Consider the following 54,882-nt stretch of genomic DNA (forward strand, 5'->3'; position numbering starts at 1 on the left):
CGAACATGTCAAATTCCTCGAACGAGCCCTCGTCGAGCAGGAGCTCGATGCGCTCGCGCGCCGTGAGCTTGCCGCGCGCGTGCTGCGCGTCGATCCGGCGCTGGCCGCCGCCGAGACGGGCGGCAGACCGACGGGTTTCCAACTGCTCAAGGATGTCTTTCATGCTCTCCCCCATGTCCGATGCGGCACCCTAGCGTGTACCGTTGCATGCTCAAAGCGGATTCGCGAAAATTTGCAACATATACGCAGAGGTAGATTTGCTAATTGCATAACTGCAAATCAGACCGGCCCGCGGAGCCCCGCACCCCTTCCGGCAGAGGCCGCGCCGCGCTATAGCCGCGCGGTCCGCCACACGCGAGAATCTCATGGCGCGGCTTCCCATAACGCTTCCGGTTCCCGTCGTCACCATTGGCCTTCTCGTCGCCTCCAACATCTTCATGACCTTCGCCTGGTACGGCCATCTGAAGTGCAAGGCCGCCCCCTCCTGACCGTGATCCTCGCGAACTGGGGAATCGCGCTTTCTGAATACCTGCTGCAGGTGCCGGTGAACCGGATCGGGCACGGCCATTTCAGCGCCGCCGAGCTCAAGACGATCCAGGAGGTGATCACGCTCGTGGTCTTTGCCGCCTTCTCGGTGACCTGCCTCAAGGAGAGCCTCGGCTGGAACCACGCGGTCGGATTCGGGCTGATCGCGCTCGGGGCCTTCTTCATCTTTCACCGCTGGAACTGAGCTTCCCGCACAGCGCGCTGTGCAGAAAAGCGATGGACAAGCCCTCGACCGGGGCCTAGCTCAACGGGATGAGCCCCGATGCCCGCCGCCCCGAGATCCGGTTCCTCGACCGCAGCACGCCGCCCCATATCGTCACGCTGGTGATGGTTGCGGGGCTTTCGGCGCTCGCGATGAACATCTTCCTGCCGTCGCTGCCGGGCATGACCGAATGGTTCGCGACCGATTACCGGCTGATGCAGCTTTCGGTCTCGCTCTATCTCGCGGCGAGCGCGGTGCTGCAGATCGCGATCGGCCCGATCTCGGACCGGTTCGGGCGCCGCTCGGTGCTCCTGTGGTCGGTGGGGCTGTTCCTCGTCGCCACGCTCGGCACGCTGCTCGCGCCGAACGTCGGCGTGTTCCTCTTCTTCCGGATGATGCAGGCGGTGGTCGCGGCGGGCATGGTGCTGAGCCGCGCGGTGATCCGCGACATGGTGCCGGGCGAACAGGCGGCCTCGATGATCGGCTATGTCACGATGGGCATGTCGGTCGTGCCGATGGTCGGCCCGGTCGTCGGCGGTGTCCTAGACGAGGCCTTCGGCTGGCAGGCGAATTTCGCGCTTCTGATCGTGCTCGGGGTGTCGGTGCTTTGGCTCGTCTGGGCCGACCTCGGCGAGACGGCGGCCGGGCACACGGCGCGCTTCGCCGATCAGGTCCGGCAATATCCTGAACTGCTGACCTCGCCGCGCTTCTGGGGCTACTGCCTTGCCGCCGCCTTCACCTCAGGCACGTTCTTCGCCTATCTCGGTGGCGCGCCCTATGTCGGCTCCGAGATCTACCGGATGCCGCCGAGCCTCCTCGGCCTCTACTTCGCCGCCCCGGCGATCGGCTACGCGGCCGGTAACTACATCTCGGGCCGCTACTCGGTCGCGGTCGGGCTCAACCGCATGGTTCTGGCGGGCACGGCGATCACCACGGCGGGGATGCTCCTGCTCGCGGCGCTCGACCTTGCCGGCCTTGCCGGCGCCAATGCCTTCTTCGGGCTTACCATCGCGGTCGGGATCGGCAACGGCATGGCGCTGCCCAATGCCAATGCGGGGATGCTGTCGGTCCGGCCGGGGCTGGCCGGGACCGCCTCGGGGCTCGGCGGCGCGATCATGATCGGCGGCGGCGCCGCGCTCTCCGCACTCGCCGGCTGGGCGCTCGGGCTCGGCGGCGGCGCGCTGCCGTTGATCGGGCTGATGCTCCTCAGCTCGGCCGCCTCGGTCGTCTGCATCCTCCTGGTGATCCGTCGCGCCCGCCGGATCGGGGCCTGATCCCGCCGTTGCACGGTTCGCAAATTGCACTATTCTGATCCGCAAATATGCAAATCTGCGCGGATTGGGGCATGGAGTTCAAGGACGGTCTGGTTGCCGGGTTCAAGCCGAAGCTCCGCTCCCTCGACGAGGACTGGGAACGCTACATGTTCGCGGTCGTCGATCTCGAGGCGGCCGGCCAGATCACCCGCGTTCCCGGCGTGCCGCTCCTTCAGAGCCATTGCCAGCCCGGCTACGACTGGTTGATCGAGCGCTACTTCGAGGAAGGCCGGCTCGACGCGCTCGAAGCCCATTTCACCCCGGCGGGCGAGACTTTCTATGCCCCCTTGAGCGAGGCCACGCTGGCCGTGCTCGAGCGGTTCCGGGCGATGGGCGAGGCGGCCCGGGCGATCCGGGTCTGGCGCGCCCATGCCGGTCTTCTGAAGGGGGTGTTCTGGTTCTATGTGAACGAGCGCCGCAAGGGCTTCACCCACGAGCCGCGCCTTGCCTACGCGAGCGAGGCGGAGCAGCGCGCCGACCATGAGGCCTTCGTCGCCCGGATCCCGGAAAAGAAGGCAATCCTCCTCTCCGTAATGACCGATTTCCGCGACCTGCTCGAATCCGAAGGCGCGAGCCAGGCCGAACTGGCCCGGACCGACACCGACATCGCGGCGATCGAGGCCGAGGAACGCCCGAAGCCACGGGGCAAGACCGATCCGCGCAAGATGGACGAGGATGTCTTCTGGGAGCTGCTCGACCGCGGCCTCACCACCGAGACGATCGGCGAACGGCTCGACCTCTTGCCCGAACGGCTCGCGCTCTTCAAGCCCGCGGCGATCCGCGGCTTCGACGCGCGCCTGCGCGAGATCGACGCCCGCGCCTACCGCACCGATGTCTGGGCCCTCGCCTACCTCCTGCAAGGCGGATGCTCGGATGATTCCTTCGAGGCCTTCCGGGGCTGGCTGATCCTTCAGGGCCGCGCCGTCTTCGAGGCGACGCTGGCCGATCCCGACGGGTTCGAGATCGGCCTGCATCACGGCCAGTCCGGCGGCATGGACGCGCTTCGCGACGTGGCACCCATCGCCTACGACCTGCGTCAGGGTAAGGCGATGCCAAGATCGAAGGTCAAACCCCTCCGCCTTGCAGGCCCGGAGGTGGCGGAATCCGACTTCCCTGCCCTCCTGCCCCGCATCGCCGCACTCACGGAGTCCGATTGATGGCCACCCAGAAGCTTTATGCCGGCGCGAAGCTGCGCGAGACGCGCACCCGGCTCGGCCTGACGCAGAAGGCCTTTGCGGCCAAGCTCGGCGTCTCGCTGCCCTACCTCAACCAGATGGAGAACAACCACCGCCCGGTCTCGGCCGCCGTCGTGCTGGCGCTGGCGGGCGAGTTCGGGCTCGACGTGACCGAACTTTCGGCGGGCGATGCCGAACGGCTCGTCTCGGACATGCGCGAGGCGCTGGCCGATCCGATCTTCGCCGATACCGCCCCGCCGCTTGCCGATCTGCGCCTCGCCGCCTCGAATGCGCCGATGCTCGCCCGCGCCTTTCTCGGGCTGCATCGCGCCTACCGGCAGAGCCACGAACGCCTCGCCTCGCTCGACGAGGCGCTCGGGCGCGACGAGACCGCGACCCGCGCCTCGCCCTGGGAGGAGGTGCGCGACTTCTTCCACTACTGCGACAACTACATCGATGCCGTCGACCGCGCCGCCGAACGCTTCGCCGACGCCGCCGAGGCGCGCCGCGACCCCGAGGCGCGGGCGCGCATGCTGCTTGCCGAGCGCGGCATCGAGGTGGTGCTGTCGGACAGCGCCGAGATTCGCCAGGTCAGCGACAGGCGGCTGACGCTCTCGACCCGCGCCGCGCCGGAGACGCGGCGCTTCCAACTCCTGTTCCAACTCGCACTCACCACCCAGAACGAGCTTCTGGAGGCGACGCTCGACCTCGCTCGCTTCCAGTCCGACGCGGCGCGGTCGATCGCCAAGATCGGCCTCGCGAACTATTTCGCCGGGGCGGCCCTCCTGCCCTACCGCGCCTTTCTGGAGGCGGCCGAGGAGACCCGGCACGACCTTGAACGCCTCGCCGACCGCTTCGGCGCCTCGATCGAGCAGGTCGCGCACCGGCTCTCGACGCTGCAACGGCCGGGGCAGAAGGGCATCCCGTTCTTCTTCGTCCGCGTCGACCAGGCCGGCACCATCACCAAGCGCCATTCCGCGACGCGGCTGCAGTTCGCCCGCTTCGGCGGCGCCTGCCCACTGTGGAACGTCCACCGCGCCTTCGAGACGCCGGGCCGTTTCCTGAGGCAACTGGCCGAGACGCCCGACGGCGTGCGCTATCTCTGTCTCGCCCGCGACGTCTCCAAGCACGGCGGATCGTTCCACGCGCCGGTTCGGCGCTACGCGATCGGGCTCGGCTGCGAGATCAGCCATGCCAAGGGCCTCGTCTATGCCGACGACCTCGATCTGACCAATGTCCGCGCCTTCGAGCCGATCGGGATCTCCTGCCGGATCTGCGAACGCAAGGATTGCCACCAGAGATCGGTGCCGCCCCTCGAACGCAAGCTCCGCGTCGATCCCGACCGGCGCGGGCTCCTGCCCTACGACATCGACTGATGCCGCGCCGTCCGAACGGTTCAGGCCCCGGCCAGCATCCGGGCGATCTCGTCCTTCAGATGGGCGCGCTTCTTGCGCATCTCCGTCTCGACGAGCCCGTCGACCGGCTCAACCCCGGTCTCGGCCCGGTGCACCTCGCGGTTGACGCTGTGATACTCCTCGGCGAGCCGCGCGAAATGCGCGTTCGAGACCTTCAGCTCATGGATCTTGTCGGCCTCGGCCGGGAATTCCTCGTGCAGCTCGTGGGGGGTATGCGACATGCCTGCGCTCCTTTGTTGTCCGCCCCCTTGCTAGCCCGCGCCTCGCCCCGCCTCCTTGACCTCGGTCAAACCCGGCGCGCGAAAGAGGCGCGAACGGCCGCCAAAGCGGCGGCATAACGCTTGCGCTCGGGGCCTTATGCCCCCAAGTTCGCGGCGCGATTCCAACCTTGCGCGGACCCAGATGATCCTTCTCGAAGACGGCCCCAAGGGCGCTCCCGCGCTCTTCGATGCGCCCCGGCGGCTGATCCGCGCCGACGGGCCGGCCGAGGTCGGGGCCGCGCTCGCCGCGCTCGACGCGGCGCGGGCCGAGGGCCTCTGGATCGCCGGCTTCGCAAGCTACGAGCTCGGCTACGCGCTCGAGCCGCGGCTTCAGCCGCTGATGCCCGAAGGCCGCCGCCTGCCGCTCCTGGCCTTCGGTCTCTACGACGCCCCCGCCGCTGCCGACGCCTTCCTCGCGCGCGCCAGCGCCGAGGCCGGCTCCGCGAGCCTCAGCCTGCCCGCGCCCAGCTGGGCCGCGGACGCACACGGTGCGGCCCTCGCCCGGATCCAGGCCTATATCGCCGCGGGCGACGTCTACCAGGCCAACCTGACGATGGGCATGACGGCAAGCCGCACCGGCAGCGCGCCGGGCCTCTACGCCGCCCTCAGCGCCCGCCAGCCGGTCCGCCACGGCGCCTACGTGGCGCTTCCAGACCTGCCGGTCCTCGTCTCGCGCTCGCCCGAGCTTTTCTTCGCGACCGATGCCGACGGCCGGATCGAGACCCGGCCGATGAAGGGCACCGCCCCTCGGGCCTCCAACCCGGCCCATGACGCAGCCCTCCGGCTCGAGCTCGAGCAGAGCATCAAGAACCGCGCCGAGAACCTTATGATCGTTGATCTTTTGAGAAACGACATCTCGCGGATCTGCACGGTCGGCTCGGTCAGGGTGCCCGAGCTTTTCGCGATCGAGAGCTATGCCACCGTGCACCAGATGGTGAGCCGCGTGACCGGCCGGCTCCTGCCCGGCACTGAACCTTCCGCGATCTTCCGCGCGCTCTTTCCCTGCGGCTCGATCACCGGCGCGCCGAAGATCCGCGCGATGGAGATCATCCGCGAGCTGGAAGCCGGTCCCCGCGGCGCCTATTGCGGCGCGATCGGCTGGATGGGGCCGGACGGCGCGTCGAGCTTCAACGTGGCGATCCGCACGCTCACGCTCTTCGGCGAGAGCGAGGTCGAGCTGGGCGTCGGCGGCGGCATCGTCATCGATTCGACCGCCCATGGCGAATACGAGGAGGCCCTGTGGAAAGCCCGGTTTGCAGAGCTGACACCCGCCTGATCGAGACCTTTCGCTGGGACGGCGCGTCGTTCCACCGGCTCGAGGCGCATCTCGCCCGCGCCCGCGCCTCGGCCGCGGCGCTCGGCTTCGCCTGGGACCGCGCCGCGATCGAGGCGGCCCTCGCGACCGTGACCGGTTCCACCCCGCTTCGCACCCGCCTTACCCTCGGCCGCGCCGGCGACGCCAAGGTCACGACCGGCCCCATCGCCCCCAACCCGCCCGAGTGGCGGGTGATGATCGCACCCGAGCGGCTCGACCCCGATGCCCCGCTCCTGCGCCACAAGACGACCGAACGCGCGCTCTACGACCGGACGCGCGCCGCGCTGCCCGCAGGCATCGACGAGGCGCTCTTCCTCAACACGAGCGGCGCAGCGGCAGAAGGCACGATCACCAATCTCTTCGCCGATCTCGGCCAGGGCCTCGTCACCCCGCCCCTCGCCTGCGGCTGCCTGCCCGGCATGCTGCGCGCCGAACTCCTCGCCTCGGGCCAGGCCCGTGAGCAGGTGATCTCCGAGGCGGACCTTTCCCGCGCCCGGCTCTTCATGGGCAACGCACTCCGCGGCCTCATCCCGGCGCGGCTCGTCCCCGCCCCCTGACCTTCTTCATTGCAAAAATACCCCGGGAGGGTCCGGGAGGGCAGCGCCCTCCCGGCTGCCTTTAGCGCTGCGCCACGCTCCAGCGCGGGCTCATCCACGGCTCGGAGTTTGCCGGCGCCAGCATGCCGCGCCCGAGGACGTGATCGGCGGCCTTCTCGCCGACCATGATCGAGGGCGCATTGAGGTTGCCGTTGGTGATCCGCGGGAAGACCGAGCTGTCGGCGACCCGCAAGCCATCCACGCCGATCACCCTGCATTCCGGATCGACCACCGCCATCGGATCGTCGCGCCGGCCCATCCGCGCGGTACCGCAGGGATGATAGGCGCTCTCGGCGTGCTCGCGGATGAAGCTGTCGATCTCCGCGTCGGTGCCGCAGCCGGCGCCGGGCTGGATCTCGTGCTTGACGAAGGGCTTGAACGCCTCCTGCGCGAAGATCTCGCGGGTGAGCCGCACGCATTTGCGGAACTCCGCCCAGTCGTCGGGATGCGACATATAGTTGAAACGGATGAGCGGCGCCGCCTTCGGGTCGGCGGAGGCCAGCGTCACCGCGCCGCGCGACTTCGAGCGCATCGGCCCGACATGGGCCTGGAAGCCGTGCCCCTCGGCCGCCGCCTTGCCGTCGTAGCGCACCGCGATCGGCAGGAAGTGGTACTGGATATCCGGGTAGTCGACGCCCTTGTCCGAGCGGATGAAGGCGCAGCTCTCGAACTGGTTTGACGCACCGAGCCCGGTCCCGGTAAAGAGCCACTGCGCCCCCACCATCGCCTTGCCCATCAGGTTCCAGTACTTGTAGAGCGTGATCGGCTTCTTCGAGGCATACTGCATGTAGATCTCGAGATGATCCTGCAGGTTCGCCCCGACCCCGGGCCGATCCGCCACGACCCCTATCCCGTGTTCGGCGAGATGCGCCGCGGCGCCGATCCCCGAGAGCATGAGAAGCTTCGGCGTGTTGATCGAGGAGGCCGCGAGGATCACCTCGGCCCGCGCCCCGATCACCTCGACCTTGCCGCCGCGCTCGACCTCGACGCCCACGGCGCGGCCGTCGCGGATCACCACCTTGAGCGCGAGCGCCCGCACGATCGTGCAGTTCTCGCGCTTCAGCGCGGGCCGCAGATAGGCATTCGCCGCCGACCAGCGCCGGCCCTTGAAGATCGTCGCCTCCATCGGCCCGAAGCCTTCCTGCTTCTCGCCGTTGTAATCGTCGGTGACCTCGTAGCCCGCCTCGCGGCCGGCCTCGACGAAGGCGTGGAAGAGGGGATTGGCGCGCGGGCCCCGCGTCACATGCAGCGGGCCGGAGGTGCCGCGGAACCCGTTCGCGGCACCATTGCCGCCGTGCCAGGTTTCCATCCGCTTGAAATAGGGCAGCACGTCGGCATAGGACCAGCCGGCCGCGCCGGCCTCGGCCCAGTGGTCGAAATCCCGCGCGTGGCCGCGCACGAAGACCATGCCGTTGATCGAGGACGAGCCGCCGATCACCTTGCCGCGCGGCGTGACCAGGCGCCGGTTGCCGAGATGCGCCTCGGGCTCGGACTGGTAGCCCCAGTCGTAGATCCCCATGTTCATCGGGTAGCTGAGCGCCCCCGGCATCTGGATGAACGGCCCCGCATCGGTGCCGCCATGCTCGATCACGATCACCCGCTTGCCGGCCTCGGCGAGCCGGTAGGCCATCGCGCACCCGCCCGAGCCCGCGCCCACGACCACATAATCGGCTTCCATCTCGCGCCCTCCGCTTTCAACCGCCGCGCGGACCTGGCCCGCGCCCCTCGTCGCTCAGTACGGCGCCTCGACCGGCCCCATGCCGACGTAGACGCTCTTGATCTGGCTGTAGTGCTCGATCGCCGCCTTCGAGTTCTCGCGCCCCACGCCCGAGAGCTTGACGCCGCCGAACGGCGCCTCCACCGGGGCGAGGTTGTAGGCGTTGATCCAGCACGACCCGGCCTCGAGCCGCCCGACCAACCGGTGCGCGCGGGTCAGATCGCGGGTGAAGACCCCCGCCGAAAGGCCGAATTCCGTTGCATTGGCTCGGGTTACGACCTCGTTCTCATCCTCGAAATCGAGCACCGCCATCACCGGCCCGAAGATCTCTTCCCGGGCGATCGCCATCGTGTCGGTGACATCGGCGAAGACCGTGGGCCGGATGTAGTAGCCCCCGTCCCCGGCCCGCGCGCCGCCGGTCACCAGCCGCGCACCCTCGGCCTTGCCCGCCTCGACGTAAGCCAGAACCTTCTCCATCTGCGCGGCCGAGACGACGGGGCCCATCTGCACCGCCTCGTCCATCGGATCGCCGAGCCGGATCGCCTCGGTGCGCTCCTTGAGCCGGGCGAGGAACCGTTCCTTGATGCCCTTCTGGACAAAGACCCGCGTGCCGTTCGAGCAGACCTGGCCCGAGGAGTAGAAATTGCCCAGAAGCGCGCCGCCGACCGCATCCTCGACATCGGCATCATCGAACACGATCAGCGGCGACTTGCCGCCAAGCTCCATCGTGACATGCCGCATCCCCTCGGCCGCGGCGGCATAGACCTTGCGCCCGGTCGGCACCGAGCCCGTCAGCGAGACCTTGGCGACGCGCGGATCGGTGATCAGCGAGGCCCCCACCGCACCGCGGCCCTGCACGACGTTCATCAGCCCCGCCGGTAGCCCGGCCTCGACGAGAATTTCCGCGACTTTCAGGGCACATAGCGGCGTGACTTCAGACGGCTTGAAGATCATCGCATTGCCCATCGCGAGCGCCGGGGCCGACTTCCAGCAGGCGATCTGGGTCGGGTAGTTCCAGGCGCCGATGCCGACGCAGACCCCGAGCGGCTCGCGCACCGTGTAGACGAAATCGCGCCCCAGAGGGATCGTCTCGCCGGTGACGGCGGGCACGAGGCCCGCGAAATACTCCAGCGCGTCCGCGCCGGAGGTCGCGTCGGCGACCAGCGTCTCCTGCAGCGGCTTGCCGGTGTCGAGCGTCTCCAGCTCCGACAGCGCGCGGTTGCGCTCGCGGATCAGGTCGGCGGCGCGGCGCAGGATGCGGGCACGCTCGACCGGCTTGACGAGCGCCCATTCCGCCTGCGCCCGCGCGGCCGAGGCGATGGCGCGCTCGACCACCGCGGGCGTCGCCTCGTGGACGCGGGCGATCACCTCGCCGGTCGCGGGGTAGATCACCTCGATCTCGGCGCCTGCCCTGTCCTCGAGATAGGCGCCATCGACGAAATGGCTGGCTTTCGGCTGCGCTCTCATTCGGTCGTCTCCAGTTCGCGTTCCAGGTAGTCCATGACGATCTCGGCGGCCCCGGCACCATCCGGCGTTCCGGCTTTCAGCGCCTCGCGGATGTAGACGCCATCGATCATTGCGCCGAGGCCCTGCGCCACCGCCTCTGCGCGCACGCCGACGAGCGGGCGCAGGTCGTGGCAGAGGTTCGAGTTCAGCCGCCTCTGGTAGATGCCGAGCAATCGCCGCGCCTCGGGCAGGGTCTGGGCGAGGACGTAGAAATTCAACCACGCGCCAATGGTTTCGCGGCGAAAGCTCGAGCTCGCGAAGCTCGCCCGGACGATGCCCTGAAGCCGGCCGCGCGGCCCCTCGGCGGCCGCGAGTGCGCCGCGCACCTCGGCGCCGTAGAGCGTCAGGATATGGCGCATCGCGGCGAGGAAGATCTGCTCCTTGGAGCCGAAATAGTGATGCGCCAGCGCCGAGGACATTCCCGCCCGCTTGGCGATCTGGCTGACCGTGACATCCAGCGATCCGGTGCGGCCGATCTCGGTGATCGTGGCCTTGACCAGGGCCGCCTTGCGAATCGGTTCCATCCCAACTTTCGGCATCCGCCCGCCCTTTCCGATGTGGACTCTATCGCTACACGAAGTTTTATTGACTCGTCAATCAACAAAAATAAAACCACGCCCCGCAGAGGTTCCCTTGAGAAATCTGACAGTTGGACTAGTCTTTTCCGCACGACATGCCCGGAACCGCTGCGGCGGCCCGAGATTTTTTTCTTGCGCTCCGACGCGGGATGTATGTTTATTGATCCGTCAATCAAGAAAACAGGGAGACAGCGAATGACCCTTTCCAAGACCCTGCGTGCGACACTGCTGGCCACGGCCGCGCTCACCGTCGCGGCGCCGGCCTTCGCCGCCGGTTGCGACAAGGTGGTGTTCTCCGATGTCGGCTGGACCGACATCACCGCCACCACCGCAGTGACCACGACGATCCTCGAGGCGCTCGGCTACGAGACCGACGTCAAGGTTCTGTCGGTGCCGGTGACCTATACGGGCCTCGCCGAAGGCGACATCGACGTCTTCCTCGGCAACTGGATGCCGACGATGGAAGCCGACATCGCCCCCTACCGCGAGGCGGGCACGGTCGATACGATCGGCCGCAACCTTGAGGGCGCGAAATACACGCTCGCCACCAACAAGGCGGGTGCCGATCTCGGCATCACCGACTTCGCCGCGATCGCCGCGCAGAAGGATGCGCTCGAGGGCAAGATCTACGGGATCGAGCCGGGCAACGACGGCAACCGGCTGATCATCGACATGATCGCGGCGAACCAGTTCGGGCTTGATGGCTTCGAGGTGGTGGAAAGCTCCGAACAGGGAATGCTGGCACAGGTCGGCAACGCCGACAGCGACGGCAAGCCGATCGTCTTTCTCGGCTGGGAACCGCATCCGATGAACGCGACCTTCGAGATGACCTACCTTTCGGGCGGCGACGATGTCTTCGGCCCGAACTTCGGCGGCGCCGAGGTCTTCACCAACACCCGCAAGGGCTATGTCGCGGAATGCGCGAACACCGGCAAGCTGCTCACCAACCTCACGTTCACGCTCGAGATGGAAAACGAGATCATGGACGGGATCCTCAACGACGGCGAGGCGCCGGACGAGGCCGCCAAGAAATGGCTTTCCGAGAACATGGACGCGCTCGGCCCCTGGCTTGACGGCGTGACCACGAAGGACGGCGGCGACGCGATGGCCGCCGTGGAGACCGCGCTGAACTGACAACCGGTTCGCGCGAGGTCCCTCTCCGTCACACTCCCTGCGGCGGAGAGGGACATTTCTACCAGAACGGGGAAACCGTGGCATCGGTCCGCGCGGCCGGCCGCGATTTTGGGGATGAGGGATGGACTGGCTCGAACAGCTTTGGCTCGCGGATCACAAGATCCCGGTCGGAAAGGCCGCAAAGACACTTTTCGACTGGATGAAAGACAATCTGAAACCGGCCTTCCGGCTGATCTCCGACGTCATGGATGCCATGATCAACGGCATCCTCTGGCTGCTGGACACGCCGCATCCCCTGGTCATCGTGGCGATCTTCGTCGCGATCACCTGGCTCGTGCAGCGGAACTGGAAGACCTGCGTGATGGTGGCGCTCGGTTTCCTCTTCATCCTCAACCAGGGCTACTGGGACGAGACGATGCAGAGCATGACGCTGATCCTGTCGTCCTGCATCGTCTGCATGGCGGTCGGCGTGCCGATCGGCATCGCCGCCGCCCACCGGCCGAGGCTCTATGCCGCGATGCAGCCGATCCTAGACCTGATGCAGACGCTGCCGACCTTCGTCTACCTGATCCCGGCGATCATCTTCTTCGGCCTTGGCATGGTGCCCGGCCTTCTGGCGACCGTGATCTTCGTGCTGCCGGCGCCGATCCGGCTGACGCATCTCGGCGTCTCCTCGACGCCGACCGCGCTCATCGAGGCGCTGACCGCGTTCGGCGCGACCAAGCGGCAGGTGCTCTTCAAGGCCGAGCTTCCTTACGCCTTTCCCCAGATCATGGCCGGTCTCAACCAGACAATCATGCTGTCGCTGTCGATGGTCGTCATCGCCGCCCTCGTCGGAGCGAGCGGGCTCGGCGTGCCGGTGATGCGGGCGCTTCAGTCGGTCAACACCGCGCTCGGGTTTGAATCGGGCTTCGTGATCGTGGTCGTGGCCATCGTGCTCGACCGGATGCTGCGCCGGGGGAGCGCGCAATGAGGGGGGACGCCACAATGATCGGCCAGGACATCGCGGTCGAGTTCGACAAGGTCAACATCGTCTTCGGCGAGCATCCCGAACGCGCCCTGCCGCTGATGGACGAGGGTCTGAGCCGGGGCGTCATTCAGAAGCGCACGGGCCAGGTGCTCGGCGTGCATGACTGCTCGCTGACCGTCGCGAAGGGCGAGATCCTCGTGCTGATGGGGCTCTCGGGCTCGGGCAAGTCGACGCTCCTGCGCGCGGTCAACGGGCTCAACCCCGTTTGCCGCGGCAAGGTCACGATCCATGACGAGGGCTGGATCTGCGAGGTCGGCAGCGCCTCCGCACCCGACCTGCTCAAGGTGCGGCGCGAATGCGTGGCGATGGTGTTCCAGCAGTTCGGCCTGCTGCCCTGGCGGACGGTGCGCGAGAACGTGGGCCTCGGCCTCGAACTTGCCGGCCAGACCCCGGCCCAGCGTCGCGCCAAGATCGACGAACAGCTCGCGCTGGTCGGCCTCAGCGACTGGGCCGAGCGCAAGGTGGGCGAGCTCTCCGGCGGCATGCAGCAGCGCGTCGGCCTCGCCCGCGCCTTCGCCACCGAGGCGCCGATCCTCCTGATGGACGAACCCTTCTCGGCGCTCGATCCCTTGATCCGCACCCGGCTCCAGGATGAACTGCTGGAGCTCCAGGAAAAGCTGCACCGCACGATCATCTTCGTCAGCCACGACCTCGACGAGGCGTTCAAGATCGGCAACCGGATCGCGCTGATGGAAGGCGGGCGCATCGTGCAATGCGGCACCGCGCGCGAGATCATCGCCAACCCGGCCTCGGACTATGTCGCCGATTTCGTAGCGCACATGAATCCGCTCGGCGTGCTCACTGCCTCGGACATCATGAAGCCTCCGTCAGGCGAGGCGGCGGACGGCCCCGGCGTGCCGCCCGACGCGCCGGTACGCGAGGTGATGGAGCTGTTGCGCGAAGTCCCTGCGCTCTCGGTGACCGAGGGCGGGCAGACGCTCGGCCAGATCACGCGGGAAAGCGTGATTGGCCGGCTCCTCGACCCGCGCGGGTGAAGGGCGGGCTCAGTCCCGCGACATAAGCTCGACGAGGGCGGTCAGCGCCTTGTCGTCGAGCCCGGCCTCGACGCCGCGATGGGCAAGGTCGCTGAAAAGCTGCGGCAGCTCCGCATGTGCCCCGAGCGCGCGGAACGTCGCCAGCGCGTCGTCGAGCGCCGCGGCATAGACCGTCATCGTCGCGGGCGGATTGTCGAACTTGCCCGCCGGAACGGTGTCGGAGAAGTACTTGTGATAGGCGGGCAGGACCCCCATCGACACCGGTATCTGTGAGGCGAAGACGTCGAGCGGGATGCCAGCCTTGCGGCAGACGAGCCCGCCGTAGATCATGCCGAACATGAAGCCCTGCCGGGTGGTGAAGAGTGCCGCGAAGAGCGCCGCGATCATGCCCGCCCGGTCGCCTACCCGTGCCGAGCCGCCGCCAAGCGTGCGGATGATCGGCGCGCATCTTTGCCAGACCGGCTCCGCGCCGACCATCAGAAGCACGGTCTCGGGCAGGCTGATGCCGGTCGGATAGGCGTTGATGATGCCGATCATCCAGTCCGCCCCCTGCCCGTCCAGATGTGCGGCCAGCGCCTCGGCATCCTCGGCCCCGCCGGTGCTGAGCTCGATGATCGTGCGCCCCGATACCGCGTCGCCCGCCGCGCCGAGCAGTTCCAGCGTCTTGTCGTGCGAGGCGATGCAGATCACCGTCACCGGGCTTGCCCGGAGCGCCTCGGCCGCCGAGCCCGCCTGCACAGCACCCGCCGCGACGAGCGGCGCAGCCTTCTCCGGCGACCGGTTCCAGACCGTCACCGCGTAGCCGCCCTTGATGAGCGCGATCGCGAGCGCACTACCCATGGCCCCGAGGCCGATCACCGAAACGTCCGACATGCTGTCCCCCTCTCCAAAAAGGACAGCCTACCCCGGATCGGACCATCCACCAAACATCCGGCCCTGCAGGTTCAGATGTTCGCCGCTTCGGGCGGCGGTGTGACCGCGCGCCGCTTCAGCTGCGCCTCGCGCCAGGTCATGTAGCTGATCGCCGCGATGATCAGCGCGCCGCCGGCCAGCACGAAGGGATCCACCGCCTCGCCGAAGGCGAACCAGCCGAGCGCCGTCGCCCAGACGAGTTGCAGGAAGGTCACCGGCTGGGTCACCGTCAGCGGCGCGGCCGCGAAGGCCCGCGCCATCGTGTAATGGCCGAGTGTCGCGAAGGCCGCGACCACGCCGAGCCAGCCGAGCTGTTCGAGGCTCGGCCACACCCAGACTGCGATGGCAAAGGGTGCGAGCCCCAGCGTCACCGTCAGCGACATCAGCGCCACGATCGTCGCCGGGGACAGGGAGGCCGAGAGCCGCTTGGCGAAGAGGTAGGAGACGCCGAAGCACATCGCCGCGCCGAGCTGGGCGATGTGGCCCGCGCTCACCTCCCGCACCCCCGGCCGAAGGATGATCATCGCCCCGACGAGCGCCACGCCGATCGCGACCAGCCGCCGCGCCGCGAGCCGTTCGCCAAGGAAAAGTGCCGCGCCGAGCGTCACCACGACCGGGTTCAGGTAGCCGATCGCCGTGACCTCGGCGACCGGGATCCGCGCCATCGCGAAGAACCACAGCGACACCGCCAGCACATGGAAGGCACCGCGCCCGGCGACCAGCGGCCAGACCCCGGCCGCCTGCGCGCGTCGGAATGCGGGCAGAAGTGTCGGGGCGAAGAAGAAGATGCCGTAGACGAAGCGGATGAACGCCGCCTCCACCGCGGGCAACCCGGTGCCGAGATGGCGCACCGTCCCGGTGACCGCGACGAACGAGAGCCCGGTCGCGAGCATCCACAATATGCCCGCGACGGGGCGACCTTGATCGACGGCGGTCATGGCGAGACATGACCTTATCGTGGCGGCGGGCGCAAGGCTCAGCCCACGGCGAGCCGTACCGAGATCGAGATCATGACGAGCGCCACCCCGCCGTCGAGCACCCTCCAGGCTGCCTCCCGCGCGAAGACCGGGGCGAGGAGCCGCGCGCCGAAGCCGAGCGTGAAGAAGAACGCGAAGGAGCCGAGCGCCGCCCCCGCCCCGAACGCCATCTCTCGGCCCGGGTACTGCGCCGCGATCGAGCCGAGCAGCACAACCGTGTCGAGATAGACATGCGGGTTGAGCCAGGTGATCGCGGCGAGCGTCGTGAGGACGGGCCCGAGCGCCCCCGGCCCCGCGCTTCGCGGCGCGAGCGCACCACCGCCCCGAAGCGCCGACCAGCCCGCCCGGAGGCCGTAGGCGAGGAGGAATGCCACGCCGCCCCAGCGCAGCGCCTGGCCGAGCCAGGGCGCCACCGCGCTCGCCGCCGCGAAACCCGCGACACCGGTGGCGATCAGCACCGCGTCCGAGGTCGCACAGAACAGCACGCAGGCCAGCACATGCTCGCGCCGGAGCCCCTGCCGCAGCACGAAGGCATTCTGCGCCCCGATCGCCATGATCAGTCCGACCGACACCTGAAATCCCGAAAGTCCTGCCGCCAACATCCACCCCTCCTGTCGTCACGGGCTTGACTAGCGGGCGCCTTGATGTAAGTCGAATTAATGTTTCTGTTCTGTATTAAATTCTACTAATGCATGACCCGGCCCAGCTCCAGGCCCTCGCGGCGATCCTGCGCTCCGGCTCGTTCGAGGCGGCGGCGGCGACACTCCATGTTACGCCCTCGGCGATCTCGCAGCGGCTGAAGGCGCTCGAGGAGCGGCTCGGCACGGCCCTGGTGACCCGAGGCCAACCGGCCCGCGCGACCGCCGCCGGGGCCCGCCTCGCGCGCCATTTCGAGGATGTGCAGCTCCTGGAACACGCGCTCGCCGCCGATCTCGGCGCAAAGCTCGCGGCAGAGCGGCCAACGGTGCGGATCGCGGTCAATGCCGACAGCCTCGCGACCTGGGTCCTGCCCGCGCTCGCCGCGGTGCCGGATCTGCTCTACGACCTGGTGATCGACGATCAGGACCATTCCGCCGACTGGCTGCGTCGCGGCGAAGTGCAGGCCGCCGTGACCGCGCATGACGCACCGGTCGCGGGCTGCGACAGCCACCCGCTCGGCCAGCTGCGCTGCATCGCGTCGGCAAGCCCCGCCTTCATCGACTGGTGGTTCGCCGAGGGCGTCACCGCCGAAACACTCGGCCGCGCCCCCGCGCTGATATTCAATCAGAAGGACCGGCTTCCAACCCTCTGGGCACACCGCCTCACCGGCCGTCGGATCGCCCCGCCGAGCCATTACCTCGCCTCGAGCCGGGGCCATGTCGACGCCGCCCGGCTCGGCCTCGGCTGGGGCATGAACCCCGAGCCCCTGATCCGCCGCGACCTCGCCGCGGGGCATCTCGCGGCACTCGTGCCGGACGCGCCGCTGGATATCGCGCTTTACTGGCAGGTCGGGCGGCTGACAGGCGCGGCGATGGCGCCTCTGACACGTGCGGTCCGCGCCCAGGCGGCGGCCGTCCTGCTTCCGCCCCTTCCAGCCTGACCCGCCACGGCGAAGACGCGCAAACGGCCAGCCCCGCCACCGGGATGGGCGCGACCGCCCTTCCCCTTCATCCTGCCGCAAATATCCCCGCCGGAGGCACCGGGCCGCCCCGGCGACCCGGATCCCGATCGGTCAAGCCCAAGGGCTCAGGCGAGCTGCTTGGCGACCTCTTCGGGAATGTCGAAATTCGCCGTGACGTTCTGGACGTCGTCATCGTCCTCGAGCGTGTCGATCAGCTTCATCAGCTTCTGCGCCGTCTCGAGATCGACATCGGTGCGGTTCTGCGGCTTCCAGATGAGCTTGGCTTCCTCGCTCTCGCCGAGCGCCGCCTCGAGCGCGTCCGAGACCGCCGACAGTTCGGTATCGGCGCAATAGATCCAGTGGCCGTCCTCGTCGGTCTCGACATCGTCGGCACCGGCCTCGATCGCCGCCTCCATCACCGTATCGGCGTCACCGGCACTCAGCGGATACATGATCTCGCCCACCCGGTCGAACATGAAGCTGACCGAGCCGGTGGTGCCGAGGTTGCCGCCATGCTTGGTGAAGTAGCTGCGCACGTTCGACGCGGTGCGGTTGAGGTTGTCGGTCATCGCCTCAACGATCACCGCGATGCCGTTCGGGCCGTAGCCCTCGTAGCGGATCTCGGTGTAATCCTCGGCGTCGCCGCCCATCGACTTCTTGATCGCGCGGTCGATCACGTCCTTGGGGCAGGACACCGCCTTGGCCGCCTTCACGGCAAGCCGCAGGCGCGGGTTCTTCTCGGGGTCGGGGTCGCCCATCTTTGCGGCGACGGTGATCTCCTTCGCCAGCTTCGAGAACAGTTTCGAACGCGCCGCATCCTGCCGCCCCTTGCGGTGCTGGATATTGGCCCATTTTGAATGGCCGGCCATGACCTTCTCCGTCGATCCTTCGGGTTTCGCGCCTCTATATGTCAGCGCCCCGCCTGCCCGCAAGCCCGAGCCGGCATCCGGCGCTTGCATCCGCCTTCGCGGGCGGTTTCAGTGGGGCGGCATAGCCGGAGCGCGCCATGACCCAGGACCAGATCATCCTCTTCACGCTCTTCGGCCTGGTCTTCGCGGCGCTGATCTCGGGGCGCTGGCGCTACGACCTCGTGGCCTTCACCGCGCTCATCGCGGGCGTTCTCGCCGGCGTGGTGCCGGCCAAGACCGCCTTCGCCGGCTTCGGCCATCCCGCGACGCTCGTGGTGGCCCTGGTCCTCGTCGTGTCGGCCGGGCTCACGCGCGCGGGCGTCGTGATGCTGATCACCCGCACCTTCGTCGACACCGGACGCGGGATCGGCGCCCATATCGCGATGATGGGCGCGGTGGGCGGCATCCTCTCCGCCTTCATGAACAACGTGGCAGCACTCGCGCTCCTCATGCCGGTCGACGTGGCGAGCGCCCGCAAGGCCGGCCGCGCGCCGGGCCTGTCGCTGATGCCGCTCTCCTTCGCGACGATCCTCGGTGGTATGGTGACGCTGATCGGCACACCACCCAACATCATCATCGCCACGATCCGCGAGGATGCGCTGGGCGAAAGCTTCCGGATGTTCGACTTCGCTCCAGTGGGCGGCGTCGTGGCGCTCGCGGGCCTCCTCTTCGTGGCGCTCGTCGGCTGGCGGCTCATCCCGAAGCGCGAGGACGAGGGCGCGGCGCGCGACACCGCGGCCTACGTCGCCGAACTGATCGTGCCGGAAGACTCCAGGCTCGTCGGCAACACCATGGGCGATCTCTATGACGAGGCCGACAAGGCCGGTGTCGCGCTCATGGCGCTCATCCGCGGCGACAAGCGCCGCTACGGCGCGGCCCGGAGCGAGACCCTCGCCGGCGGTGACGTGATCCTCGTCGAGGCCGAGGCCGAGCCGCTCGACGAATTCCGCGCCGCCCTCAAGCTCGATTTCGCCGACCACCGCCGCAAGCACTATCTCGAGGCCGAGAAGGCCGGCTTCACGATGGTCGAGGCGGTGGTGCGGACCGATGCGCGGATCCGCGGCAAGACCGTGGAGGCAGTCGGGCTGATCTGGCGCCACCGTACGGCGCTCATGGGCATCTCGCGCCGCGGCCACCGCATCAAGGGGCCGCTCGGCAAGGCAAAGATCCGCGCGGGCGACATCCTGCTCCTGCTCGCGCCATCCGAGACCGCAGACGAGGTCGTCAACTGGCTCGGCTGCCTGCCGCTCGCCGAGCGCGGGCTCGCGCTGACGAAGCAAGACCATACCTGGCCCGCGATCGCGATCTTCGCGGCGGCGGTGCTCGCGGCGAGCATCGGGCTCGTCGACCTGCCCGTCGCGCTCGGCGCGGTGGTGGTCGGCTACGTGGCGACCCGCGTGCTGCCGCTTGCCGAGATCTACGACCATATCGAATGGCCGGTGATCGTGCTCCTCGGCTCGATGATCCCGCTCGGGGCCGCGCTCGAGAGCTCGGGCGGCACGGAACTCATCGCAAGAGGCCTCATCGCGCTGACGGCAGACGCGCCGGCCTGGGTCGCGCTTCTGGTGCTGATGGTGGTGACGATGACGCTGTCGGACGTGCTCAACAACACCGCGACCGCGATCGTCGCGGCGCCGGTCGGCATCGCCATGGCGAACGCGCTCGGCGCCTCGCCGGACCCGTTCCTGATGGCGGTCGCGGTCGCCGCCTCCTCGGCCTTCCTCACGCCGATCGGGCACAAGAACAACATGCTGATCCTCGGCCCCGGCGGCTACGAGTTCGGCGATTACTGGCGGATGGGCCTGCCGCTGGAAATCCTCGTCATCGCGGTGGCCCTGCCTTCGATCCTTCTGGTCTGGCCGCTCTGATCCGGCAACCGCGCCGTTCCGGCGCGACGAGATCCCTCGCCGTCGCGCAGAGAGCGAAGGCTCACGCCACCATCGACGAGTCCAACCGCAAGGCGCCCCTGCCACTTTCTGTCGTCAAATACTCTCGGGGGTGAATTGCTGCGCCAGCAGCAAGAGGGGGCAGACAGCCCCCTCCCCAACGCCGCGCGCAAGCGTGGCGTCACGATAGGCGTGACGCCGAAGGCGTCTCCGCCAGATTGCCGTCAGAGCGGCCAGAGGATCGGGATCATCACGCTCGCGGTGATGGCGAGCGTCAGGTTCAGGGGGATCCCGACCTTGAGATAGTCGGTAAATCGATACCCCCCGGGCCCGTAGACCAGCATGTTGGTCTGGTAGCCGATCGGCGTCGAGAACGCCGCCGAGGCTGCGAACATGATCGCGACGACAAGCCCCCTCGGATCGAGCCCGAGCGAATGGCCAAGTTCGATCGCCACCGGCGTGAAGATCACGCCGACGGCGTTGTTCGACACGATCTCGGTCAGGAACATGGCGAGCAGGTAGACCGCCAGCACCACGAGTTGCGGCGGCAGGTCGCTCAGCGCGGGGCTGATCCAGCCGACGAGAAGCCGCGCCGCGCCGGTCTCGTCGAGCGCCGCACCGACCGCCAGCATCGCAAAGATGAGCGCGAGAAGCCGCCCCTCGATGAACGAGAATGCCTCGTCCGCGTCGATGCAGCGGGTGAGGAGCACGACCGCGACACCGACGAACGACAGCGCCAGGATCGGCGCCACGCCGAGCCCCGAGAGCGCGACGATCCCGGCCAGGACCGCGAAGGCCACCGGTGCCATCTTGCGGCGGTAGGCCTTGACCGTCGGCTTCGAGACATCGACGAGGTCCATGTCGGCCGCGAGCCGCTGAATATCCTCAGGCGCGCCTTCGAGCAGGAGCGTGTCGCCCACCACGACGACAAGGTCGTCGAGCTGACGGCCGATGTTCTGGTTCCGCCGGTGCACGGCGAGCGTGTAGACGCCGTAGCGCCGGCGCAGGCGCAACTCGCCCAGCGAGCGGCCGATCATCCGGCAGCCCGGCGATATCAGCACCTCGACCGTCTCGGTCTGCACCGAGGAGAGCTTGTCGACGAGGCGGATCTCCTTGCTTTCCTGCATCCCGAGCAGCTCGGCCATCTCGGTCCGGAGCACCACGCGGTCGCCGGCCTGCAGCACCACCGGCGCGAGGTCGCGGCGCAGCGACGCGTCGCCGCGCAGAACGTCGATCACCCGGACGCCCGCGCGCTTGAAGAGATCGACCGAGAGCACCGACTGGCCGATAAGGTTCGAATCCTCGGGCAGCGCCACCTCGGTGAAGAACTTGAGCTTGCGCCGGTCCGACAGCATCCCCCCCATCGACTGCCGGTCGGGCAGGATCCGGCGGCCGATCGTGGCGATGTAGACCATGCCGATGAGGACCTGGATCGCGCCGAGGGGCGTGATCTCGAAGATCGTGAAGGGCTCCATCCCGCTCTTGCGCGCAACGCCGTCGACGAGCAGGTTCGTCGAGGTGCCGATCAGCGTCAGCGTGCCGCCGAGGATCGCCGCATAGGACAGCGGGATCAGCAGTTTCGAGGCCGAGACGTTGAGCTTGCGCGCGATCGAGACCATAACCGGGATCATCACCACGACGACGGGCGTGTTGTTGAGGAAGGCCGAGGCGATCGCCACGAAGCCGAAGAGGATGATCAGCGTCACCGTCGGGCGGTGGTCGGCATTGGCCTCGGCCGTCTGGGTCAGCCATTCGAGCGTGCCGGTCCGGACGAGCGCCCCCATGATTAGGAACATCGCGGTGATCGTCCAGGGCGCGGGATTGGTCAGCGCGTTCAACCCGGCCTCGTAGGGCAGAAGGCCGAAGACGAGACAGAGCGCCGCGCCGCCTATCGCGACGACCTCGACGGGGTAGCGCTCGCGCACAAACATCACGAACATGCCGAGCACGATCAGCAGCGCCAAGACTGCTTCGCCGTTCTGCGAGAGGGGAAGGTCGATCATTCAGCGGTCCTGCTGTTCGTGGAAAACGATGGACGGTTCGGTTGCGGGCAGCACGAACGGGCCCAGTTCCTCGCGGCGGGACGGGCGCGGCTGGACGAGGAAGAGCCCCGCGAAGACCAGCGCCAGTGCCGCCCAGACCCAGAGCGAGTAGCGTTCGCCGAGGATCAGCATCGACCAGAGGACGCCGGTGCCGGTCACGATATAGGCGACCTGTGCCGCGAAGACCGCGCCGCCGTGCCCGACGACCCAGACATAGCCGGCATAGGCCAGCGCATGGATCGCCGCAGTGACGACGAGCGCCGCGTCGGCGTCGGTCAGCGGCAGCGCGGGCGTGATCCAGCTGCCGCTCGCCACCACCGCCGGAAAGACGAGGACCACGCCGACGAGCGAGGCGCCGGTGAGAAGCTGGACGGGGTCCAGCCCGGCCGTACCCATCCGGCCGAGCCCCGCCGCCTCGACCGCGTAGAGCGCCGCCGCGGCAAGCGCGAAGGGCACGAAGACGAGCGCCGCGCGGTCGGGAAGGCTCGCCTCCGGCAGCACGATCATCAGGATGCCGGCGAGCCCGGCGAGGATGCCGAGGAAGCGCACCGGCTCGGGCCGTTCGAGACCGAGGCCGAAGGCCATCGGCAGCGCGAACATCGGCACCAGCGCGATGAACACCGCGACGAGACCGGCCGGCAGCCCCTCCTGCGCGGTGTAGAAGGCGGCGTTCGGCAGGATCGTCCCGAAAAGTGCTATGAAGACGTAGCGCGAGAGCGCGGGCCGCGTCAGCGGCAGCCGCCGCCTTGCAAGCACGAGCCAGAGCCCGAGCAGCGCCGAGCCAATGACGAGCTGCCAGAAGATGATGCCGAAATGGCGGTACCCGCCCATCACGACGATCTTCGACAGCGGCGCGGTCAGCCCCCAGCTTCCCCCGATCACGAAGAGCGCGAGAAAGAGCCGGCGCGCATCCATCAGGGCCGCGCCCCCTCGAGCCCGCCGCCGACGCGGATCATGCGGATCTTGGTGGCCTTCCCGGTGCGGTCGTCGGTCTCCACATAGGTGCCGCAGAGCGTCGCCTCGCCGTTCGCGGGCGTGAAGCGCTCCTTCGGCATGCCGGTCACGAAGCGGCGCATCGGTTCGAGCTTGTCCATGCCGATGACCGAGTTGTAGTCGCCGCACATCCCCGCATCGGACTGGAAGCCGGTGCCGCCGGGCAGGATCTGCGCATCCGCGGTCGGCACATGGGTATGGGCGCCGACGACGAGGCTCGCCCGGCCGTCGCACCAGTGGCCCATGCCCATCTTCTCGCTCGTCGCCTCGCAGTGAATCTCGACGACGGCGGCCTGGACAGCCCCCCCGAGCGGATGAGCGCGCAGGACCGCATCGATGGCCGAGAACGGATCGTCGAAGGGCCGCTTCATGAAGACCTGGCCGAGAACCTGCGCCACCAGCACCTTGCGCCCGCCCTTCGCCTCGAACACCCGCGCGCCCTTGCCGGGCGCGGTCTTGGCGTAGTTGAGGGGCCTGAGGATCCGCGGCTCGGTCTCGATGTAGGACAGCATGTCCTTCTGGTCGAAGGCATGATCGCCGAGCGTCACGCAATCGGCCCCGGCAGCGAGCAGCGCCTTGGCGTGATCGGCCGACAGCCCCGCCCCGGAGGTCGCGTTCTCGCCGTTCACCACGACGAAATCGAGCCCCCATTCGGCACGCAAACCCGGCAGGCGCGCGGTGATCCCCGCACGCCCCGACCGCCCCACCACATCGCCCAGAAACATCAGCCTCATGCGCCCTGCCTAAGGCCCGGCAGGCGCGAGGGCAAGCGCGGCGACGCTACGCCGGCTCGGAAAGCGCCGCGCGGGGCGTGCAGGACACCCGAACCGGCGCGAAATGAGGCATCCCGCCGGAGCTGCCTTATCAGCGGATTGGCGCGGCTCGCGTATCGCCTCAGCGACGTTCGCCCGGTTCGACGCGCCCCATGCGACCGCCGCGCCGCGCCGGCTTGGCCGGGGCGGTCAGCCCCGCCGTCAGCACCGCCGTCATCGGGTGGTCTGGCCGGTCGAGGCCGTAGTGCGACAGGAGCGCCCGGAGCGCCTCGGGCTGGTCGGTGTCCATCGCGATGCTCAGCGCCCAGTCGAGGAAGATCGACCGGCATTCCGGCGCCGTGATCCCCTCGATCGCATAGCTTTCGCGGATCAACCCTTTCGGGTCCGCCCGAGACATCTCCATGATCTTCCTCGCCATACCCGCTTATCCCGCCGTTCGGCCCGGCGGCATGGGATCATGCCGCAAGAACGCGCGCGATAATGGCCGCGACGCGATCCTTGTGGCCTTCCATCTGCGACGCCATCCCGTCGAGATTCGACGCTCCGGTCTCACGCAGTAGGAACGCCTGCCCGCCCGCGCCGATCGCCGTCATGTCGAGCGGCTGCTCGGTCAGAAGCCGCGCCCCGGACTGGAGCCGCCAGAAGAACCGGTAGGCTTCCTGCAACGCGGCTTCGTCCTCGCGCGTGAGATAGCCGGCCTTGAGCCCGGCGCGAAGCTGGGCCTCGACCCGCCGCGCGGGTGCAGCGGACCTCAGTGCGCCGACTTGCGCGAGGAGCTCGATGTCCTGCAGCCGGCCGGGGCCGATCTTCGCCTCCCAAGCGCCGTCGGGCGCCTTGGCCGCGAAGATCCGATCGCGCATCTCGGCGACGTCGGGCAGCACCCGATCCGCCCCGCCCTTCGCGGCGAGGACCGCCATCCGCGCCTCCTCGACCTCGGCGGCGAGGGCGAAATCGCCCGCCACGGGCCGCGCCCGCGTCAGCGCCAGATGCTCCCAGGTCCAGGCCTCCTCCATCTGGTAGGAACGGAACGACTGGATCGCGGTCGCGACCGGCCCCTGTCGGCCCGACGGGCGGAGTCGCATGTCGACCTCGTAGAGCCGCCCGTCCGCCATCGGCGCCGAGAGCGCGGTCACCAGCGCCTGCGTGAGCCGCGAGTAGTAAGCCCTGGCAGCAAGCGGACGCGGCCCGTCCGAGGCGTCCACCCCGTCCGCGTCGTAGATCACGATCAGGTCGAGATCGGATTGCGCGTTCAGCCGCTCCGCCCCGAGCGAGCCCATGCCGAGCACCACCGCGCCGCGCCCCGGCGGCTGTCCGTGCTTGCGGGCGAACTCCGCGACCACGACCGGCCAGAGCGCGGCGAGGACCGCCCCGGCGAGGTCGGCGTATTCGCGCCCCGCCTGGCCCGCATCGATCAGCCCGCGCAGGTGGTGGACGCCGATCCGGAAATGCCATTCCCGCGCCCAGATCCGCGCCGAGGTCAGCCGCGCCTCGTAATCCGCCCGCTCATCCAGCCGTTTGGAAAGCACCTCCACCAGCGCGGCCGTGCCCGGCCAGGGCGCGAAGAAATCCCCGCCGATCACCGCATCGAGTACCGCCGCGTTGCGCGACAGATAGCTTGCGAGCCCCGGCGCCGTTGTGCATATGTCTACAATCAGGTCGATAAGCTGCGGATTGGCCTCGAAAAGCGAGAAAAGCTGCACCCCGGCGGGCAGCCCGGCCAGAAAGCCGTCGAACTGGCGCAGCGCCTCGGACGGGTTCGCGGCGCGGTCGAGCCGCGACAGGATCTCGGGCTGGACCCGCTTGAAGATCGCCACCGCGCGCTCGGAACGAAGCGCCGGATAGGAGCGCCAGCCCTCGACGATCTCGCGCATCTCGGCGCTCATCTCGGGGCCGCTGCGCGTCTCGCCGGGAGCGAAGAAGCCCTCGGTCAGCTCGGCCACCCGCTCCAGCCTTGCATGAAGGGCCGAGCGGAATGTTTCGGTATCGGCCTCGCCGCACATCCGGGCGATGCGGTCGAACCCGTCCGGCGTCGTCGGCAGGTCGTGGGTCTGGGCATCGGCCACCATCTGCACCCGGTGCTCGATCTCGCGATGGGCGCGGTAGAGTTCGGTGAGTTCCGCTGCGTCGGCCTCGGGCACCCAGCCCTTCGCGGCGAGCGCGGCGAGGCCGCCCACGGTGTCGCTCGCGCGTAAGGACGGGTCGCGCCCGCCGGCGATGATCTGGCGGGTCTGGGTGAAGAACTCGATCTCGCGGATGCCACCCATCCCGAGCTTCATGTTGTGCCCCTCGAGCACGATCGGCCCGTGCAGCCCCTTGTGCTCGCGGATCCTCAGCCGCATGTCGTAGGCGTCCTGGATCGCCGCGAAGTCGAGATGGCGGCGCCAGACGAAGGGGGTGAGGGTCTGAAGGAACCGCGCCCCGGCCGCTAGATCACCACCGCAGGGCCGCGCCTTGATGTAGGCGGCGCGTTCCCAGGTGCGGCCCTGCGCCTCGTAATACTGCTCGGCCGCGGCCATCGAGATGCAGACCGGCGTGACCGAGGCGTCGGGGCGGAGCCTAAGATCGGTGCGGAAGACATAGCCGTCGGCGGTGAGGTCCGACAGCATCGCCGTCATCTTGCGCACCACGCGGATGAAGGCGGCGCGGGCCTCCTGCACGTCGTCTGGGGCATAGCGGGTCTCGTCGAAGAGGCAGATGAGGTCGATGTCGGAGGAATAGTTGAGCTCTCCAGCCCCGCCCTTGCCCATCGCCAGAGCGACGATGCCGCAGGCGGTATCGGCATCCCCGGGCACCGCGCCCGGCACCTTGCCGCGCCGGATCTCGTCGGCGGCAAGCGCGCGGAGCGCGTGGTGGACGGCAGCATCGGCCAGTCGGGTCAGCGCGCCGGTGACCTGTTCGAGCGGCCAAACGCCGCCGAGGTCGGCGAGCCCGGCGAGCAGCGCGATCCGCGCCTTGGCATGGCGCAACGCCGGGCCGAGCGCCTCGCTGTCGAGCGCGACGAGCCCCGCGAGTTCGGCATCGAGCGCCGCCTCCGGCGATCCGGCGAGCGCCGATTCGAGCCAGTCGGCCTGGCGCTCCATCAGCCCCGCGAGATAGGGGCTGCAGCCGGCGGTCCCTTCGAGAAGCGCCCGGAGCTCGGGCGCGAGTGCTGCGAAACGCGCGCGCGGCTCCTCGATCCGGGCCGGTTCGAAAGGAATGGGGCAGCGAGTCAGGCGTGCGGCGAATGTCATGGCCCGACACTACAAGTCCGCCGAGCGGCGTCAACGACCGCCCGCGCCCGCCGCCCCCCCGATCAGCGCCCCCGGCGCCACTCGTCGAGCGCGGGATTGGCGTCGCGGGCGGTCGGCGCAACGTGCCGCGCGGCGGGGCTTTGCGGCGCCGATGCGGGCCGGTTGCGTAGGTAGTGCGCCTCGCGCGCGCCGAAGTAGAAGCCGACGATGGCGGCAAACAGCCACCAGAGCGGCTCGGGAACCGTCGAAAGGCCGGTCATGCGGCGCGCGAAGCCCTCCGGATCGACCATCGCATGGACGAACAGGCCGATCGTGCCGAGTGCCAGCAGCGGCCGTGGCAGCCGGTTCAGCCCGTTCACGAAGCGGTTGAAAGCGCCGGGTCCGGCGCTCTGGAACTCCGTCCCGAATGCGTCGAGCGCGGCGAGATAGGCCGCCTGCCCCGCTTCCATCCGCTTCGTGGCATTCGGGGTGAAAACCTCCGCCACCGAGGTCGCCGCCTCGCCGATCGCCGTGGCGGCGGCCGGCGCGCCGAGGATTCGTCCGATCACGCCCATGCCGCGGTCCTTTCGCGATGTTCGGCCTCGCTGAGGTGGAAGCGGGGCGCGATGAATGCCTCGGCACGGGTGATCCAGCCGCCCTTGCCGCCACTGCGGCGGCGGACGTACTTGCGGCTCGCCGGCCGCGCGTCGGCGAGCGCGTAGTAATGGTTGCGCCTTGCGATACCGTAGGCGTCGACGATCAGGTCCGGCGCCTCCTCGGCGGCACGGTGGGCGGCGGCGATGGTGCGCGGCCCGATCACCCCGTCATCGGCCATCGCGTGGCCCATCTCGGTCAGGAGCCGCTGCAGGATCTTCACCGCGCTGGCGCCGGCATTGACATACATGTCGAAGACCGGCGGCTGCAGCACTTCCGGAAGGTCGTGGATGCGGGGACGGCGAAAGTAGTGCTCGACGAAGATCGCCACCGCCCGGTCGCGGCTGAGGCGCCGGACGTCGGCCTCGGTGACCCGCCCGTCGCCCGTCAGGTCGATCCCGAGCCGCTTCAGCGTGCGGATCGTGACCCCGTACTTCGTCGCCCCGCCGGGATCGTCGGGATCGTTCACATAGCCGCCCTCGCGGGCGACGATCTCTCTGGCGATGTCGGTGACGCTTCGCATGGCCTCTCCCCGCAAATCCGGGGAAAGGCTCGTTCGAAAAGGTTAATTCGTCGCGGGCTCAGCGTCCGGTTCGACATACATGCCCTGATCCTTCAGGGCGTCGATCACTTCCTTCGGCATGTAGGTCTCGTCATGCTTGGCGAGGATCTCGGTTGCCTCGAACGTGCCGTCGACGAGCTTGCCGGTCGCGACTACGCCCTCGCCCTCGCCGAAAAGGTCGGGCAGCACGCCCTCGTAGCGGACCGGGATGACCGCGCCGCCGTCGGTGACGTTGAAGGTGATCGCGGCACCCTGGCCGCGTACGAGGCTGCCCTCCTCGACCAGCCCGCCGATGCGGAAGGTCTCGTTCGGGGCGGGTGCCTTCTCGGCCACTTCGGAGGGCGAGCGGAAATACTGCAGCGCGTCGGGTGCCGCGTAGTAGAAGGCCGCGAAGCTCGCCGCCATCGCCACCGCGGCGAGAACGAGTATCTGGATCCGGCGCTGTTTCTTCAATCCCTTCATGGCCGCCTCACGGGAAGACCGGCGCGAGCATCAGCCCCGCCGTCTCGTCGAGCCCGAGCATCAGGTTGGCGTTCTGCACCGCCTGCCCCGAGGAGCCCTTGTTGAGGTTGTCGAGTGCCGCGACGACCAGCGCGCGGCCCGGCTTGCGGTCGCCGATCACGCCGATATGGCAGAAGTTCGAGCCCGCCACCGCCCCGGTCCCCGGCGCCTGGCCGAACGGCAGGACGGTGAGGAACGGCTCGGCGGCATAGCGCGCGGCGAGGGCTGCATGGATCGCCTCGGCCTCGCCCCGGACGTAGCAGGAGGCGAGGATGCCGCGCGACATCGGCACGAGGTGGGGGGTGAATATGATCTCCACCTTCCGCCCCGCGATGGCGCTGAACTCCTGGTCGAACTCGCCCAGGTGCCGGTGCTTGCCGCCCTGGCTGTAGCCGAGGACATCGGTCTGGCGCTCGGTGAAGAGCATGTTTTCCTTCAAGCTGCGCCCGGCCCCGGAGATACCGTTCTTCAGGTCGCAGATGATCTCGTCGAGGTCGATGAGACCGGCCTCGATCAGCGGCCGAAGCGCGAATTGCACAGTCGCCGCATTGCAGCCAGTACCCGCGACGAGCCGCGCGGAGCGGATCTCGTCCCGGTAGAACTCGGTCAGGCCGTAGACGGCCTCTTTCTGCAATTCGGTCGCCACATGCGGGGCACCGTACCACTTCTCGTAGGCCGCCGGATCGCGCAGACGGAAATCGGCGCCGAGATCGACGACCTTGACCGACGCCGGCAGGTCGCGCACCAGCGCCTGGCTGAGACCATGCGGAAGGGCCGCAAAGCACAGGTCGATCCTGGAAAAGTCGATCTGTTCTATGGTCGAGAGCGTGGGCAGCTTCAGGTGGCGTAGCTGCGGATAGACGCTCGCCATCTCCTGCCCGGCCTTGCGGTCGGCCGAGAGCGCCGCGATCTCCATCGCGGGATGGGTGGCGATGATCCGCACGAGTTCGGCGCCGGTATAGCCGGACGCGCCGAGGATCGCGATCTTGTGGGTCATGGGGACCTCCGGTCGGGTACGGGGTGCTTGATGTCCGAGTGAGGGGCGGCTTTCAACCGGATTCTTCGTGATCGGCGCCGGGGCCCGGCGTATCGAGGCTTCCTGCCAGGCTCGCCGTCGCGACGCGCCAAGAGACACTCCTGGATTTACGCTATGATCCGAATGGCCGTTCGGCCGATTCTCTTTACGGGAGGGCCATGCGATGGAAAGCCGCACGCAGAAGTCTTTCACGGCATCCGACGGCATCCTCATCCGGTACCGGGTGGCGGGCGCCGGTCCGCCGGTCGTCCTTCTGCACGGCTTCAGCATGTCCTCCGAGATGTGGTGGCAGAACGGCGTCGCCGCGGCGCTCGCCGGGCGCTACCGGCTCCTCGCGCCGGACATGCGGGGCCACGGCGACAGCGACAAGCCTCGTGACCCGGCGCGCTACGGCCGAACGCTGGTCACGGACGTCGCGGAGTTGATCCTCACCGAGGCGCCATCCGGCGCGCATATCGTCGGATTTTCCATGGGGGCGGAGCTCTCGCTGCCGCTCGCGGTCGACCACCCGGAGATCATCCGCTCGCTCTATCTGATCGGCTCGGGCTGGTCGCCCCCCGAGATCGTCGATGAATACCGGATCCACATGGACTGGGCGCGCGAACGTGCGGAGCAGGACGCCGCGAACGACCTCGACGCGCTTTCCGCGCTCGTGGACGCTGTGGAGGCGACGGTTGGGCTGCCGGAGGCGCAGATCGCCGCGCTCGACCTGCCGATGGCCGGGATTGCGGGCCAGCTCGACGTGGAGCGGCCTCATCTGGAACGGCTCGCACGCGCCCGGCCCGATTTCGACCTCGAGATCTTTCCGGGCGTCGATCACATGGGCTCGTGGAAAGATCCCCGGCTGCCGGGGCGGATCGGTGCCTTTCTCGATGCTCAGCCGCGCTGATCGGCGCGATTGGACAGGCTCCCTAGAAGCACCCGCCCGGAATCCGAACTGCGCGTCATCCGCAAGACAAATCCCCGTCAGGCCGCCTCGAAGCTGATCTTCCTGCGCAGGAACTGCGTGGCCTTGTTCGAAACACGTACGGGATTACCGGTCGTGAGGAACTTCGACACGGTGCCGGAGCCGAGGAAATCGGGATGGCGGTCGAGATAGTCCTTGAGGCTCGCGGCGACGAGTTTGGCCTGCGAATAGACCTTGACCTCCGGCCCGAGCGCGGCCTGGAAGGCCGGCTCCATCAGCGGGTAATGCGTGCAGCCGAGGATCGCCGCCTCGGGCTTCGGCATCCGCCGCAGAAGCGCCTCGACATGGGAGCGCACCAGCGCCTCGGCGAGGATCTCGTCGCCTTCCTCGATCGCGTCCACGACGCCGCCGCAGGGCTGCGCCTCGACATCGACGCCGATGGCACGGAAGGCCAACTCGCGCTGGAAGGCGCGGGAGGCCACCGTCGCAGGCGTGGCGAAGAGCGCCACATGCTTCACCTCGACCTCGCGCGGCGGCGAGTTGTCGCCCCATTGCCGCTCGGTCAGGGCCTCGATCATCGGGACGAAGACGCCGAGCACGCGCTTGTCCTTCGGCACCCAGGTCTCCTGCATCCGCTTCAGCGCGGCGGCCGAGGCGGTGTTGCAGGCAAGGATCACGAGGTCGCAGCCCTCGGCCCAGAGCCGCTCGACGCCTTTGCAGGTCAGGTTGAAGATGTCCTCGGCGTCACGCACGCCGTAGGGCGTATGGGCGTTGTCGCCGTAATAGACGAAGGCCACATCCGGCAGCGCCTCGGCGACGGCGTCGAGGACCGTGAGCCCGCCGAGACCCGAATCGAAGATGCCTACCGCCATGCCCTGCCCCCTCCCCGCGCCGCAGCGTGAGCATGTGGCGCGGTGTTTATTCGTGAATTCAAGGCCATAGCCGAAAGGCGGTCATGACCTTCCTATCCGTAACTCATACGTCGCTGTTCGACGGAAATCCATCGCCAGTTTGGAAGGCGAGCAAGGCCGCCCCGCCGCGCGGTGGCGGGGTGGAAGAATTACTCGGCAGCGGCCATCAGCGGCGCCCCGCCGGCGCGGATCGTCGCCAGCAGCTCCTCGCGCCGTTTGGCGGCGGCGCGCTGCGCGGCCTCCTTCACCGGGCCGAAGCCGCGGACCTGCAGCGGCAGCTCGGCGAGCGCGATCGCCGCGTCGAGCGTCTCTGGCCGGACCTTGGGAAGGACTTCGGCCATGTCCTTTTCGTACTCGGCGATCAGCGCCCGCTCCATCCGCCGCTCGGCCGAGCGGCCGAAGATGTCGAGCGGCGTGCCGCGCAGGCCTTTCAGCTTCGCGAGCATCCGGAAGGCCCGGAGCATGCCGGCCCCGTATTCGCGCTTGGCAGGTCGGCCGTTCTTGCCCTCGCGCGAGAAGATCGGCGGGGCGAGGTGGAAGGTCATCTCGAAATCACCGCCGAACTCGGCACGGGCTTTGTCGGCGGTTTCGAGATGGAGCCGCGCGACCTCGTACTCGTCCTTGTAGGCCAGGAGCTTGTGATAGCCGAGCGCCACCGCCTCGCGCATGTCGGCGGGCGCCGCATCGACGAGCTTGCGGTAACGGCGGGCGTAGCGGGCGCTCTGGTAGGCGACGAGATGCTCGGCGCGGAAGGTGATCCGCTCCTCGAGCGTCATCGGCTTCGCGTCCGGCTCCTGGGTCCACTCCGCCGTCTCGGCGGGGCGTTCGGCGGCCCAGCGGCCGATCTCGAAGGCGCGCAGGTTGCCCTTCACGGCCGCACCGTTGAGCTCGATCGCCTGGCGGATCGCGTCGGCAGAGAGCGGCACGAGGCCCATTTGCCACGCAGCGCCGAGGATCAGCATGTTGGAGTAGATCGAGTCCCCCATCAGCTTCTTGGCGAGTACCGACGCGTCGAGGAAACTCACCCGGTCGCGGAGCCGCGCCTCGATCGAGAGCTTCAGCCCCTCGGTCGGCAGATGGAAGTCGCGGTTGCGGGTGAAGGCGCCGGTGATGATCTCGTGCGCGTTCACCACCGCGCCGGTGCGGCCGGTCTTCATCAGGCCGAGCACCTTGGCGCCGCCGGTAACCACGAGATCGCCGCCGATCACGCAGTCGGCCTCGCCGGCCGCGACCCGGATCCCGTTGATGTCGGAGGGTTTCTCGGCGAGGCGTAGGTGGATGTTCACCGCGCCGCCCTTCTGGGCGAGGCCGGCCATCTCCATCATGCCCGCGCCCTTGCCGTCGAGCTGCGCGGCCTGCGCGAGCACCGCGCCGATGGTCACCACGCCGGTGCCGCCGACGCCGGTGATCAGCACGTTGTAGGTGCCATTGATCGCAGGCAGCACCGGCGCGGGCAGGTCGGGCAGCGCAAAGTCGGCGGCCGCGGCCTTCTTCACCTCGGCGCCCTTCAGCGTCACGAAGGAGGGGCAGAAGCCGTCGAGGCAGGAGAAGTCCTTGTTGCACGACGACTGGTCGATGGCGCGCTTGCGGCCAAGCTCCGTCTCCACCGGCACGATCGACACGCAGTTCGACTGGATGCCGCAATCGCCGCAGCCCTCGCAGATGTCGGTGTTGATGAAAACGCGCTTGTCGACGTCGGGGAAGGTGCCGCGCTTCCGGCGCCGGCGTTTCTCGGCCGCACAGGTCTGGACATAGACGATGACCGACACGCCCTTGGTCTTGCGGAACTTCTCCTGCACCTCGGGCAGCCCGTCGCGGGTGTGGATCTCGATTCCCTTGGGAAGTTTCGAAAGATCCACGTCCTCCTTCTCGTCATAGACGAAGGCGATGTGCTCGACGCCCATCGCCTGGACCTCGCGGACGATGCGGTCGGCGGAAAGCTCGCCCTCGTTCGGCTGGCCGCCGGTCATCGCCACGGCGTCGTTGAAGAGGATCTTGTAGGTGATGTTGGTCTTGGCGGCCAACGCCGCGCGGATCGCGAGCGAGCCGGAATGGTTGTAGGTGCCGTCGCCGAGGTTCTGGAACACATGCTCGGTCTTCGAGAACGGCGCCTGGCCGATCCAGTTCACGCCCTCGCCGCCCATCTGCGTGGGCCAGAGCGTGTCGCGGTCCATCCAGACCGCCATGAAGTGGCAGCCGATGCCGGAATAGGCGATCGAGCCCTCGGGCACCTTGGTCGAGGTGTTGTGCGGGCAGCCCGAGCAGAAATAGGGTGTGCGCTGCGCCAGTTCCGGCACGTTGTCGGCGCGCCGCGCCGCCGCCACCTCTTCGAGCGCCGCGCGCATGTGGTCGGTCGCCCTGCCCTCCTCGATCAGGATCTGGCCGAGCTTCTCGGCGATCATCGCGGGGTCGAGCGCGTAGCGGGTCGGGAACAGCTCCTCGCCGTAGTTGCCCTTTTTCCAGCCATAGACCCGGCGCCCCTGGCGGTCGTCGAAGATCGATTCCTTGACCTGGACCTCGATCAGCTTGCGCTTCTCCTCGACCACGACGACGAGGTCGAGCCCCTCGGCCCAGTCGTGGAAGCCCTTCATGTCCAAGGGCCAGGTCTGGCCGACCTTGTAGGTGGTGATCCCGAGCTTCTCTGCCTCGGCGGCGTCGATGCCGAGCATCTGGAAGGCGTGCATCAGGTCGAGCCAGTTCTTGCCCGCCGAGACGATGCCGATCTTGGCGCCCGGCTTGCCCCAGACCCGGCGGTCGATGCCGTTGGCGCGGGCGAAGGCCTCGGCCGCGTGGCGCTTGTAGTCGATCATCCGGATTTCCTGCTGGACCGGATTGTCGCCGAGCCGGATGTTGAGCCCGCCTTCGGGCATCCGGAACTCCGGTTCGACGAAAGAGAGGCGGAACGGATCGCCATCGACGACGGCGGTCGCCTCGGCGGTGTCCTTCATGGTCTTGAGACCGACCCAGACGCCGGCGTAGCGGGAAAGCGCCCAGCCGTAGAGGCCGAAGTCGAGGAGTTCCTGCACGCCGGCCGGGCTCACCACCGGCATGTAGACATCGACCAGCGCCCAGTCGGACTGGTGCAGCGTGAGCGAGCTTTCGGCGGTGTGGTCGTCGCCCATCGCCATCAGCACGCCGCCATGTTTCGACGTGCCGGCAAGGTTGGCGTGGCGCATTACGTCGCCGGTGCGGTCGACCCCCGGCCCCTTGCCGTACCAGAGCGAGAAGACTCCGTCATACTTGCCCTCGCCGCGAAGCTCGGTCTGCTGGGTGCCCCAGATCGCGGTCGCGGCGAGATCCTCGTTCAGGCCCGGCTCGAACCGGATGTCGTTCGCCAGAAGCAGCTTCTTCGCCTTGGCCATGTTGAGGTCGACCCCGCCAAGGGGCGAGCCGCGATAGCCCGAGACATAGCCGGCCGTGTTCAGTCCCGCCGTCCGGTCACGCTCCTTCTGCATCAGCATGAGCCGGACGAGCGCCTGCGTTCCGTTCAGGAGGACCGGCGATTTTGCCAGGTCGTATCGGTCATTGAGGGTGATTTCCGGCTTCGACATCTGCTCCTCCCCGCTGTTCGAGCGCAGCTCCATTATAGGTCAAAAACACTGACCTACAAAGCCTCTTTTTTCTGACCGGTCAGACGACTATATCCCCTTTTCCCTTGGGTTTTGCTTTCGCGGCCAGCGCAATTCGGCCATAAAGCGGGGGCCGAAATCGACAGAAAGATACGGTATGGACTGGGACAAGCTCAGAATATTTCACGCGGTGGCGGATGCCGGCAGCCTGACCCATGCGGGCGAGGCGCTGCACCTATCGCAGTCGGCGGTGAGCCGGCAGATCCGCGCGCTCGAGGAGAGCCTGAACACGACCCTGTTTCACCGCCACGCGCGGGGACTGATTCTCACCGAGCAGGGCGAGCTTCTGTTCGACGCCACCTCGTCGATGAACAAGCGGCTGGAAACGGCGGCTGCGCGGATCCGCGACAGCGAGGACGAGGTCTTCGGCGAGCTTCGCGTCACCACGACGACCGGGTTCGGCACGCTCTGGCTCGCGCCGCGGCTCGGCAAGCTCTATGAACGCTATCCCGACCTCAAGATCGAGCTGATGCTCGAGGAGCGCGTCCTCGACCTGCCGATGCGCGAGGCCGACGTCGCGATCCGCATGAAGGAGCCCTCGCAGGCCGACCTGATCCGGCGGCGGCTGATGAACATAAGGATGCGGCTCTACGCCTCGCCGGACTACCTCGCCGCGGCCGGCACGCCGACCGAGGTCGAGGATCTCGCGAGCCACCGGCTGGTCAGCCAGAGCCCCACCGCCCCCCAGGTCTCGGCCGGCGCGACGCTGGTCCAGTGGTTGTTGTCGAACGACATCCGCTCGACGCTCGCCGTGAACAACTATTACGGCGTGCTGCAGGCGGTGCTCTGCAATCTCGGGATCGGCGTCCTGCCCGACTACCTTACCGAGGACTTCCCCAACCTCGTCCGGGTGCTGCCGGAGGTGGAATCGAGCGAGGTTCCGGTCTTCCTCGCCTATCCCGAGGAATTGCGGCAGTCGAAAAGGGTCGCCGCCTTCCGCGACTTCGTGCTGGAAGAAATCATCAGCTACCGCCGCCAGCAATCCGACGGGGCGGCAATCTGAAGTTGAAGTGAGGCATGATGGCAACGCATAGCCGCCATGCTTCCCCTACGGCATCTTTTCCCTTGATCGCTCCGCCTCCAGGTCCTAGGTGGGAATAGAAGGTGGTGATTGAAGCAATTCTCATCGTCTTCTACCTCCCTGTTGGACTTGGGCCGAGCTTGTCTCGGCCTTTTTTTTGTTTTCGCGGATCCCTCACCGTGTAAATTCGGCGCCATCAGCCCGCTTTCGCCCGGATCGCACGATGTCGGACCCTTACGATATGTCATGCCACTGCGGCGCCACGCGTTGGACGATCGCGCGCGCGGCGCGCGGCACCCTCGTGAAATGCTATTGCGCCGACTGCCAGACCTTCGCCCGCCATCTCGGCCACGGCACCGACTGGCTCGACGCGGCCGGAGGCTCCGCGATTTTCCAGACGGCACCGCACAATCTCGGCTTTCCCGACGGCATGGCCCATGTCGCGCTGCTGCGGCTCGGCCCGAAGGGCCTGTTCCGCTGGTACGCCGACTGTTGCGGGACGCCGATCGCCAACACCCTTTCCGGTCCGGGCTTTCCCTTTGTCGGCGCGGTCCTGCAGCCGGACGAGAACCGCTTCGGCCCGGTCCGGGTCTGGGCGAACACTGCCGCCGCGCGCACCCCGGTGAAAGCCAGGGGCATTGCGCGCGCGGTCCTCGGCGTTCTCGGCCGCGCCGCGCTGGCCCGCCTCACCGGCAGCTACAGGACCAATCCGTTCTTCGACGCGGCCGGAGCGCCCGTCGCGCCCCCCACCGTCCTGAGCAAGGCCGAGCGCGACGCCGCCCGCCCGCACTGACGGCAGAAGCGGTTTCGCCCTTTTCTCTGCCGCCCTTCACCCCTAAAAGACGCGGCAATCGTGCAGCTCCGGGGGATGAAATGCAGGAACCTCAGATCACCGAAGACCTGATTGCCGCGCATGGCCTGAAACCGGACGAGTATCAGCGCATCCTCGAGATCATCGGCCGCGAGCCGACCTTCACCGAGCTCGGCATCTTCTCGGCCATGTGGAACGAGCATTGCTCCTACAAGTCCTCGAAGAAATGGCTGCGCACCCTGCCCACCAAGGGTCCCCAGGTCATCTGCGGTCCGGGCGAGAACGCCGGCGTCGTCGATATCGGCGACGGCCAGGCGGTGATCTTCAAGATGGAGAGCCACAACCACCCGTCCTACATCGAGCCGCACCAGGGCGCCGCGACCGGCGTCGGCGGCATCCTGCGCGACGTCTTCACGATGGGCGCGCGCCCCATCGCCGCGATGGATTCGCTCTCGTTCGGCATGCCCTCGCATCCGAAGACCGCGCATCTCGTGAAAGGCGTCGTGGAGGGCATCGGCTCCTACGGAAACTGCTTCGGCGTGCCGAACGTGGGCGGCGAGGTCCGCTTCCACCCCGCCTACAACGGCAACTGCCTCGTCAACGCCTTCGCGGCGGGCCTCGCGGATGCCGACAAGATCTTCTATTCCGCGGCTTCCGGCGTCGGCATGCCGGTCGTCTATCTCGGCGCCAAGACGGGGCGCGACGGCGTCGGCGGCGCGACGATGGCCTCGGCCGAGTTCGACGACACGATCGAGGAGAAGCGCCCGACCGTACAGGTCGGCGACCCCTTCACCGAGAAACGCCTTCTCGAAGCCTGCCTCGAGCTGATGGCGTCGGGCTCGGTCATCTCGATCCAGGACATGGGCGCCGCGGGCCTCACCTGTTCGGCGGTCGAGATGGGCGACAAGGGCGGCCTCGGCATCAAGCTCACGCTCGACCAGGTGCCGCAGCGCGAAGTGAACATGACCGCCTACGAGATGATGCTCTCCGAATCCCAGGAGCGGATGCTCATGGTGCTGAAGCCCGAGAAGGAGGCCGAGGCGCGGGCGATCTTCGAAAAATGGGACCTCGACTTCGCCATCGTCGGCGAGACCATCCCCGAGGACCGCTTCCTGATCCTGCACGGCAACGAGGTGAAGGCCGACCTGCCCTTGTCGAAGCTCTCCTCCTCGGCGCCCGAATACGACCGGCCCTGGGTCGAGACGCCGAAGCGCGACGCGTTGGCCGACGCGCCGCAGATCGACGCCATCGCCGGTCTGAAGGCGCTGATTTCCTCGCCGAACTACGCCCACAAGGGCTGGGTCTGGGAGCAGTACGACACGATGGTCATGGCCGACACGGTCCGCATCCCCGGCCTCGGCGCCGGCGTGGTGCGCGTCCACGGCACCGACAAGGCGCTGGCCTTCACCTCCGACGTGACCCCGCGCTACGTCAAGGCGAACCCGGTCGAGGGCGGCAGGCAAGCGGTGGCCGAAGCCTACCGCAACCTTACCGCGGTGGGCGCCCTGCCGCTCGCCGCGACCGACAACCTCAACTTCGGCAACCCGGAGAAGCCCGAGATCATGGGCCAGTTCGTCGGCGCCGTCAAAGGCATCGGCGAGGCCTGCGCGGCGCTCGACATGCCAATCGTCTCGGGCAACGTCTCGCTCTACAACGAGACCGACGGCAAGGGCATCCTGCCCACGCCGACGATCGGCGCGGTGGGGCTCGTCGCCTCGCTCGAAGACCTCATCGCGGGCCAGCCGCAGGACGGCGACATTGCCGTGGTGATCGGCGCGACCGCGGGCCATCTCGGCCAATCGGCGCTCCTCTGCGAGGCCTTCGGCCGCGAGGACGGCGACGCGCCGCATGTCGACCTCGCCGTCGAACGGCGCAACGGCGAGTTCCTGCGCACCAGCCGCAAGCGCTTCCGCGCCGCAACCGACCTCTCGGACGGCGGGCTCGCGCTCGCGGCCTTCGAGATGGCCGAGGCGGCCGGGATCGGCGTCGCGCTCGACAGCGGCGAAACCGGCCAGCTCTTCGGCGAGGACCAGGCGCGCTACCTCGTGGCGGTCGCGGCGGACAAGGCCGAGGCGCTGCTCGAAGCGGCCCGCGCGGCCGGCGTTCCGGCCGCGGCCGTCGGCCGGTTCGGCGGCCGTACCGTGCGTTTCGGCACCGCCGAGGCGCCGTTGGCGGAACTCGCCTCGATCTACCGCTCGGCCTTCGCGGCGGCGGTGGCCTGAGCCGCGAAGCGGCGGCGGGCCTGCGACACCCGGTCAATCTTGCGGGTCCCGGCTGCGGGGCCTACATTCAGCCCAAGCGCATACGGGAAGGACGCCTCATGGCGATGGAAGCACAGGATATCGAAGACCTCATCCGGGCAGCGTTCCCGGACGCGCAGATCACGATCACGGATCTCGCGGGAGACGGCAACCACTACGCCGCCGAGGTCATCGACGAGAGTTTCCGCGGCATGAACCGCGTCCAGCAGCAGCGCGCGGTCTATGCCGCGCTCAAGGGAAAGATGGATGGCGCGCATGGCGAACTGCACGCGCTCGCGCTGACGACCAAGGCTCCGGAGTAACAGCCCATGACCACGACGACCGCCCAGGACCAGATCCGCGACACCGTGACGAAGAACACCGTCGTCCTTTACATGAAGGGCACCAAGGCGATGCCGCAATGCGGCTTCTCCTCCCGCGTCGCGGGGGTGCTGAACTTCATGGGCGTCGACTATGTCGACGTGAACGTGCTTGAAGACGCCGAGATCCGCCAGGGCATCAAGGACTTCTCCGACTGGCCGACGATCCCGCAGCTCTACGTCAAGGGCGAGTTCGTCGGCGGCTGCGACATCATCACCGAGATGACGCTCTCGGGTGAGCTCGACCAGCTCTTCGACAAGAGCGGCGTGAGCTATGACAAGGACGCCGCCGACAAGATCCGCGCCGCCAACGCCTGACCCGGCGAACCGACGGCACCGCCAGAAACACAAGGCCGCCCCTCGGGGCGGCCTTCGCGCCTGAGGGCGCAGGGTGGGCGGGCGGGGCGCCCGAAGGCGCGAAATCCTCAGCCCGCTTTCCGCTCCTCGATCCGATCGGCCAAAGCCTCGGCCCGCGCCGCGATCTCGGCGAAAGTCTCGGTCACTGCTTCGGGGATCACCGCGACCTCGACCCGTTGCGGCTTGGTTCGCGCATCTGTGGCGACGCGTTCGGCCACCAGCGCCCGCTCCTCAGCGGCGCGGACCTGGTCCTCGAGCCCGGCCGCCTTGTCGGCCAGCATGAGCCCCGCCATCAGCAGCATCCGCGCCTCGGGCATCCGCCCGATCTGCGAGACGAGCGTCGTCGCCTCGTTATCGAGCATCTGTGCCGCCGAGCGCAGGAAATGCTCCTCGCCGTCCTGGCAGGCGACCTGGAACTCGCGCCCGCCGATGGTGATCGACACGTCCGGCATCAGGCCACCTCCTCGATCAGGGGCCGCAGCTCGGAGAGGATCTCCTGCATCTCGGCCATTTCCGCCGCCCGCGCCGCGCGCAACGCCTCGAGCTCGGCCATCAGCGAGCGGTTGATCTGCTCGGGCTCCGGCACGCCGTCCTGCGCGGCCTCGCGCAGCGCCCGCTGCGCCTCGGTCAGGTCGGCGTTGATCCGCTTCTGGCGGTGCAGTTCGGCACCGGCAGCATCGAGTTGTTCGGTCAGCCGCGCGACCTTCTTCTCGAGCGCGTCGACCATGGTCTCCTGCTTTTCCTTGATCGCGCGCACGCGATCGGTGAGCTGCGCGTTGGCCGCGCGCTCGGCCTCCAGCGCCTCGCGAAGTTCGCCCGCCGTCCTGGCTTGCTCGCGCGCCGCAGCGGCGGCCTCCGCCTCCGCGCGCGCCTTTTCCACACCTGCACCGATCCGCTCCAGCGCCGCCGAGATCCGGCGCTCCATTTCGGCTATGTCGCTCATGTGTTGCGGCCCCCTGACCCGGTTTCTGCCTGTGTCATGCCTCTGGGGAACTGCATCCATCCGGTCTTCGCCGGCGAATCGGACGCCCCCCGCGCAGACCGAGTTTAGACCGAAGGGCTGCGGGATTCCTCCCCCTTTCGGGCCAAGTGCTTAGGCGGCGCGCTTGAACTTGCTCCCGAGCCTGCTATCAAGCCCGCGCGCTCAGCATTCCGGAAGAAGAAGGATCAGGGACTTGGACATCGCCACGCTTCGCGACACACACGCCGATCACTGGGGGAAGGCCTGCGCGCTGCGCACGCTTGCGATGGATGCGGTCCAGGCCGCCAATTCCGGCCACCCCGGCATGCCGATGGGCATGGCCGACGTCGCCACGGTCCTTTTCGAAAAGCACCTGAAGTTCGACGCCTCGACCCCGGACTGGGCCGACCGTGACCGCTTCATCCTGTCCGCCGGCCACGGCTCGATGCTGATCTACGGGCTTCTGCACCTGACCGGCTATGCCGACATGACGCTCGACCAGATCCGCAACTTCCGCCAGTGGGGCGCGATCACCGCCGGCCATCCGGAATACGGCCATGTCAAGGGCGTCGAGACCACGACCGGCCCACTCGGCCAGGGCATCTCGAACGCGGTGGGCTTCGCGATGGCCGAGGAGTCCTTGCGCGCCCGCTTCGGCGCCAAGATCGTCGATCACTACACCTGGGTGATCGCCGGTGACGGCTGCCTCATGGAAGGGATCAGCCACGAGGCGATCGGACTCGCCGGGATGCAGAAGCTCTCGAAGCTCATCGTCCTTTGGGACAACAACGACATCTCGATCGACGGCCGGATCAGCCTCAGCGACGTCACCGACCAGCGCGCCCGCTTCGCCGCGGCCGGCTGGAAGGTCCTGTCCTGCGACGGCCACGATCCGATGGACATCGACCGCGCGCTGACCGAGGCCAAATCGTCCGACCGCCCGGTCCTTGTCGACTGCAAGACCCATATCGGCTTCGGCAGCCCGAAGAAGCAGGACACCGCCGGCGCCCACGGCTCGCCGCTCGGTCCCGACGAGATCAAGGTGACGAAGGACATCTACGGCTGGACCTATCCGGCCTTCGATGTCCCGGCCGACATCCGCGCCGCCTGGGCGGCGATCGGCAGCCGCGGCGCTGCCGCGCGGGCGGAATGGGAAGCGCGGCTCGCCGCGCTCTCCGACAGCCGCCGGGCAGAGTTCCGGCGCCAGATGGCCGGCGAGGCTCCGAAGAAGCTCTCCGCCGTCATCCGCGCGCTGAAGAAGCAGAACAGCGAGCTCCAGCCCAAGGTCGCGACCCGCAAGGCTTCCGAGATGGTGCTCGAAGTCGTCAACCCGGCGATGCCCGAGACCATCGGCGGCTCGGCCGACCTCACCGGCTCGAACAACACCAAGACCGGCGATCTCGGCATCTTCAACCCCGAGAACCGCAAGGGGCGCTACGTCCATTTCGGCATCCGCGAGCACGGCATGGCGGCGGCGATGAACGGCATGGCGCTGCATGGCGGCGTGCGGCCCTACGGCGGCACGTTCCTCTGCTTCACCGACTATGCCCGCGGCGCGATGCGGCTGTCCGCACTGATGGGGGTTCCTTCCGTCTATGTCATGACGCATGACTCGATCGGCCTCGGCGAGGACGGCCCGACCCACCAGCCGGTCGAGCACCTGGCGATCTGCCGCGCGACGCCCAACACCTGGACCTTCCGCCCCGCCGACCTGATCGAGACGGCCGAGGCCTGGGAACTGGCGCTGACCGCCGAGAAGACGCCGTCGGTGCTGGCGCTCAGCCGCCAGAACCTGCCGACGGTCCGCACCCTGCACACGTCGAGGAATCTCTCGGCCCAGGGCGCCTATGTGCTGCGCGAGGCCGAGGGCAAGCGCCGGGCGATCCTGCTGGCGACCGGCTCGGAAGTGGAGATCGCGCTCAAGGCCCGCGACCTCCTGCAGGCCGAGGGCATCGGCACCCGCGTCGTTTCCATGCCCTGCATGGAACTCTTCGCGGCCCAGGACGAGGCCTACCGCAAGCGCGTCCTGCCCGCGGGCCCGGTCCGCGTCGCGGTCGAGGCCGCGGTGCGCCAGCCCTGGGACCGCTGGCTCCTCGGCGAGCGCGGCCGCGAGGCCAAGGCCGCCTTCGTCGGCATGGAGGGTTTCGGCGCCTCCGCGCCCGCCGAGCGGCTCTACCAGGAATTCGGGATCACCGCCGAGGCCGTCGCCGCGCGGGTGAAAGAACTCCTCTAGCACCGAGCAGATTGTCGCATCGACGCCCCGCCGCAACAACCTTCCGGCGGGGTTTTTTCGTCACGCCACGGGACACGTCACCCCATGCCGAAGAGGCTCCTGACCTCCTTGGTGAAGGCGCCGCGCACATCCTTCATCTCGCCCGGCGCGATGTGGCTGTCGAGAAGGTCGAAGACCGCCCGCACCGCCCGGTCGGTATCGCCAAGGGGATCGGGTTCAAAGCCCTTCTGCACCGCGGCTACGAAGTCCTCTGCATGGCGCATCCGCACCGGATTTCGGGCCGAGTTCCAGCCCTCGTAGTAGATGCCCCGGATCAGCGTCGGCAGCTGCGCGCCGAGGTCGGTCGCCTCGTCGATCGTCAGGTGGTCGCGCACCGCGTGCAGCACCGCCCGCAGCAGCCGGTAGCTCCGCTGCTTGTTGTCCCAGCCGGTGCGGCTGTCGACCTCGTTCACCCAGATATTGGCGGACTGCACCGCCTCGTCGATCATCTTCAGCCCGAGCGCGCTCATGTCGGCCTCCTCGCATCTCCGCATCGGCGTAAGGAAAGCATGGTTCGGCCCGCCGCGCGTTGACGCGGGTCAGTACCCCGGACCCAAGCCCGCTGCATGATTGCCGCAGCCACAGCGGAGCCGCACATGGAAACCGAACCGCAGATCGTCTTTCACGGCATGGATGCCTCCCCCGCCGTCACCGCCGAGATCCACGGCAAGATCGGCAAGCTCGAACAGGTCCATCAGCGCATCACCTCCTGCCGGGTGATCGTCGAGAAGCGCACCGCGCGCGGCCACAAGGGGCATATCTACCAGGTGGCCGTCGAGGCCGAGGTGCCGGGCGGCATGATCATCGTCAACAGGAAGCCTGGCGATCTCGGCGCTCACGAAGATCTGCATGTCGCGATCCGCGACAGCTTCAACGCCGCGCGGCGCCAGCTCGACGAGCATGTGCGCAAGATGAAGGGCGTCGACGTGAAGAGCCACCCCGAGCGCCACCACGGCCGCATCGTGCGGCTTTTTGCGGATGAGGGGTACGGCTTCATCAAGTCGAGCGGCGGGCTCGAGGTCTACTTCCAGCGCGACAGCGTTGTCGGCAGCGACTGGGAGCGGATCGGCCTCGACACCGATCTCGAGTTCAGCCTGATGGACGGCGACAAGGGGCCGTTCGCGGTGAATGTCTCGCTCAGGGGCTAGTTCGCCGCTGCGGAGGAACGATTTTTTGAAAATCGTTCCAAAATCCATTGATGGATTTTGGCTCAGCACAGGATGCGGACCGGCTCGTTGTTGCAGAAGATCACGAACTGACCTGCGTTCTCGACCGCGTGGTAGCCGCGCCGCTTCAGCTCTCGCTCGAGCGCCGCGCGGCCGACGATCATCTCGACGTCCCGGACGGAGCGTCGGATCACCCCGCCACGGATCGCCGCCTGAGAGGCAAAGATCGTGCGCAACCAGTAGTCAGGATGCATATGCGGCGCGGGCGTGCTCATGCCGTGACAGTGCCCAGAAGCGGTTAACGGAAGGCTAAAGCCAACGGCGACGACGCCCTGACGCCGCGAGCTACTGCGCGCCGGTGTCGCTGCCGGCGATGACGCGCCAGAGCGGCCCGGCCACGCGCGTGACAAGCGGAATGAGAGCCATCCCGAGCGCAAGACCGGACACGCCATCCGCCAGCGCCGTCACCGCCCATCCGGTGAAGCCCGCGATGCTTGGCGGCACCGCATGGCCGACGGCCTCGGCCCAATGGTGGAAGGTGTCGTAGAGCAGCGGCCAGCCCAGCACGTCGAGCCCGTGGATGATGATCGCGCCGCCGACCCAGAGCATCGCCGCGGTGCCGATCGTCGAGAGGAGCGCCATGAGCTTCGGCATCCCCTTCACGAGCCCGGTGCCGAGCGCACGACCGACCCCGGTCCGCGCCGTCGCTGCCATGTAGAGCCCGATATCGTCCATCTTCACGATCAGCGCGACCGATCCGTAGACCGCGACGGTGATCCCGATCGCGACGACGGCGAGCGTCAGCGCCTCCATCCAGAGCACGCCTTCGGGGATCGCGGCGAGCGCGATGGTCATGATCTCGGCCGAGAGGATGAAGTCGGTCTTGATCGCGCCGCGCACGCGGTTTTCCTCCAGATGCACCGGATCGCCCACCTCCATGTCGGCCTCGACATGCGCGTCGCCGTGGGGAAAGAGCTTGTGGAAGATCTTCTCGGCGCCCTCGAAACAGAGATAGGCGCCGCCGAGCATGAGAAGCGGCGTGATCAACCATGGCGCGAAGGCGTTCATGAGCATCGCCGCCGGCAGGAGGATCACCAGCTTGTTGAAGAGAGAGCCCTTGGTGATCTTCCAGATGATCGGCAGTTCGCGCTTGGCCTCGAAGCCGTGGACGTATTTCGGCGTGACAGCCGCGTCGTCGATCACGACGCCGGCGGCCTTCGACCCGGCCTTGGCCGCCATGCCGGCGACATCGTCCACGCTCGCCGCCGCGACCTTGGCGATCGCGGCCACGTCGTCGAGAAGCGCCAGCAATCCGCTCATGGTCGTCCCTTCCTTGCAAATCGGCGCCAACCTAGCGAATCCGTCCGCCGAGGCAAGGCGATCGCGCCGGCATGTCGCCGGAACCGCCAGAACCGGCCCCGATTCAGCGCACCTGTTTTCGCTAACACCCTCCTGTTTTCGCTACCATGTTGATATAGCGGGTTTTCCCGCCTTCCCTCCTCTGCTATGCGCAGGAACTGGCGCGGCTTGGCTCCCGCGTCTCGGGCACAGGAGATGAGGCACATGACCGTCACCATCGGCATCAACGGGTTTGGCCGGATCGGCCGTTGCACGCTGGCGCATATCGCGGAAGCGGCGCGCAACGACGTCCAGGTCGTCAAGATCAACGCCACCGGGCCGATCGAGACCAATGCGCATCTCCTGAAGTACGACTCCGTCCACGGCCGTTTCGCCGGGCCGGTGAAGGTCGGCGAGAACACCATCGACCTCGGCCGCGGGCCGATCGAGGTGATGTCGACCTACAACCCCGATGAGCTCGACTGGGAAGGCGTCGACGTCGTCCTCGAATGCACCGGCAAGTTCAACGACCGCGCCAAGGCGGCCGTCCATCTCGGCCGCGGCGCCAAGCGCGTGCTCGTCTCGGCTCCGGCCAAGAACGCCGACAAGACCGTGGTCTACGGTGTCAACCACCGCCAGCTCACCGCCGAACATCTTGTCGTCTCGAACGGCTCCTGCACGACGAACTGCCTCGCCCCGCTCGCCAAGGTGCTGAACGACGCGATCGGCATCGAGTCGGGCATCATGACGACGATCCACTCCTATACCGGCGACCAGCCGACGCTCGACCGCCGTCACAAGGACCTCTACCGGGCCCGTGCCGCGGCGATGGCGATGATCCCGACCTCGACCGGCGCCGCGAAGGCGCTCGGCGAAGTGCTGCCGGAACTGTCGGGCAAGCTCGACGGCACCGCGATCCGGGTGCCGACGCCGAACGTCTCGGCCGTTGACCTCACCTTCCAGGCGGCCAAGGACGTGACCGTGGCCGACGTCAACGAAATCGTAAGGGAAGCCGCGGCAGGCTACATGGGCATGGTCCTCGCCTATGACCCGGAGCCGAAGGTCTCGATCGACTTCAACCACACGCCCTATTCCTCGATCTTCGCGCCCGACCAGACCAAGGTCGTCGGCGGCCGCACGGTCCGGGTCCTGGCCTGGTACGACAACGAATGGGGCTTCTCCTGCCGCATGGCCGATGTCGCCGGCGCGATGGGGCGGCTCCTCCAGTAAGGAGCCTCGGGGGGCCTCGCGTCCCCGCCCATGACCAACCGGATCGCCATCGTCCTCGCGGCGCTTGTCGCCGCCTTCTTTCTGGTCGACCACTTCTGGCTGAACCTTGGTGCGCCCCTGTTCCTGGGGCGCAAACTCCTCGATCTCGTCGAATTTCTCGCCATCTGGCGCTGAGACCGCTACTCTACGGTTGACCTGTCGGCTGTATTTTGATGTTAGCGGTAACGGCGCCCGCTCGGGTGCCGGCGATTTTCGAGAGGAGGTTCGCGATGGCAGTGAAGGTGGCGATCAACGGGTTTGGCCGCATCGGGCGCAATGTGCTCAGGGCGATCATCGAGTCAGGACGCAAGGATATCGAGGTCGTGGCGATCAACGATCTCGGCCCGGTCGAGACCAACGCCCATCTCCTGCGCTTCGATTCGGTGCATGGCCGGTTTCCGGCGGAAGTGACCACCACCGCCTCGACGATCGATGTCGGACGCGGACCGATCGACGTCTCGGCGATCCGCAACCCGGCCGAGCTGCCCTGGGGCGACATCGACGTCGTGCTGGAATGCACCGGCATCTTCACCGACCGAGACAAGGCGGCGGTGCATCTCGAGAACGGTTCCTCGCGGGTTCTGGTCTCGGCGCCGTCGAAGGGCGCAGACAAGACCATCGTCTTCGGCGTGAACCACGACACTTTGACGAAGAACGACCTGATCGTCTCGAACGCCTCCTGCACGACGAACTGCCTCTCGCCGGTCGCCAAGGTCCTGAACGACGCGATCGGCATCGCGAAGGGCTTCATGACGACGATCCATTCCTACACCGGCGACCAGCCGACGCTCGACACGATGCACAAGGATCTCTACCGCGCCCGCGCGGCGGGCCTGTCGATGATCCCGACCTCGACCGGCGCGGCACGCGCGGTCGGGCTGGTGCTGCCCGAGCTCAACGGCAAGCTCGACGGCGTGGCGATCCGCGTGCCGACCCCGAATGTCTCGGTCGTCGACCTCGTCTTCGAAGCCGCGCGAGACACTTCGGTGGAAGAGATCAACCAGGCGGTTCGCGAGGCCGCGGACGGACGGCTGCGCGGCATCCTCGGCGTCACCGACCAGCCCAACGTCTCGTCGGATTTCAACCATGACCCGCGCTCCTCGATCTTCCATCTGGACCAGACCAAGGTGATGGACGGGCGGATGTGCCGTATCCTGTCGTGGTACGACAACGAATGGGGCTTCTCCAACCGCATGTCGGACACCGCCGTGGCGATCGGCAAGCTGCTCTGAGCCGCCTTCGGGCCGGAAACCCGCCAAGACCTCAGACGTCAGGGAAGACGCTGTTTCCGTTTGATTTTTGTCGGCGCATTGAGCGGATCGCGCCCGAACAGGCAACGCGCGCCGATGGGCGGTTCGGCTGCGTTCAGGGCGACGGCGGCGACGACGGCACCGGGAATGCCAGGTCGAAGGCCCAGTTGAAGACGAAGGCGTAGACCAGGTAGAAAAGCGCGAAGGACACGTCCATCAGGAAGGCTTGGACCAGGGTGACGCCGAGATACCAGGCAATGAACGGCAACAATATCGCCAGAAGACCCGCCTCGAATAGGACCGTGTGAAGGACGCGCGCCGGCAGTGTCTTGCGAACGGTTCCGACGAGCCGCAGCATCGCGTGGTCGAACAGCAGATTGTAGGCGTAGTTCCACAGCGTCGCGACCGTCGCGCCGACGATGCCGACGACGCCGATGTCGTGCATCGGCAGACCGAACGCCCACGCGCCGAGCGGCGTGACCAGGGCCAGGCCGATGATCTCGAAGCTGATGGCGTGGAGGATGCGGTCTCTTGCCGTGCGCATGATGTCCCCTTCGGTTTTCGGGTCGTCCCGAACAAGTATCCCGGTTTCGGGGGAGGTCGTCCTCGCTTTGCGTGCAGATACACGATCGCCAGCCGGCCGGCGCAAGCGCGCCCGCGTCAGAACCTGGCTTTAAGCGCAGAATCGACGGCGGGGGTCACGAATTTCGACACGTCGCCGCCGAGCCGTGCGATCTCTTTCACGAGCTTCGAGGCGATCGCTTGGCGCCGCGCGTCGGCCATAAGGAAGACCGTCTCGACCGAATCGTCCATCGCGCGGTTCATGCCGACCATCTGGAATTCGTACTCGAAATCCGCGACCGCCCGGAGCCCCCGCACGATCACCGAGGCGCCGACGTCGCGCGCGCAGTCGATCAGCAGGTTCTCGAACGGATGCACCACGATCTCGCCGCCAGTCTTGGCGACGATGGGGACACATTCGGCCTCCACCATCGCCACACGCTCCTCAAGCGTGAACAGCGGCCCCTTGTCGCGGTTGATCGCCACCCCGATCACCAGCCGGTCGACGAGCGCCATCGCCCGCTGGATGATGTCGGTATGGCCGAGCGTGATCGGGTCGAAGGTGCCGGGGTAAAGGCCGATGCGCATGAATCCCTGTCCCTCTCGGGTGGTTACGTCACGCTGACGCAACGATATTGCGCGCGCGAATGCAAGTCCCGCCCCGCCGTGGCCGGCTCAATTGCCCATGATCATCCCGGCAAGCGCATCCTTCTCCATCGCGAGTTCGGAGATCCGCGCCGCGACGAGATCGCCGATGGAGACGAATCCCACCATCGCATCGCCCTCCATCACCGGCATGTGGCGGAACCGTCCCGCCGTCATCTTCTCGAGCACGGAGTCGGCGGCATCGTTGGGTGCGCAGGAGATCAGGTTGCGCGTCATCAGCGCCTCGACCTTGTCGGTCAGGCAGCCCGAGCCCCGGCGGCCGAGGTCGCGCACGATGTCGCGCTCGGAGAGGATCCCGAGCGGCTTCTTGCCGTCGCGCGAGACGACGACCGCGCCGATCCGGCGTTCGGCGAGAAGGCGCGCCGCATCCGCGACAGTCGTCTCGGGCGTCACCGTGATGATGCCGGTCTGATCCTTGGAACGCAGAATCTGGTGAACCTGCATGGGCAACCTCCTGAGCGATAAGCGACTTTCCCTCAACGTCGCGCCTTGACCCGCCGCTGTCAAGCCAGTGCTTCGAGCCGCGCGACCTCGCGTCGCACGCCCTGCGCCAGAAGCTCGGCGAAGCGGTTGAGCCGTTCCACCCGGCGGTCGTCGGGATGGCGGATGAGGTAGAACGACCGCGTGAGCGAGACCTTGTCGGCGAGAACCTTGACGAGATCGGGCGCCGCGGGCAGCGCGAAATCATGCACCACCGCGATGCCGGCGCCGGTCCGCACCCAGTTGAACTGCACCGAGACCGAGTTCGAGGCGAGCGTCACGTCCTCCATCCCGGCCTCGCTCTGGTAGTCGAGTTCCTTGTCGAAGATCAGGTCCTGGATATAGCCGATCGTGCGGTGGCGCTTCAGATCGGCCACCGAGGTGATCGGCGGGTGGCGGTCGAGATAGGCCTTCGATGCGGCGAGGTGCAGCTTGTAATCGGTAAGCCGCTGCACCGTCAGGTGGCCCGCAGCCGGCGGGCTCACCGCGATCGCCATGTCGGCCTCGCGCTTGGACAGGTTGAAGACCCGCGGCTGGGCGACGATCTGGACCTCGAGCCCCGGATGATCGGCGCAGATCTCCGCGACGATCTGCGGCAGGAGGTAGTTCGCGCTGCCGTCCGGCGCGCCGATGCGGATCTGCCCGGTCAGGCCCGGCCCCTCGGATCCGACCTCCTCCATCGCCTCGGCCACCGCCTGCTCGGCGCGGCCCGCATGGACGAGCAGCCGCTGACCCTCGCCGGTCAGCGCATAGCCCTGCGCCGAGCGGTTGAAGAGCCGGACCGTCATCGCCTCCTCGAGCTTCGCGATCCGCCGCCCGACAGTCGCCGGGTCGAGCTTCAGGAGCCGCCCCGCCCCCGAGAGGCTCTCGGTTCGCGCGACCGCCAGAAAGACCCGCAGGTCGTCCCAATCCGCCATGATCCCATCCTTTGCAACATTGCAAAACCCTTTTGGGAAACTGCCCCTTTTCCGGGCAAAACTGCAAGGCTATTGTCGCGCAGCAACTTCGGGAGGCTTCCATGAAAGAACTGACCCACTGGATCAACGGCGAGCATGTGAAGGGCACCTCGGGCCGCTTCACGGATGTCTTCAACCCCGCGACCGGCGAAGTGCAGGCCAAGTGCCCGCTGGCCTCGGCCGCCGAGACCGAGGCCGCGATCGCCAAGGCCGCGGCCGCGCAGCCGGCCTGGGGCGCGATGAACCCGCAGCGCCGTGCGCGCGTCATGATGGCCATGGTCGGCCTGATGAACCGCGACATGGAGAAACTCGCGGAAGCGCTCTCGCGCGAGCATGGCAAGACCATCCCCGACGCCAAGGGCGACCTGCAGCGCGGCCTTGAAGTGATCGAATACTGCATCGCCGCGCCGCAGATGCTGAAGGGCGAGTTCACCGACGACGCCGGCCCCGGCATCGACATGTACTCGATGCGCCAGCCGCTCGGTGTCGTCGCCTCGATCATGCCGTTCAACTTCCCGGCCATGATGCCGCTCTGGCACGTCGGCCCGGCGCTCGCCTGCGGCAACGCGGTGGTTCTGAAGCCCTCCGAGCGCGACCCCTCGGTGCCGCTGATGCTCGCCGAGCTCTTCGTCGAGGCGGGCCTGCCGAAAGGCGTCTTCCAGGTCGTCAACGGCGACAAGGAGGCGGTCGACACGCTCCTTGACAGCGAGACGATCCAGGGCGTCAGCTTCGTCGGCTCGACCCCGATCGCGCAGTACATCTATAGCCGCGCCACCGCGAACGGCAAGCGAGCCCAGTGCTTCGGCGGCGCGAAAAACCACATGATCATCATGCCGGACGCCGACATGGACCAGGCCGCCGACGCGCTCGTCGGTGCGGGCTTCGGTGCCGCGGGCGAACGCTGCATGGCGATCTCGGTTGCCGTGCCGGTGGGCGACGAGACCGCCGACCGGCTGATCGAAAAGCTGGTGCCGCGGGTCGAGAAGCTGCGCGTCGCCCCCTATACCGACGGCAACGACGTGGATTACGGCCCGGTCGTCACCCGCGAGGCGAAGGAGCGCATCCTTGGCCTGATCAACAGCGGCGTCGAGCAGGGTGCAAAGCTCGTGGTCGATAACCGCGACTTCACGCTCCAGGGCTACGAGAACGGCTTCTTCGTCGGCCCGCACCTCTTCGACCACGTCACCCGCGACATGGACATCTACAAGACCGAGATTTTCGGCCCGGTCCTGTCGGTGGTGCGCACCAAGTCCTACGAAGAGGCGCTCGGTCTCGCGATGGATCACGAGTACGGCAACGGCACGGCGATCTATACCCGCGACGGCGACACCGCGCGCGACTTCGCGCACCGGATCAACATCGGCATGGTCGGCATCAACGTGCCGATCCCGGTGCCGCTGGCCTACCACACCTTCGGCGGCTGGAAGAAGTCGATGTTCGGCGACCTCAACCAGCACGGTCCGGACTCGTTCAAGTTCTACACGCGCACCAAGACCGTGACCGCGCGCTGGCCGTCCGGCATCAAGGAAGGTGGCGAGTTCAACTTCAAGGCGATGGACTGACGCCGGAACCGGCGCGGGGGCCCCTGCCCTCGCCCATAGACGGATCGACGCGAGGGCCGGCACACCGCCGGCCCTTTGCCGTTCAACGGGGGGGAATGGCGCCCGCTCCGCGCTTGCCCCGTGCCACGGGCTCTGCTCAACTGGCCGAGGGAGGTGCGTGCCATGACCGAGCCGGATTTCACCATCGGGATCGAGGAGGAGTACCTCCTCGTCGACCGCGACAGCCTAGCGCTCGCGGTGGCGCCCGAGGCGCTGATGGCGGCCTGCAGGGCCGAGATGGAGGGCCAGGTCAGCCCCGAATTCCTGCAATGCCAGATCGAGATCGGCACCCGCGTCTGCAAGGATGTCGGAGAGGCGCGCGATGATCTGAGGAAGCTCCGCGCCTGTGTCGCGCGCCATGCCGCCGACCACGGCCTCGCCCCGATCGCCGCCTCCTGCCATCCATTCTCCGACTGGAAGGACCAGCACCACACCGACAAGGAGCGCTACAACGTCCTGCGCCGCGATCTCGGCGGGGTGGCGCGGCGGATGCTGATCTCGGGCATGCATGTCCATGTCGGCGTCCCCTCCGAGGACATGCGGATCGACCTCGTCAACCAGCTTTCCTACTTCCTGCCGCATCTTCTGGCGATGTCGGCCTCCTCGCCGTTCTGGCAGGGCGAGGATACCGGCCTCGCGAGCTACCGGCTGACCGTGTTCGACAACCTGCCCCGCACCGGCCTGCCGCCGCGCTTCTCGAGCTGGGCGGAATACGAGCGCACCGTGCATGCGCTGGTCCACATGAAGCTGATCGAGGATTCGACGAAGATCTGGTGGGACTTGCGCCCCTCCGCCCGTTTCCCGACCATCGAGACCCGGATCTGCGACGTGCAGCCAAAGCTGGAGATGACGCTGTCGCTGGCGGCCCTCACCCAATGCCTGACTCGGATGCTCAGCCGGCTCCGGCGCAGGAACCAGCGCTGGCGGCACTACGACAACTTCCTGCTCGACGAGAACCGCTGGCGGGCGCAGCGCTACGGCATCACCGGCGGGCTGATCGACTTCGGCCGGCTCGAGGTCGTCGATTTCCCGGTGCTGCTCGACGAACTCGTCGCCCTCGTGGCCGAGGATGCCGAGGCGCTCGGCTGCACGGCAGAGATCGAGGCGCTTCGCGACCTGCTCGAAACCGGAACCAGCGCCGACCGGCAACGTGCCGTCCGCACCGATGCGATCGAGGCCGGCGACGACGAGGCCGGCGCGATGCGCGCGGTTGTGCGCAGCCTCATCGAGGAGTTTCACGCCGACCTGTGAGATTGGGCCTCCGGGGCGCAGATTTCGGCTTGCAAAATTCTTGCAACAGTTAGAATTTAACAAGCGTTCAATTCACGCCGCCAGGAGGGTTCCGATGGATTTCGCACTGAGCGAGGAACAACAGGCCATCTTCGACATGGCCTTTGCCTTCGGGCAGGAGCAGATCGCGCCCCATGCCCGTGACTGGGAGGCCGCGGGCACGATTCCGAAGGACCTCTGGCCGAAGGTCGCCGAGCTTGGCCTCGGCGGCATCTACGCCGCCGAGGACTACGGCGGCTCGGGGCTCGGCCGGCTCGACGCGACCCTGGTCTTCGAGGCGCTGGCGATGGCCTGCCCGGCCGTCGGCGCGTTCCTGTCGATCCACAACATGTGCGGCGGCATGATCGACAAGTTCGGCTCGGACGAGACCAAGGCGACATGGCTGCCCGAGCTGACCTCGATGCGCAAGGTCTTCGCCTATTGCCTGACCGAGCCCGGATCGGGCTCGGACGCGGCGGCCCTCAGGACCCGCGCCGAGCGCTCCAACGATGGCTGGAAGCTCAACGGCACCAAGGCTTTCATCTCGGGCGGCTCCTATTCCGACGTCTATGTCGTGATGTGCCGCACCGGCGAGGACGGGCCGAAGGGCATCTCGACCGTGATCGTCGAGGACGGCACGCCGGGCCTGTCCTTCGGCGCTCTGGAACAGAAGATGGGCTGGAAGGCACAACCGACCGCGCAGGTGCAGTTCGACGACTGCGTGATCCCGGCCGATAACCTCCTCGGCGAGGTGGGCAAGGGCTTTTCCTACGCGATGGCGGGGCTGGACGGCGGGCGGCTCAACATCGCGGCCTCCGCCCTCGGCGGCGCGCAGGCGGCGATGGACGCGACCGTCGCCTATATGGGCGAGCGCAAGGCCTTCGGGCGCACGCTCGACCAGTTCCAGGCGCTGCAGTTCCGGCTCGCCGAACTGGAGGTCAAGCTGCAGTCGGCACGGACCTTCCTGCGCCAGGCGGCGTGGAAGCTCGACAACAAGACCCC

Annotated in this window: 53 protein-coding genes and 1 pseudogene (1 of these 54 only partly in view); 25 read left to right on the forward strand and 29 right to left on the reverse strand. The window is 67.9% G+C overall.

The features are described from left to right. Nucleotides 1-163, reverse strand: a 163-nt coding sequence (locus OM960_RS04000) for a carboxyl transferase domain-containing protein (RefSeq protein WP_290428555.1), incomplete at its 3' end; no start/stop codon positions are given. 202 nt (nucleotides 164-365) lie between these two features. Between OM960_RS04000 and OM960_RS04005 the strand changes: the two are divergent. The 4 genes and pseudogenes from OM960_RS04005 (at nucleotide 366) to OM960_RS04020 (ending at nucleotide 4,612) form a co-directional block, all read left to right on the forward strand. Next, nucleotides 366-730 (forward strand): annotated as a pseudogene (locus OM960_RS04005) (DMT family protein). A 68-nt stretch (nucleotides 731-798) separates the two neighbouring features. Continuing rightward, nucleotides 799-2,022: a Bcr/CflA family efflux MFS transporter gene (locus OM960_RS04010; protein ID WP_263338670.1), complete on the forward strand. Its 1,224-nt coding sequence runs from the start codon at nucleotides 799-801 to the stop codon at nucleotides 2,020-2,022. A gap of 71 nt (nucleotides 2,023-2,093) precedes the next feature. After that, entirely contained in the window at nucleotides 2,094-3,218 is a 1,125-nt protein-coding gene (locus OM960_RS04015) for a DUF4240 domain-containing protein (RefSeq protein ID WP_264771132.1), read from the forward strand. After that, the gene (locus tag OM960_RS04020) at nucleotides 3,218-4,612 is read left to right on the forward strand and encodes a helix-turn-helix domain-containing protein (protein ID WP_263338676.1); all 1,395 of its coding nucleotides are present in this window, start codon (nucleotides 3,218-3,220) and stop codon (nucleotides 4,610-4,612) included. Before OM960_RS04015 ends, OM960_RS04020 begins: the two co-directional genes overlap by 1 nt. Nucleotides 4,613-4,632: 20 nt before the next feature. Here the strand turns inward: OM960_RS04020 and OM960_RS04025 are convergent, their stop codons facing one another. Beyond that, nucleotides 4,633-4,872, reverse strand: coding sequence for an HP1242/YdcH family protein (locus tag OM960_RS04025; RefSeq protein ID WP_263338679.1), 240 nt, complete (start codon nucleotides 4,870-4,872; stop codon nucleotides 4,633-4,635). A gap of 181 nt (nucleotides 4,873-5,053) precedes the next feature. On the opposite strand from OM960_RS04025, the gene OM960_RS04030 reads away from it, so the two are divergent. Beyond that, a complete protein-coding gene (locus tag OM960_RS04030) occupies nucleotides 5,054-6,187 on the forward strand; it encodes an aminodeoxychorismate synthase component I (RefSeq protein WP_264771134.1) in 1,134 nt (377 codons plus the stop codon). Beyond that, a complete protein-coding gene (locus OM960_RS04035) occupies nucleotides 6,151-6,783 on the forward strand; it encodes an aminotransferase class IV (RefSeq protein WP_264771135.1) in 633 nt (210 codons plus the stop codon). Before OM960_RS04030 ends, OM960_RS04035 begins: the two co-directional genes overlap by 37 nt. 61 nt (nucleotides 6,784-6,844) lie before the next feature. On the opposite strand, the gene betA is transcribed toward OM960_RS04035, so the two are convergent. The 3 genes from betA to betI are packed head-to-tail and all read right to left on the reverse strand — an operon-like array spanning nucleotide 6,845 to nucleotide 10,584. Further along, nucleotides 6,845-8,500: a choline dehydrogenase gene (gene betA / locus OM960_RS04040; RefSeq protein ID WP_264771136.1), complete on the reverse strand. Its 1,656-nt coding sequence runs from the start codon at nucleotides 8,498-8,500 to the stop codon at nucleotides 6,845-6,847. A 54-nt stretch (nucleotides 8,501-8,554) separates the two neighbouring features. Continuing rightward, on the reverse strand, nucleotides 8,555-10,006 hold the full coding sequence (gene betB / locus OM960_RS04045; RefSeq protein WP_264771137.1) for a betaine-aldehyde dehydrogenase: 1,452 nt from the start codon (nucleotides 10,004-10,006) through the stop codon (nucleotides 8,555-8,557). Beyond that, complete coding sequence (betI, locus tag OM960_RS04050) at nucleotides 10,003-10,584, reverse strand: choline-binding transcriptional repressor BetI (RefSeq protein WP_263338692.1); 582 nt, start codon at nucleotides 10,582-10,584, stop codon at nucleotides 10,003-10,005. The genes betB and betI overlap by 4 nt, the downstream gene beginning before the upstream one ends. 234 nt (nucleotides 10,585-10,818) lie before the next feature. On the opposite strand from betI, the gene choX reads away from it, so the two are divergent. From choX to choV, 3 genes are all read left to right on the forward strand, one after another. Further along, nucleotides 10,819-11,757, forward strand: coding sequence for a choline ABC transporter substrate-binding protein (gene choX / locus OM960_RS04055; protein WP_263338694.1), 939 nt, complete (start codon nucleotides 10,819-10,821; stop codon nucleotides 11,755-11,757). Between the two features lie 121 nt (nucleotides 11,758-11,878). After that, nucleotides 11,879-12,730: a choline ABC transporter permease subunit gene (gene choW / locus OM960_RS04060; RefSeq protein WP_263338697.1), complete on the forward strand. Its 852-nt coding sequence runs from the start codon at nucleotides 11,879-11,881 to the stop codon at nucleotides 12,728-12,730. Further along, nucleotides 12,727-13,782: a choline ABC transporter ATP-binding protein gene (gene choV / locus OM960_RS04065; RefSeq protein ID WP_264771138.1), complete on the forward strand. Its 1,056-nt coding sequence runs from the start codon at nucleotides 12,727-12,729 to the stop codon at nucleotides 13,780-13,782. Before choW ends, choV begins: the two co-directional genes overlap by 4 nt. Nucleotides 13,783-13,791: 9 nt before the next feature. Here choV and OM960_RS04070 read toward each other — a convergent pair whose 3' ends face one another. The 3 genes from OM960_RS04070 to OM960_RS04080 form a co-directional block, all read right to left on the reverse strand. After that, the gene (locus OM960_RS04070) at nucleotides 13,792-14,655 is read right to left on the reverse strand and encodes an NAD(P)-dependent oxidoreductase (protein ID WP_264771139.1); all 864 of its coding nucleotides are present in this window, start codon (nucleotides 14,653-14,655) and stop codon (nucleotides 13,792-13,794) included. Nucleotides 14,656-14,726: 71 nt separating this feature from the next. Continuing rightward, nucleotides 14,727-15,632 carry a DMT family transporter gene (locus OM960_RS04075; RefSeq protein ID WP_263338705.1) on the reverse strand — a complete coding sequence of 302 codons (906 nt, stop codon included), beginning with the start codon at nucleotides 15,630-15,632 and terminating at the stop codon, nucleotides 14,727-14,729. 38 nt (nucleotides 15,633-15,670) lie between these two features. After that, the gene (locus OM960_RS04080; RefSeq protein ID WP_264771140.1) at nucleotides 15,671-16,273 is read right to left on the reverse strand and encodes a LysE/ArgO family amino acid transporter; all 603 of its coding nucleotides are present in this window, start codon (nucleotides 16,271-16,273) and stop codon (nucleotides 15,671-15,673) included. An 86-nt stretch (nucleotides 16,274-16,359) separates the two neighbouring features. Here OM960_RS04080 and OM960_RS04085 point away from each other — a divergent pair, with 86 nt between their 5' ends. Next, entirely contained in the window at nucleotides 16,360-17,250 is an 891-nt protein-coding gene (locus OM960_RS04085; protein ID WP_263338711.1) for a LysR family transcriptional regulator ArgP, read from the forward strand. Nucleotides 17,251-17,396: 146 nt separating this feature from the next. Here OM960_RS04085 and OM960_RS04090 read toward each other — a convergent pair whose 3' ends face one another. Then, complete coding sequence (locus tag OM960_RS04090) at nucleotides 17,397-18,140, reverse strand: YebC/PmpR family DNA-binding transcriptional regulator (RefSeq protein ID WP_264771141.1); 744 nt, start codon at nucleotides 18,138-18,140, stop codon at nucleotides 17,397-17,399. A gap of 137 nt (nucleotides 18,141-18,277) precedes the next feature. Between OM960_RS04090 and OM960_RS04095 the strand changes: the two genes are divergently transcribed. Then, a complete protein-coding gene (locus OM960_RS04095) occupies nucleotides 18,278-20,047 on the forward strand; it encodes an SLC13 family permease (protein WP_264771142.1) in 1,770 nt (589 codons plus the stop codon). 242 nt (nucleotides 20,048-20,289) lie between these two features. Here OM960_RS04095 and OM960_RS04100 read toward each other — a convergent pair whose 3' ends face one another. From OM960_RS04100 to argC, 9 genes are all read right to left on the reverse strand, one after another. Continuing rightward, entirely contained in the window at nucleotides 20,290-22,068 is a 1,779-nt protein-coding gene (locus OM960_RS04100) for an SLC13 family permease (RefSeq protein ID WP_263338719.1), read from the reverse strand. Then, on the reverse strand, nucleotides 22,069-23,022 hold the full coding sequence (locus OM960_RS04105; RefSeq protein ID WP_263338721.1) for a DMT family transporter: 954 nt from the start codon (nucleotides 23,020-23,022) through the stop codon (nucleotides 22,069-22,071). Next, entirely contained in the window at nucleotides 23,022-23,834 is an 813-nt protein-coding gene (locus OM960_RS04110) for a TIGR00282 family metallophosphoesterase (protein ID WP_264771143.1), read from the reverse strand. Before OM960_RS04110 ends, OM960_RS04105 begins: the two co-directional genes overlap by 1 nt. A 160-nt stretch (nucleotides 23,835-23,994) precedes the next feature. After that, nucleotides 23,995-24,276 carry a hypothetical protein gene (locus OM960_RS04115; RefSeq protein ID WP_263338941.1) on the reverse strand — a complete coding sequence of 94 codons (282 nt, stop codon included), beginning with the start codon at nucleotides 24,274-24,276 and terminating at the stop codon, nucleotides 23,995-23,997. Between the two features lie 52 nt (nucleotides 24,277-24,328). Further along, nucleotides 24,329-27,103 (reverse strand): bifunctional [glutamate--ammonia ligase]-adenylyl-L-tyrosine phosphorylase/[glutamate--ammonia-ligase] adenylyltransferase, encoded by a 2,775-nt coding sequence (glnE, locus tag OM960_RS04120; RefSeq protein ID WP_264771144.1) that lies wholly within the window; start codon nucleotides 27,101-27,103, stop codon nucleotides 24,329-24,331. A 62-nt stretch (nucleotides 27,104-27,165) separates the two neighbouring features. After that, the gene (locus OM960_RS04125) at nucleotides 27,166-27,657 is read right to left on the reverse strand and encodes a holin family protein (protein WP_264771145.1); all 492 of its coding nucleotides are present in this window, start codon (nucleotides 27,655-27,657) and stop codon (nucleotides 27,166-27,168) included. Next, the gene (locus tag OM960_RS04130; RefSeq protein WP_263338728.1) at nucleotides 27,648-28,259 is read right to left on the reverse strand and encodes a holin-associated N-acetylmuramidase; all 612 of its coding nucleotides are present in this window, start codon (nucleotides 28,257-28,259) and stop codon (nucleotides 27,648-27,650) included. The genes OM960_RS04125 and OM960_RS04130 overlap by 10 nt, the downstream gene beginning before the upstream one ends. Before the next feature lie 42 nt (nucleotides 28,260-28,301). Further along, nucleotides 28,302-28,760 (reverse strand): cytochrome c maturation protein CcmE, encoded by a 459-nt coding sequence (gene ccmE / locus OM960_RS04135; protein ID WP_263338731.1) that lies wholly within the window; start codon nucleotides 28,758-28,760, stop codon nucleotides 28,302-28,304. A gap of 7 nt (nucleotides 28,761-28,767) precedes the next feature. Beyond that, on the reverse strand, nucleotides 28,768-29,796 hold the full coding sequence (argC, locus tag OM960_RS04140) for an N-acetyl-gamma-glutamyl-phosphate reductase (RefSeq protein WP_264771146.1): 1,029 nt from the start codon (nucleotides 29,794-29,796) through the stop codon (nucleotides 28,768-28,770). 202 nt (nucleotides 29,797-29,998) lie between these two features. Here argC and OM960_RS04145 point away from each other — a divergent pair, with 202 nt between their 5' ends. Continuing rightward, on the forward strand, nucleotides 29,999-30,724 hold the full coding sequence (locus OM960_RS04145; protein ID WP_263338737.1) for an alpha/beta fold hydrolase: 726 nt from the start codon (nucleotides 29,999-30,001) through the stop codon (nucleotides 30,722-30,724). 77 nt (nucleotides 30,725-30,801) lie between these two features. Here OM960_RS04145 and OM960_RS04150 read toward each other — a convergent pair whose 3' ends face one another. Both OM960_RS04150 and OM960_RS04155 read right to left on the reverse strand, forming a co-directional pair. Continuing rightward, nucleotides 30,802-31,614 (reverse strand): glutamate racemase, encoded by an 813-nt coding sequence (locus tag OM960_RS04150; protein ID WP_264771147.1) that lies wholly within the window; start codon nucleotides 31,612-31,614, stop codon nucleotides 30,802-30,804. A 188-nt stretch (nucleotides 31,615-31,802) separates the two neighbouring features. Further along, nucleotides 31,803-35,204, reverse strand: coding sequence for an indolepyruvate ferredoxin oxidoreductase family protein (locus tag OM960_RS04155; protein WP_264771148.1), 3,402 nt, complete (start codon nucleotides 35,202-35,204; stop codon nucleotides 31,803-31,805). Between the two features lie 175 nt (nucleotides 35,205-35,379). Between OM960_RS04155 and OM960_RS04160 the strand changes: the two genes are divergently transcribed. The 5 genes from OM960_RS04160 to grxD all read left to right on the forward strand — a co-directional run bounded on the left by OM960_RS04160 (nucleotide 35,380) and on the right by grxD (nucleotide 40,052). Continuing rightward, a complete protein-coding gene (locus OM960_RS04160) occupies nucleotides 35,380-36,285 on the forward strand; it encodes a LysR family transcriptional regulator (protein WP_263338743.1) in 906 nt (301 codons plus the stop codon). A gap of 241 nt (nucleotides 36,286-36,526) precedes the next feature. Beyond that, the gene (locus tag OM960_RS04165) at nucleotides 36,527-37,096 is read left to right on the forward strand and encodes a DUF6151 family protein (RefSeq protein WP_263338746.1); all 570 of its coding nucleotides are present in this window, start codon (nucleotides 36,527-36,529) and stop codon (nucleotides 37,094-37,096) included. Nucleotides 37,097-37,176: 80 nt separating this feature from the next. Further along, nucleotides 37,177-39,336 carry a phosphoribosylformylglycinamidine synthase subunit PurL gene (gene purL, locus OM960_RS04170; RefSeq protein WP_264771149.1) on the forward strand — a complete coding sequence of 720 codons (2,160 nt, stop codon included), beginning with the start codon at nucleotides 37,177-37,179 and terminating at the stop codon, nucleotides 39,334-39,336. A gap of 98 nt (nucleotides 39,337-39,434) precedes the next feature. Beyond that, entirely contained in the window at nucleotides 39,435-39,677 is a 243-nt protein-coding gene (locus OM960_RS04175; protein ID WP_263338750.1) for a BolA family transcriptional regulator, read from the forward strand. A 6-nt stretch (nucleotides 39,678-39,683) separates the two neighbouring features. After that, a complete protein-coding gene (grxD, locus tag OM960_RS04180; RefSeq protein WP_263338752.1) occupies nucleotides 39,684-40,052 on the forward strand; it encodes a Grx4 family monothiol glutaredoxin in 369 nt (122 codons plus the stop codon). A gap of 107 nt (nucleotides 40,053-40,159) precedes the next feature. Here the strand turns inward: grxD and OM960_RS04185 are convergent, their stop codons facing one another. After that, on the reverse strand, nucleotides 40,160-40,543 hold the full coding sequence (locus tag OM960_RS04185) for a cell division protein ZapA (RefSeq protein WP_263338754.1): 384 nt from the start codon (nucleotides 40,541-40,543) through the stop codon (nucleotides 40,160-40,162). After that, nucleotides 40,543-41,034, reverse strand: a complete 492-nt coding sequence (locus OM960_RS04190) for a hypothetical protein (RefSeq protein ID WP_263338756.1) — start codon at nucleotides 41,032-41,034, stop codon at nucleotides 40,543-40,545. The genes OM960_RS04185 and OM960_RS04190 overlap by 1 nt, the downstream gene beginning before the upstream one ends. Before the next feature lie 232 nt (nucleotides 41,035-41,266). Between OM960_RS04190 and tkt the strand changes: the two genes are divergently transcribed. Beyond that, nucleotides 41,267-43,285 (forward strand): transketolase, encoded by a 2,019-nt coding sequence (tkt, locus tag OM960_RS04195; protein ID WP_264771150.1) that lies wholly within the window; start codon nucleotides 41,267-41,269, stop codon nucleotides 43,283-43,285. Between the two features lie 77 nt (nucleotides 43,286-43,362). Here the strand turns inward: tkt and OM960_RS04200 are convergent, their stop codons facing one another. After that, entirely contained in the window at nucleotides 43,363-43,794 is a 432-nt protein-coding gene (locus tag OM960_RS04200; RefSeq protein ID WP_264771151.1) for a DUF2267 domain-containing protein, read from the reverse strand. A 126-nt stretch (nucleotides 43,795-43,920) separates the two neighbouring features. Here OM960_RS04200 and OM960_RS04205 point away from each other — a divergent pair, with 126 nt between their 5' ends. After that, complete coding sequence (locus OM960_RS04205) at nucleotides 43,921-44,472, forward strand: HPF/RaiA family ribosome-associated protein (protein ID WP_263338763.1); 552 nt, start codon at nucleotides 43,921-43,923, stop codon at nucleotides 44,470-44,472. A 62-nt stretch (nucleotides 44,473-44,534) separates the two neighbouring features. Here the strand turns inward: OM960_RS04205 and OM960_RS04210 are convergent, their stop codons facing one another. Continuing rightward, nucleotides 44,535-44,765, reverse strand: coding sequence for an N-(5'-phosphoribosyl)anthranilate isomerase (locus tag OM960_RS04210; protein WP_264771152.1), 231 nt, complete (start codon nucleotides 44,763-44,765; stop codon nucleotides 44,535-44,537). Between the two features lie 70 nt (nucleotides 44,766-44,835). Continuing rightward, nucleotides 44,836-45,810 carry a DUF808 domain-containing protein gene (locus OM960_RS04215; RefSeq protein ID WP_264771153.1) on the reverse strand — a complete coding sequence of 325 codons (975 nt, stop codon included), beginning with the start codon at nucleotides 45,808-45,810 and terminating at the stop codon, nucleotides 44,836-44,838. 243 nt (nucleotides 45,811-46,053) lie between these two features. Between OM960_RS04215 and gap (OM960_RS04220) the strand changes: the two genes are divergently transcribed. From gap (OM960_RS04220) to gap (OM960_RS04230), 3 genes are all read left to right on the forward strand, one after another. Next, entirely contained in the window at nucleotides 46,054-47,058 is a 1,005-nt protein-coding gene (gene gap / locus OM960_RS04220; protein WP_264771154.1) for a type I glyceraldehyde-3-phosphate dehydrogenase, read from the forward strand. A 30-nt stretch (nucleotides 47,059-47,088) separates the two neighbouring features. Then, nucleotides 47,089-47,232, forward strand: coding sequence for a hypothetical protein (locus OM960_RS04225; protein ID WP_263338774.1), 144 nt, complete (start codon nucleotides 47,089-47,091; stop codon nucleotides 47,230-47,232). Nucleotides 47,233-47,327: 95 nt separating this feature from the next. Beyond that, entirely contained in the window at nucleotides 47,328-48,329 is a 1,002-nt protein-coding gene (gene gap, locus OM960_RS04230) for a type I glyceraldehyde-3-phosphate dehydrogenase (RefSeq protein WP_263338776.1), read from the forward strand. Between the two features lie 133 nt (nucleotides 48,330-48,462). On the opposite strand, the gene OM960_RS04235 is transcribed toward gap (OM960_RS04230), so the two are convergent. The 4 genes from OM960_RS04235 to OM960_RS04250 all read right to left on the reverse strand — a co-directional run bounded on the left by OM960_RS04235 (nucleotide 48,463) and on the right by OM960_RS04250 (nucleotide 50,971). Continuing rightward, nucleotides 48,463-48,891 carry a PACE efflux transporter gene (locus tag OM960_RS04235; protein ID WP_263338778.1) on the reverse strand — a complete coding sequence of 143 codons (429 nt, stop codon included), beginning with the start codon at nucleotides 48,889-48,891 and terminating at the stop codon, nucleotides 48,463-48,465. A 116-nt stretch (nucleotides 48,892-49,007) separates the two neighbouring features. Beyond that, on the reverse strand, nucleotides 49,008-49,496 hold the full coding sequence (gene coaD, locus OM960_RS04240) for a pantetheine-phosphate adenylyltransferase (protein WP_263338780.1): 489 nt from the start codon (nucleotides 49,494-49,496) through the stop codon (nucleotides 49,008-49,010). An 87-nt stretch (nucleotides 49,497-49,583) separates the two neighbouring features. Continuing rightward, nucleotides 49,584-50,018 carry a CBS domain-containing protein gene (locus OM960_RS04245; RefSeq protein WP_263338783.1) on the reverse strand — a complete coding sequence of 145 codons (435 nt, stop codon included), beginning with the start codon at nucleotides 50,016-50,018 and terminating at the stop codon, nucleotides 49,584-49,586. Nucleotides 50,019-50,077: 59 nt separating this feature from the next. After that, complete coding sequence (locus OM960_RS04250) at nucleotides 50,078-50,971, reverse strand: LysR family transcriptional regulator (protein WP_263338785.1); 894 nt, start codon at nucleotides 50,969-50,971, stop codon at nucleotides 50,078-50,080. A gap of 101 nt (nucleotides 50,972-51,072) precedes the next feature. Between OM960_RS04250 and OM960_RS04255 the strand changes: the two genes are divergently transcribed. The 3 genes from OM960_RS04255 to OM960_RS04265 all read left to right on the forward strand — a co-directional run. Continuing rightward, nucleotides 51,073-52,572, forward strand: coding sequence for a CoA-acylating methylmalonate-semialdehyde dehydrogenase (locus OM960_RS04255; protein ID WP_263338787.1), 1,500 nt, complete (start codon nucleotides 51,073-51,075; stop codon nucleotides 52,570-52,572). 162 nt (nucleotides 52,573-52,734) lie between these two features. After that, on the forward strand, nucleotides 52,735-53,862 hold the full coding sequence (locus OM960_RS04260) for a carboxylate-amine ligase (protein WP_264771155.1): 1,128 nt from the start codon (nucleotides 52,735-52,737) through the stop codon (nucleotides 53,860-53,862). Between the two features lie 94 nt (nucleotides 53,863-53,956). Then, a protein-coding gene (locus tag OM960_RS04265) for an acyl-CoA dehydrogenase family protein (protein WP_264771156.1) crosses the window boundary here: on the forward strand, nucleotides 53,957-54,882 show its 5' portion. The gene runs 220 nt beyond the window's last position; 926 of the gene's 1,146 nt are visible here — the first part of the coding sequence; it begins with the start codon at nucleotides 53,957-53,959; its stop codon lies beyond the right edge, outside the window.

Origin of the sequence: Defluviimonas salinarum, assembly GCF_026013545.1 — a bacterium.
GTDB classification, from domain to species: Bacteria; Pseudomonadota; Alphaproteobacteria; order Rhodobacterales; family Rhodobacteraceae; genus Albidovulum; species Albidovulum salinarum.

What these genes read in the sequence shown, in the direction of transcription:
- OM960_RS04250 (WP_263338785.1), bottom strand. Translation starts at nt 50,971, where the DNA reads ATGGCGGATTGGGACGACCTGCGGGTCTTTCTGGCGGTCGCGCGAACC.
- glnE (WP_264771144.1), bottom strand. Translation starts at nt 27,103, where the DNA reads ATGACATTCGCCGCACGCCTGACTCGCTGCCCCATTCCTTTCGAACCG.
- OM960_RS04160 (WP_263338743.1), top strand. Translation starts at nt 35,380, where the DNA reads ATGGACTGGGACAAGCTCAGAATATTTCACGCGGTGGCGGATGCCGGC.
- OM960_RS04150 (WP_264771147.1), bottom strand. Translation starts at nt 31,614, where the DNA reads ATGGCGGTAGGCATCTTCGATTCGGGTCTCGGCGGGCTCACGGTCCTC.
- OM960_RS04015 (WP_264771132.1), top strand. Translation starts at nt 2,094, where the DNA reads ATGGAGTTCAAGGACGGTCTGGTTGCCGGGTTCAAGCCGAAGCTCCGC.
- OM960_RS04245 (WP_263338783.1), bottom strand. Translation starts at nt 50,018, where the DNA reads ATGCAGGTTCACCAGATTCTGCGTTCCAAGGATCAGACCGGCATCATC.
- OM960_RS04075 (WP_263338705.1), bottom strand. Translation starts at nt 15,632, where the DNA reads ATGACCGCCGTCGATCAAGGTCGCCCCGTCGCGGGCATATTGTGGATG.
- OM960_RS04025 (WP_263338679.1), bottom strand. Translation starts at nt 4,872, where the DNA reads ATGTCGCATACCCCCCACGAGCTGCACGAGGAATTCCCGGCCGAGGCC.
- OM960_RS04210 (WP_264771152.1), bottom strand. Translation starts at nt 44,765, where the DNA reads ATGAGCACGCCCGCGCCGCATATGCATCCTGACTACTGGTTGCGCACG.
- OM960_RS04020 (WP_263338676.1), top strand. Translation starts at nt 3,218, where the DNA reads ATGGCCACCCAGAAGCTTTATGCCGGCGCGAAGCTGCGCGAGACGCGC.
- OM960_RS04095 (WP_264771142.1), top strand. Translation starts at nt 18,278, where the DNA reads ATGACCCAGGACCAGATCATCCTCTTCACGCTCTTCGGCCTGGTCTTC.
- coaD (WP_263338780.1), bottom strand. Translation starts at nt 49,496, where the DNA reads ATGCGCATCGGCCTTTACCCCGGCACCTTCGACCCGATCACGCTCGGC.
- argC (WP_264771146.1), bottom strand. Translation starts at nt 29,796, where the DNA reads ATGACCCACAAGATCGCGATCCTCGGCGCGTCCGGCTATACCGGCGCC.
- OM960_RS04130 (WP_263338728.1), bottom strand. Translation starts at nt 28,259, where the DNA reads ATGCGAAGCGTCACCGACATCGCCAGAGAGATCGTCGCCCGCGAGGGC.
- OM960_RS04190 (WP_263338756.1), bottom strand. Translation starts at nt 41,034, where the DNA reads ATGAGCGACATAGCCGAAATGGAGCGCCGGATCTCGGCGGCGCTGGAG.
- OM960_RS04235 (WP_263338778.1), bottom strand. Translation starts at nt 48,891, where the DNA reads ATGCGCACGGCAAGAGACCGCATCCTCCACGCCATCAGCTTCGAGATC.
- betA (WP_264771136.1), bottom strand. Translation starts at nt 8,500, where the DNA reads ATGGAAGCCGATTATGTGGTCGTGGGCGCGGGCTCGGGCGGGTGCGCG.
- choX (WP_263338694.1), top strand. Translation starts at nt 10,819, where the DNA reads ATGACCCTTTCCAAGACCCTGCGTGCGACACTGCTGGCCACGGCCGCG.
- OM960_RS04010 (WP_263338670.1), top strand. Translation starts at nt 799, where the DNA reads ATGAGCCCCGATGCCCGCCGCCCCGAGATCCGGTTCCTCGACCGCAGC.
- OM960_RS04145 (WP_263338737.1), top strand. Translation starts at nt 29,999, where the DNA reads ATGGAAAGCCGCACGCAGAAGTCTTTCACGGCATCCGACGGCATCCTC.
- OM960_RS04225 (WP_263338774.1), top strand. Translation starts at nt 47,089, where the DNA reads ATGACCAACCGGATCGCCATCGTCCTCGCGGCGCTTGTCGCCGCCTTC.
- grxD (WP_263338752.1), top strand. Translation starts at nt 39,684, where the DNA reads ATGACCACGACGACCGCCCAGGACCAGATCCGCGACACCGTGACGAAG.
- OM960_RS04110 (WP_264771143.1), bottom strand. Translation starts at nt 23,834, where the DNA reads ATGAGGCTGATGTTTCTGGGCGATGTGGTGGGGCGGTCGGGGCGTGCG.
- OM960_RS04175 (WP_263338750.1), top strand. Translation starts at nt 39,435, where the DNA reads ATGGCGATGGAAGCACAGGATATCGAAGACCTCATCCGGGCAGCGTTC.
- choW (WP_263338697.1), top strand. Translation starts at nt 11,879, where the DNA reads ATGGACTGGCTCGAACAGCTTTGGCTCGCGGATCACAAGATCCCGGTC.
- OM960_RS04165 (WP_263338746.1), top strand. Translation starts at nt 36,527, where the DNA reads ATGTCGGACCCTTACGATATGTCATGCCACTGCGGCGCCACGCGTTGG.
- OM960_RS04030 (WP_264771134.1), top strand. Translation starts at nt 5,054, where the DNA reads ATGATCCTTCTCGAAGACGGCCCCAAGGGCGCTCCCGCGCTCTTCGAT.
- OM960_RS04100 (WP_263338719.1), bottom strand. Translation starts at nt 22,068, where the DNA reads ATGATCGACCTTCCCCTCTCGCAGAACGGCGAAGCAGTCTTGGCGCTG.
- purL (WP_264771149.1), top strand. Translation starts at nt 37,177, where the DNA reads ATGCAGGAACCTCAGATCACCGAAGACCTGATTGCCGCGCATGGCCTG.
- betB (WP_264771137.1), bottom strand. Translation starts at nt 10,006, where the DNA reads ATGAGAGCGCAGCCGAAAGCCAGCCATTTCGTCGATGGCGCCTATCTC.
- OM960_RS04260 (WP_264771155.1), top strand. Translation starts at nt 52,735, where the DNA reads ATGACCGAGCCGGATTTCACCATCGGGATCGAGGAGGAGTACCTCCTC.
- OM960_RS04085 (WP_263338711.1), top strand. Translation starts at nt 16,360, where the DNA reads ATGCATGACCCGGCCCAGCTCCAGGCCCTCGCGGCGATCCTGCGCTCC.
- OM960_RS04125 (WP_264771145.1), bottom strand. Translation starts at nt 27,657, where the DNA reads ATGGGCGTGATCGGACGAATCCTCGGCGCGCCGGCCGCCGCCACGGCG.
- OM960_RS04200 (WP_264771151.1), bottom strand. Translation starts at nt 43,794, where the DNA reads ATGAGCGCGCTCGGGCTGAAGATGATCGACGAGGCGGTGCAGTCCGCC.
- OM960_RS04070 (WP_264771139.1), bottom strand. Translation starts at nt 14,655, where the DNA reads ATGTCGGACGTTTCGGTGATCGGCCTCGGGGCCATGGGTAGTGCGCTC.
- OM960_RS04155 (WP_264771148.1), bottom strand. Translation starts at nt 35,204, where the DNA reads ATGTCGAAGCCGGAAATCACCCTCAATGACCGATACGACCTGGCAAAA.
- gap (WP_263338776.1), top strand. Translation starts at nt 47,328, where the DNA reads ATGGCAGTGAAGGTGGCGATCAACGGGTTTGGCCGCATCGGGCGCAAT.
- ccmE (WP_263338731.1), bottom strand. Translation starts at nt 28,760, where the DNA reads ATGAAGGGATTGAAGAAACAGCGCCGGATCCAGATACTCGTTCTCGCC.
- OM960_RS04255 (WP_263338787.1), top strand. Translation starts at nt 51,073, where the DNA reads ATGAAAGAACTGACCCACTGGATCAACGGCGAGCATGTGAAGGGCACC.
- choV (WP_264771138.1), top strand. Translation starts at nt 12,727, where the DNA reads ATGAGGGGGGACGCCACAATGATCGGCCAGGACATCGCGGTCGAGTTC.
- OM960_RS04115 (WP_263338941.1), bottom strand. Translation starts at nt 24,276, where the DNA reads ATGGAGATGTCTCGGGCGGACCCGAAAGGGTTGATCCGCGAAAGCTAT.
- OM960_RS04185 (WP_263338754.1), bottom strand. Translation starts at nt 40,543, where the DNA reads ATGCCGGACGTGTCGATCACCATCGGCGGGCGCGAGTTCCAGGTCGCC.
- OM960_RS04105 (WP_263338721.1), bottom strand. Translation starts at nt 23,022, where the DNA reads ATGGATGCGCGCCGGCTCTTTCTCGCGCTCTTCGTGATCGGGGGAAGC.
- gap (WP_264771154.1), top strand. Translation starts at nt 46,054, where the DNA reads ATGACCGTCACCATCGGCATCAACGGGTTTGGCCGGATCGGCCGTTGC.
- OM960_RS04080 (WP_264771140.1), bottom strand. Translation starts at nt 16,273, where the DNA reads ATGTTGGCGGCAGGACTTTCGGGATTTCAGGTGTCGGTCGGACTGATC.
- OM960_RS04215 (WP_264771153.1), bottom strand. Translation starts at nt 45,810, where the DNA reads ATGAGCGGATTGCTGGCGCTTCTCGACGACGTGGCCGCGATCGCCAAG.
- OM960_RS04090 (WP_264771141.1), bottom strand. Translation starts at nt 18,140, where the DNA reads ATGGCCGGCCATTCAAAATGGGCCAATATCCAGCACCGCAAGGGGCGG.
- OM960_RS04205 (WP_263338763.1), top strand. Translation starts at nt 43,921, where the DNA reads ATGGAAACCGAACCGCAGATCGTCTTTCACGGCATGGATGCCTCCCCC.
- betI (WP_263338692.1), bottom strand. Translation starts at nt 10,584, where the DNA reads ATGCCGAAAGTTGGGATGGAACCGATTCGCAAGGCGGCCCTGGTCAAG.